The organism is Streptomyces sp. CA-106110, from assembly GCF_050936285.1.
In the GTDB taxonomy this organism is placed as follows: domain Bacteria; phylum Actinomycetota; class Actinomycetes; order Streptomycetales; family Streptomycetaceae; genus Streptomyces.
The window spans coordinates 4,490,604-4,548,274 of sequence record NZ_JBNJNB010000001.1 but is presented as its reverse complement, the minus strand read 5'-3'; the positions used below and the strand labels follow the sequence as shown (position 1 = coordinate 4,548,274).

Genomic DNA, 57,671 nt, shown 5'->3' with positions numbered 1-57,671 from the left:
GACATCGACCTGCCCAACGACCTGCTCAACGTCCTGGAGGAAGGCGAGTTCGCCATCCCCGAACTGGAGCGCATCGCCGACCGGTTGCCCGACGGCGAGGCCGAGGTGCTCACCGCCGACGGCACGAAGGTGCGCGTGCGTGACGGCAGGGTCCGCTGCCGCGCCTTCCCCTTCGTCGTCCTGACGAGCAACGGGGAGCGCGACTTCCCGGCTCCGCTGATGCGCCGCTGCATCCACCTCCAGCTCGGTCGCCCCGACCACAAGAGGCTCGCCACCTTCGTCCGCGCGCACCTGGGCGACGAGGCGGCCCGTTCGGGCGACGACCTGATCAGTCATTTCCTCGAGCGTTCGCGCAGCGAACTCCTCGCGGCCGACCAGTTGCTGAACGCCATCTACCTCACCGACGCGGCCGCTCCGCCGAGCCGCGAACGCCTGGCCGACCTGCTCATCCAGCGACTCGACCGGCCGAGGTGAGAGTGATGCCCGACGCAGCGGCGCGCCACGGTCCTGTCCGCCCCGGCGAAGGACCCGGCGCCGGACGCCCCGTCGTACCTCCGGCCGACCCGATCACCGAACTCGTCGCCGTGCTGCGGGAGATCGGGCTCGATCCCGATGGCGAGCAGCTGTGCGACGCCCTCTGGCTGGCCCGCTGGACGCGTCCTGCGCATTCCGGGGACGCGGCGCCGGAGCAGCCGGCGCGGTCGGCCGTACCCGCCGTTCGGCCCGGCGAACAGCCGCCGGGGGGCCTCCCGGCCGCGGAGCTGGGTCAGGCCGACCCGCTCCCGCCCGAGCCGTTGCCGCACGAGCCGGAAGGCGACCGGCGCATCGCGCTGTACCCGGTGCCCCAGCAGGACGGGGAACGGTTCCGGGGGCAGGGACGGGCCACCGCGCTGCCCGTCGGTGTGCCCGTCGCCCCCGCCTTCCCCGCCCCGCTCGAACTCCAGCGCGCATTACGGCCGTTGCAGGGGTATCGGAGCGCCGCGCCGCCGCTGAGGTCGGTGCTCGACGAGACGGCGACGGCGGAGCGTAGCGCCCGCGCGGGCGGTCTGGTGCTGCCCGTCTTCCGGGCGGTGACCCGGGCCGACGCACGGCTTCAGCTGGTGATGGACGCATCGTCGTCGATGCGGGTGTGGGACCAGATGTTCGCCGAACTGGAGCAGGTCTTCGCTCAGTTGGGGGCCTTCTGGGACATCCAGGTCAGCTATCTGCACGAGGGTCCGGACGGCGAGCCCGCGGTCAGCTTCAGTCCCGAACCGGACGCCGCACCGCTGCACTCCGCCGACCGGCTCAGCGACCCGACCGGACGCCGTATCACCCTCCTGGTCAGCGACTGCGCGGGTCCGCTCTGGCGCAGCGGCCGTGCGCACCGAATGCTGCACCACCTGGCCCGCCAGGCCCCCGCCGCCGTACTCCAGCCCCTGCCGCAACGCATGTGGAACCGCACCCGGCTTCCCGTCACCTATGGGGAACTGACCCGGGGAGAGACGCTGGGCGGCGCGGCCGCGCTCCGAGTGCGCACTCCGGCCGGGCCGTCCCCTGATTCCCGACGCGGTGCGCTCCCGGTTCCGGTGCTGCCGCCCGAGCCGGTGGCCCTGGGGGCGTGGGCGCGGCTGCTGTCCGGTGCGGGCGCCGGTCCGGTGGCCGGTGCCGTGGGCTGGGTACGCGCCGACCAGCCGTCCGCCCCGGCGGCACGCCCGGGCCGCCGTCCGTCCGCGCTGGAACTGGTCAGCCGCTTCCGCTCCACCGCCTCCCCGGCCGCGGGCCGGCTGGCCGTCTACCTCGCCGCGGCCCCGCTGTGCCTGCCGGTGATGCAGTTGGTGCAACGGACCATGCTGCCCGGCTCCGGGCCGTCCGAACTGGCCGAGGTCCTGCTCAGCGGTCTGCTCTCACGTGCCAAGGAGGACCACGGGGCCGACGGCGTCCAGTGGTACGAGTTCGCGCCCGGCGTGCAGGAGTCCCTGCTGTCACCGCTCGGCCGGGACGAGGCCATGCTGGTGCTCAAGCACTGCTCGGAGTACATCGAACAGCGCTTCGGAAGGGGCGGTCCCAACTTCCCCGCCCTCGCCCTCGCGCAACTGGGCAACGGCGGCTCGGGGCGCCCCTATGCGCCCGGCGCCCCCTATCCGGAGGAGAACGGCGACAACGGCGGCGCGACCCTCGTCCCCCAGCCCTTCGCGGAGGTGGCCGCCCGCGTGCTGGAGCGCTTCATGCCCCTGCCGGAGCAACTGGCGCTCTACGGCAGCCGGGGCCGCCCGGGGCCGGCCACGGAGCGCCCGACACACCAGGCCGTCGTACGGGCCCGTGCGCTGGTCGAGCAGTTCGACCAGGAAGGCATGGTCCAGGACCTGATCGACGCCGTGCAGCTGCTGCGGGGCGCCACGGAGCACGAGCCGGTCATCGGCACCGACCCGGAGCTGTGGGCCGAGTACGCGCACTGCGTCCTGCGGTTGTGGGAGGTGCTGGGCGGCGAGGACTTGCTGCGGGAGGCGGAGACGGCCGCCGACCGTGCCGTGGCCCACCCCCGTGCCCTGCGCGAACGGGCCGTACTCGCGCGGGTGCTGCGCGCCGCCGCCACCGACCGCAGGCGACGCGGCGACGAGCGGGGCGCGCTCGAACTGCTGCGCAGGGCGGACCGCGAGTACGCGGTGGCCTGCGCGGCCCCGGAACTGAACGAGGACGAGGCGCTGAGGCTCACGCTGGAGCGCGTGGGCGCACTGGAGGCGCAGTGGAGCCTCGGTGGCGACAGCGCGCTTCTGCAGGGCGCCGTCGGCATGCTGGAGGCGTTCGCCGACGCCTGGCCGGACCTCAGCCGCCGGCCGCCCGAACTGCCGCTCGCCCATGGCCGCATCCTGCTGCGCCTGTCGGCCGCCACCCTCGACCCGGAGCAGGCCCGCCGCTATGCCGAACAGGGTGCGCTGTCGCTGCGCAACGCCCTGGAGACCGTCCCCGAGGCGGACGGCGGGACCCACGGGGAGCGCCCCCGGGAGCGGGTCCGCATCCTCCTCGACCTGGTCGATGCCCTGCTGAGGTCCGGCGAAGCCCTGGACGAGGCGCAGGCGCGTGTGGACGAGGCGCTGAGCCTCACCAGGGACCAGGGCCTGCGTGCCGCACTTCTGGTGCGCGCCGGACGCATCAGGGCGGTCCGCTACGGCGAGACGGGGGATCCGCGCGAACTCGTGCAGGCCGCGGACCGCTTCGAGCAGGCGGCGCAGCGCATGTCGCGGGACGCGCCCGCGCACGCCGATGTGCTGGCCGAGTGGGGTGAAGTACTGCTGCGCCGGGCCGGGCTGGACACCGGCCATCGCTCGTCCGAGCCGCTGTCCCGGGCGATCCGGGTGCTGCGGGACTGCCGCACGGAGACCCCTGCGGGCAGCCCGCACCTCGGGCACCGCCTGCTGCTGCTGGGCAAGGCCCTGATGCTCCGCTACCGGGGCAGGGGCGACCGGGTCGATCTGCGTGAGGCCGAACACCTCTTCGGGCTCGCGGCGGCGGAGGCGAACGAACCGCTGCTGGCCGCCCGCTGCTGGCTGGAGGTCGGCCAGGTGCAGTTCGAGGCGTACCAGAGTCTGGGCCGCCCCGCGCGCCTGGACGAGGCGGTCGACGCGTTCCGGGCCGCCGCCGAGTCGGCACGTGAGGCGGAGGAGAGGGCCGAAACGGATCGTCGACGCCGGGAAGCCGTGGAACTCGGCGCGCAGGCACGCCACTGGCGGGGTATGTCCTACGAGGCGGCGGCCCGTCCGCGGGCGGCCCGCGAGGCGTACCGGGCCGCCCGGACGGAGTGGTCGAGGCTGCCGGAGGACCACGTGGCCACGGGCGAGCCGATGGCACGTCAGACGGCCCAGCGACTGGCTGAGCTGGAGTGAGCGGGGCGAGGGGAGAGGGACAGGCGATGGACATACGCGAGGAAGCGTCTTCCGGGGCGCTGGATGAGGGAGCGGGCCCGGCGGTCACGCAGGAGCCGCTTCCGGATCTGCTCGGGCTCGACCTGGACGAGCTGAGGACGCTCCGGCATCCGGTGCTGACCGAGGTGCTGGAGGAGTTGCGGGAGCGGGCGGCGCAGCCGAGCGAGATGCTGTGGGGCTTCAACAACTCCTTCTGAGAGGAGCGGAGGCCGTGGTGCCATCGGGAACGGTCCGACTGGCGCCGTGACGCATCACTTTCGGTCGAATGTATTGCCCAATCAGTCACTTTCGAACGTAGTGCGTTTGCGCCGGCCCGTGGGTAGGCATAGCCCCTGTACGGGTAGGGGGCCGTGCCGCGGAGGGGCGAACCGCCACAGCACGAGCCGTACGGCATGGGGGTGCTGGAGTGTCGCCGAACGCCGCTCCCGAGCACACCCCGGAGGAACCCGGATCTCCGAGTGTCGCCGGTGAAGGGCGCCAACCCTTCCGGCAGTTCATCGTGAAGGTCAACGGCCGGTGCAATCTGGCCTGCAGGTACTGCTATCTCTACGAGGGTCCCGACCACACCTGGCGCGACCGGCCGGCCGCCGCGTCGACGCAGGTCCTGGACCGCACCGCACACCGCATCGCGGAGCACGCCCGCGTCCACGACCTGGCTGCGGTGTCGCTGGTCCTGCACGGGGGCGAACCCTTGCTCGCCGGCGCTGAGGCGCTCGCGCGCTTCACCGACCTCGTCCGCGACTGCGTCCCGGCCGCCTGTGCCGTCCACCCGGTCGTTCAGACCAACGCCACGCTCCTCACCGAGCGCCGCGTGGCCACCCTGTCCCAGCACGGCATCCGCATCGGCATCAGCCTCGACGGAGGCCTCGCCGCCCACAACGCGCGGCGGGTCGACCACTCGGGCCGCCCGTCGTGGCCGGCCGCAGCACGCGGGGCACGCCTGGTCGCGGACCGGTTCCCCGAGTCGTACGCCGGAATCCTCACGGTGGTGGACCCCGTGCTGGACCCGCTGGAGACGTACGAATCCCTGCTCGCCCTTCGCCCGCCGGCCCTGGACCTTCTCCTGCCGCACGGGAACTGGTCGGCCCCGCCACCGCACCTGGACGGCGCGGGAACGCTCTACGGCGACTGGCTGTGTGCCGTGTTCGACCGATGGTGGGACGCCGCACGGCGGGAGACCCGGGTGCGCCTCTTCGAGGAGTGCCTGGCGCTGCTCATGGGCCTGCCGGCCGCAACGGAGTCGCTCGGCCTGTCGCCCTTCGACGCGGTGGTGGTCGAGACGGACGGGTCCATCGAACAGGTGGACTCGCTGAAATCCACGTACGAGGGCGCGGCGGAGACGGGCCTGGACGTCTTCCGGCACGGCTTCGACGACGCGCTGGGCCATCCCGGCGTGGCGGCCCGGCAGTCGGGCGCGGCCGCGCTGGCGGCGCAATGCCGGGCGTGCCCCCTGCTCACCGTCTGCGGCGGCGGCCACTACGCCCACCGCTACCGAGCCGGAAACGGCTTCGCCAACCCGTCCGTGTACTGCGCCGACCTGCAGCGCTTCATCCGCCATGTGGCGAAGCGCCTCGCCGACGGCGCGGCACGGGCACCCCGGGCGTCCGTCCCCGCCGTCTCCTGCGAAGGGAGCACCCCGTGATACTTCCGGCGGTCCCCGACCGTGCCCTCACCGAACTCGGCCGCACCGAGGGCGGCCCCGACACCCTCGCACTCCTGGTGCGCGACCAGGACACCCGGCGACTGCTGATGGTGCGAGCGGTGCTCGACGCGGTGGAGGGGGCGGACGACGCGGTGTGTCCGCCCCGGGCGCGGGCACGGATGCGGGAGGACTGGGCGTTGCTGGTGCAGGCGGACCGGGCGGGGCCGCCGGGGGGCTACGGACCGGCGCCGGACGAGGCAGGGTCGGTGCCTGCCCCGGGACCCGTAGGCCTCCCGCACGGCGTGTCCGTCCCCCGCCGCTCGCCCGCCCGCGACCGGCTCCTACATCCGCTGATCGGCCCCTGGGCCAGGCGCTGCCTGCGCGGCCTGGACACGGAGTCGGGACCGCCGACGGAGGAGGGCGCTCGGGAGCTCGCACGGGACCTGGCCCACTTCAGCGGCGTCGCCGCGGTGGCCGCGGCTCGCGCCGGGATCTCCTTCAGCGTGCGGCTGAGGGGGCGGGACGGGGTGCTTGCGCTGCCGTCGCTGGGGGCGTTGTACACGGTGCAGTCCGGGGACGCGGCGGTGGACGTCCTCTGCCGGGACAGGCGTCTGATCATGCGTCAATCAGGTGCTTCCGACATCGTCGTGCATCTGGAGGACGGGATCGGCGCCTGGTCGGGCTCACCTGCGTGGACACCTGCGTATGCGTTGCCGGGTCTGGTGCCGGGTGCTGACCCCATGGCTGTGGACGACCTCGATCCATACCGCACGGTGAGGGACGGGTCGCTCCACCACGGGCTGAGCGGTCCGACCACCTTGGACGAAGGCGAGCGGAAACGCTGGGCGCAGGCCTGGGCGGATATAGCGGGGGCATTGGAGATCGGGGGAGAGGACCGGGTGGCTGAGGCCGTCGGCCTGCTGCGCTGTCTGGTCCCGCTGGCCGTGCCTCCCGGTACCGACCCGAAGGGCAGGGGCACCGGCAGTTGCAGCGGCACGCGGCGTGAGGCCTTCGGCGCTCTGCTCAGCAGTACCCCGCCGACACCCAAGGTGTTCGCGGCCACGCTTGTGCACGAGCTGAACCACACGAAACTGGCAGCGCTGAGCGACATGGTGATACTCCATCAGGCCGTTCACGAGGAGAGGTACTTTGCCCCCTGGCGACCCGATCCGCGACCGTATGACGGATTGTTGCAGGGTGCCTATTCACACCTGGCGCTCGCGGATTTTCATCAGCGCTGCGCACTCGCCGCCGTGAAACAGGCCGACCGGGAGTCCGCCTGGACTCTGCACGCCCGCTACCAGGTTCAGGTGGGGACAGTACTGCCGGTGCTGGTGGGCTCCCCTGAACTCACCGTGGTGGGTCGGCGGTTCGTAGACGAGATGGTCGTGACGTACGAGCGGATGGCTGGTATCCCCGCACCTCGAGGCCATGTCGTCCAAGCGCGAGCATACGTCGAGGTGGCGCGTGCCCTGTGGGTGCAACGGCACGGTCCTCGGCTTTCGGCGGCCGAATGAGTGAAGGTCCCCACACCAAGGGGACTCTTGCGCAAAGATCGAAAGACACACTACGAACCGAAGCCACAGTTGTCGGTTGCGGCCGGCGACCTACCGGAGCACAGCGCGGAGGTTCTACGATTTTGGGAATGACGCGCAGGGAGGCCGCTGCATGTCTGGAACTCATACGCCGGTTGGATCAACCGAGAAGGGGGCCAGGAAGCAGACCGTCACGATCAGCTTCGCCGGGTTCAACCGGGCCTGGGCTGCCTGGATCGGTGACCGGCTCGAGCGCCGCGGGCTTCGTGTCGTCTACCTGCGCTGGGACTCCCCGTCAGAGGTCCCCCTCGAAGACCTCCTGCGCGACCTGAAGCTCGCCGAGGGCCGCATCCTCATCATCGTCAGCGAGTGGTACTTCCAGTTGGGTCCGCGCACTCACGAGGAATGGAACGCGGCCCTGCGCAAGGTCGTGGCTCCCGAGCCCTCTCGTTTCGCGGCCGTGTCGGTCACCACCAACACCGTGCCGGTGGCCGCCGCAGTGCTCGCCGCCGTCGACCTCACCAACATGGGTGCCGAAGAGGCCGAGCGCCGCATGCTGGACCGGCTGGACCTGGCGACCGCTCCGCTGCCCGGCTCCACGAACGGCGCCAGGCGCGGGCCACGCTTCCCCGCGTCCATGCCAGAGGTCTGGGGCGGTGTCCCGCGCCGCAACACGCGCTTCACCGGCCGGGAGTCGCTGCTGAACGACGCCTACCATCTCCTCCAGAGCGCCGAGCCCGGAGCGGGAGTCGTGACGATGCACGGCATGTCGGGCGTCGGCAAGACGCAGCTGGCCGCGGAGTACGTGTACCGGTTCGGCTCCGAGTACGACGTGGTGTGGTGGGTCAACGCCGAGAAGAGAGTCAGCTACCGTCGCGTCCTCGCGGAACTGGCTCCGAAACTGGGGCTGACCACGGGGCAGGAATACGGTGAGCGCCTGCGCGCCGTCCGCGACTCGCTGCGCCGGGGCGACCCGTACGCCCGCTGGCTGCTGGTCCTGGACGGGGCCGACGAGCCGGACCAGATCTGGGACCTGGTGCCGACCGGCCCCGGGCATGTCCTGATCACTTCACGGAACCCGGAGTGGACCGAGCACAACAGCAAGCTGCTGGAGGTGCCCGTGTACGAGCGCTACGAGTCCGTGGCCTTCATCCGCCGCCGTGCACCGCGGTTGACCGAGGCCGAGGCCGACCAGCTCGCCGAGGCCCTCGAGGACCTGCCGCTCCTGCTGGACCAGACAGCCGGCTGGCTGAACGACTCCGACCTGTCGGTCGAGGACTACATCGCCCTCCTGGAGGGCGGTATCGACCAGGACGTGGTCAAGGTGTCAGCGGACTTCCCGCTCGCGTTCCAGACGGCGTGGTCGATACTGCTGAACAAGCTGCGTGAGACGGTCCCGGAGTCCGTGGACCTGCTGCGCTTGTGCACGTTCTTCGCGCCAGGATTCGTCCCCGTGCGAATGCTCAAGGAGATGCCGCACGACGAGCTGCCCGAACAGGTCGCGGGACTCCTCAACGACCCGCTCCTGTGGAACAAGGCGATCAACCAGCTGCGCCAGTACTCTGTGGTCCGCCTGGAGTCCCACGACACGACCTCCGACGATGCGGCGGCCTCCGGCGAGTCGTTGTATCTGCACCGCATGGTGCACCAGATCGTCGGCAAGGACATGCCGGACGAGGACCGCGAGGAGTTCATCGAGGTGGTACGCCAGTCATTGGCGGCAGCGGACCCCCGCAGGCCGACGGATCCGGATCTGTGGCCCGTGTACGCGGAAATCGTCCCGCATCTGAAGTACGCGGACGTCCTCAACAGCACTGACCCCGCCATTCAGCGCCTGGTCTTCAACTGCCTTCGCTACATGTTCTTCTCGGGCGAGTACCAGGCCGGGATCAAACTCGGCGAACGCGCCCTGGAAGCCTGGCGGTCGCTGCTGGGGGAGACTCACCCCCGCATCTGGGAACTGACCTACCACTACGCCAACCTGCTGCGCGCGGTCGGTGACTACGGCCGTACAGAGGCCATCGAGCGTATTGCCGTCGAACACCTGCGGGAGGAGCGTGGGCCGCAGGACCTGGAGCACCTCCGCGCGGCGGGCGGCCTCGCCGCCGACCTGCGAGGCCTGGCCCGCTACGACGAGGCGCTGGAACTCTCGCAGTGGATTCTGACGGCTTATCGGGAACTTCTCGGCGAGCAGGACTCCCGTACCCTCAACGCGCAGAACAACCTCGGCGCCACGCTGGTGCTGCTCGGCCGCTACGAAGAGGCTCTGGAAGTCGACCGCCGAACCCTCGAAGCAAGGCGCCTGCTGCTGAAGCCCCGGCATCCATGGACGTTCTATTCGGAGACGTCCTATGCCATCGACCTGCGCCTTCTGGGGCGCTACACCGATGCGGAGTCGATCCAGGCGAAGAACGTCGAGGAACAGCTCCGCGTGCTCGGCGCGAACACTCCCTACACGTTGAAAGCCCAGCACAACCTCGCCTTCTGCCACTACCGCAGGGGTGACCGTGAGGCGGCAGGGAGACTCTTCGCCGACGTACTGGAGCGGTCCGAGCGCATTCTGGGTGAGACGGATCCGGATACCCTCCGGTATGCAAGCAGCCAAAGCTGCTTCACCCGCGAGCACGGTGACATCGACCAGGCCCGCGAGCTCAGTGAGGCCACTATCGCCCGCTACGAGTTGATGCTCGCCGAAGGACACCCGTTCGTCGCGGGAGCCCGTGCCAACCACGCCCTGATCCTGCGGAACGTGGGTGAGCGTGATCACGCCCACGTCCTGGTCGAACAGGCTATGACGGACATGACCACGGCCGTGGGGGAGAGCCACCCCTGGACCTTGGGCTGTGCCATCAACGCGTCGGCCCTCCGCAGCCTCGTCGGTGACCCCGAGTCGGCGGCCGAACTCAGCAAGGTCACCGCCGCCCGGGCCGGCGAGGTGCTCGGCCGGACGCACCCGCTGACGCTCTCCGCCCGTATCGCCCAGGCCGCCGACCTTCGCTCCGTGCGGGACCGCCAGCAGGCCGAGAAGCTGGAGCAGGAAGCGTTGTCGGACCTTGCGGCGACGCTGGGCCCGCAGCACGTCCACACCGTCTCGGCACGCGCCCGCACCCGTCCGTTCTGGGACTTCGAACCCCAGACGACGTGACCGATCGCGGCCTTCCCCGGTGCGTCTGACCGCGCACGGCCCCGGGGAAGGACCCCCGGCTCTCTCAACCTGCGTGCACCAGAGGGGAACTACCTCGGAGAGACCCGTGGGTGTGCCGACCAGGCCACCGAGGACGCACGACGAAAGGGCCCGGCCCCGGGAAAACCCCGGGGCCGGGCCCTTTCGTGAGCTGTGCTCAGAGGCTTACGCCTCGAACACCTCACGCACCAGCTGCTCCTGCTCCGCCTGGTGGCGCTTCGCCGAGCCCACGGCCGGGGACGAGCTGTGCGGGCGCGAGATGCGGCGCAGGCGCTCGCCGGCCGGGATGTCCGCGCCGACCGCCAGGTCCAGGTGGTCGATGAGGTTCAGGGCGATGAACGGCCAGGCGCCCTGGTTCGCCGGCTCCTCCTGGACCCACAGGTACTTCTCGGTGTTCGGGTACTTCTTGATCTCGGCCTGGAGCTCCGCACCCGGCAGCGGATACAGGCGCTCGAGACGGATGATCGCCGTGTCCGTCACACCGCGCTTCTGGCGCTCGGCCTCGAGGTCGTAGTAGACCTTGCCCGCCGTGAAGACGACCTTGCGGACTCCGGCCGGGTCCACCGAGGAGTCGCCGATGACCGGGCGGAACTGGCCCGTCGTGAACTCCTCCGCCTTCGACGCGGCGGCCTTGAGGCGCAGCATCGACTTCGGCGTGAAGACCACCAGCGGCTTGTGGTGCGGGTTGTGCACCTGCCACCGCAGGAGGTGGAAGTAGTTCGACGGCAGGGTCGGCATCGCGACCGTCATGTTGTTCTGGGCGCAGAGCTGCAGGAACCGCTCCGGGCGGGCCGAGGAGTGGTCCGGGCCCTGGCCCTCGTAGCCGTGCGGGAGGAGCAGGGTGACGCCGGACGTCTGGCCCCACTTCTGCTCCGCCGCCGAGATGTACTCGTCGACGACGCTCTGCGCGCCGTTGACGAAGTCGCCGAACTGCGCCTCCCACATCACGAGCGCGTCGGGGCGGGCCAGCGAGTAGCCGTACTCGAAGCCCATGACCGCGTACTCGGACAGCAGGGAGTCGTAGACGTTGTAGCGCGCCTGGTCTTCCGACAGGTACTGCAGCGGGGTGTAGTCCTCGCCCGTCTCGCGGTCGATCAGCACCGCGTGGCGCTGGCCGAAGGTGCCGCGGCGGGAGTCCTGGCCGGAGAGGCGGACCGGCGTGCCATCGAGGAGCAGCGAGCCGATGGCCAGGGTCTCGCCCATGCCCCAGTCGATCGTGCCGTCCTCGACCATGGCCGCCCGGCGCTGCAGCTGCGGCAGCAGGCGTGGGTGGACGGTGAAGTAGTCGGGGATGTTGACCTGGGACTCGGCGATCCGCTTGACGACCTCGGCGGACACGGCCGTGTCGACCGCCACCGGGAAGCCGTCCTGCGGCTCCGGCGTCGCGGCCGAAACCGGCTGCGACGTGGCCTCGCGGACCTCGGTGAAGACCTTCTCCAGCTGGCCCTGGTAGTCCTGCAGCGCCTGCTCGGCCTCCTCCAGCGTGATGTCGCCCCGGCCGATCAGCGACTCGGTGTACAGCTTGCGCACCGAGCGCTTCTTGTCGATCAGGTCGTACATCAGCGGCTGGGTGAAGGCCGGGTTGTCCGACTCGTTGTGACCGCGACGGCGGTAGCAGATGAGGTCGATCACCACGTCCTTGTTGAACGCCTGGCGGAACTCGAAGGCCAGACGCGCGACGCGCACGACCGCCTCGGGGTCGTCGCCGTTCACGTGGAAGATCGGGGCCTCGATCATGCGGGCCACGTCCGTCGCGTACATGGAGGAACGCGAGGACTCGGGGGCCGCGGTGAAGCCGACCTGGTTGTTGATGACGATGTGGACCGTGCCGCCCGTGCGGTAGCCCCGCAGCTGCGACATGTTCAGGGTCTCGGCCACCACGCCCTGGCCCGCGAAGGCCGCGTCGCCGTGGATCGCCACCGGCAGGACCGTGAAGTCCGTACCGCCCTTGTTGATGATGTCCTGCTTGGCCCGGGTGATGCCCTCGATGACCGGGTCGACCGTCTCCAGGTGGGACGGGTTGGCGGCGAGGGAGACCTTGATCTGCTCGCCGTCGAGACCGGTGAAGGTGCCCTCGGCGCCCAGGTGGTACTTCACGTCGCCGGAGCCGTGCATCGACTTCGGGTCGAGGTTGCCCTCGAACTCGCGGAAGATCTGCGCGTAGGACTTGCCGACGATGTTCGCGAGCACGTTCAAACGGCCGCGGTGGGCCATGCCGATGACGACCTCGTCCAGACGGGACTCGGCCGCGCTGTCGATCACCGCGTCGAGCAGCGGGATGACCGATTCGCCGCCCTCCAGGGAGAAGCGCTTCTGGCCGACGTACTTGGTCTGCAGGAAGGTCTCGAAGGCCTCCGCCGCGTTCAGCCGGCGCAGGATGCGCAGCTGCTCCTCGCGCTCCGGCTTGGTGTGCGGGCGCTCCACGCGGTCCTGGATCCACTTGCGCTGCTTGGGGTCCTGGATGTGCATGTACTCGATGCCGGTGGTGCGGCAGTACGAGTCGCGCAGCACGCCGAGGATGTCGCGCAGCTTCATCATCGACTTGCCGGCGAAGCCGCCGACGGCGAACTCGCGCTCCAGGTCCCACAGGGTGAGGCCGTGCTCGACGATGTCCAGGTCGGGGTGCTTGCGCTGGCGGTACTCCAGCGGGTCGGTGTCGGCCATGACGTGGCCGCGGACCCGGTAGGAGTGGATCAACTCGAAGACGCGGGCGGCCTTGGTGACGTCGTCGTCGTGCGAGGCGTCGATGTCCTTGAGCCAGCGGACCGGCTCGTAGGGGATGCGCAGGGCCTCGAAGATCTCGTCGTAGAAGCCGTTCTCGCCGAGCAGGAGGTTGGCGACGACGCGCAGGAACTCGCCGGAGGCGGCGCCCTGGATCACCCGGTGGTCGTAGGTCGACGTGAGCGTCATGACCTTGGAGATGCCGAGCTTGTTCAGGGTGTCCTGGGAGGTGCCCTGGAACTCCGCCGGGTAGTCCATCGAGCCGACGCCCATGATCACCGACTGGCCGGGCATCAGGCGCGGGACCGAGTGGACGGTGCCGAGGCCGCCGGGGTTGGTGAGGGAGACCGTCACGCCGGTGAAGTCGTCCATCGTCAGCTTGCCGTCGCGGGCGCGGCGGACGATGTCCTCGTAGCCCTGCCAGAACTCGAAGAAGTTGAGCGTCTCGGCCTTCTTGATCGCCGCGACGACGAGCTGGCGGTCACCGTTCGGCTTCACCAGGTCGATGGCGAGGCCGAGGTTGACGTGCTCAGGCTTGACCAGGGTCGGCTTGCCGTCCTTCTCCGCGAAGGACCAGTTCATCGACGGCATGGCCTTGATGGCCTGGACCATCGCGTAGCCGATCAGGTGCGTGAAGGAGATCTTCCCGCCCCGGGCGCGCTTGAGGTGGTTGTTGATGACGATGCGGTTGTCGAAGAGCAGCTTCACCGGCACCGCGCGCACGGACGTGGCCGTGGGCAGCTCCAGCGAGGCGTTCATGTTCTTCACGACGGCGGCTGAGGGGCCGCGCAGGGTCACCAGCTCAGGACCCTGGGGCGCCTCGGCCACAGCCTCGTCCTTCTTGGGCTGTGCGGGCGCCGCGGCGGGCTTGGCAGCTGCGGGTGCGGCGACGGGCTTCGCGGCGGGCGCGGCCTTCGCCGGGGCAGGCGCGGGGGCCGGCTGCGCAGGAGCGGCCGGGGCCGGCGGCGCGGCCGGAGCCGTGGGAGCGGCAGCCTGGGCGGCGGGCGCGGCCTGGGCCGACACGGTGGTCTCCGCGGCCCCCGCGGCCGCGGTACCGGCCGCGGAGGCAGGGGCTCCCGGCTTGTAGTCGGCGAAGAAGTCCCACCAGGCACGGTCTACCGAATTCGGGTCCTGGAGGTACTGCTGATAGATCTCGTCGACGAGCCACTCGTTCGGACCGAACGCGGCCGCGGGGTTCTTCCCGGCTTGGTCGTCGGTGGAGATGCTCGAGTTACTGGGGGACTGTGGCGACACGGCGGCAACCGCCCTCTTCCGCTTCACAAGGTGATTGGACAGCGGGAATAAAGGCTACGCCTCCCCGACCGCGAAGGTCAGGTCAGGCCGGTTCATCGTCGTGTAAGTCACACCGGAAAGCGTGTTTCGGGGCTGGAAATGGCGGGAAACAACGGGGGTTCCGGTTCTCGGCGGGTACGGCGGACCCGGCCCGGCGCGGAGGATGCGCGGGCCTCTGCCTGATCACACGTGTCCGTCAGCGGGGACCTGTATGGATCTTGTGGCTCCGCTTTGAACTTTACGTCAACCGGACGCGGATGGCTCTCCCGGAAGGGTGACCTGGATCCGGCAGCCGCGGGGGGATTCGGCCACCCCGATCCGGCCGCCGTGCAGCTCGACCGCCCAGCGGGCGATCGCCAGGCCGAGGCCCGTGCCGCCGTCGCTGCCCGGCCCGTGCGGCCGGTTCACCGCTCCGCGGTTGAAGCGCTCGAAGACCCGGTGCCACTCCGACTTGGGGATGCCGGGACCCTCGTCCAGGACCTCGAGCTCCAGCGACTCCGGGTGCGTCCCGCGCCGCGCCTTCACGGTCACGCGCCCGTGCGGCGGGCTGTGCTTGACCGCGTTGTCGATCAAGTTGGCCACGACCTGGTGGATGCGCTCGGGGTCCGCGTGCGCGGTGAGCTCCGGCGGGGTCACGTCCAGATGCAGATGGACATCGGTACGGGTGTGGGTTCCGGAGCCCGAGGCGATGCCCGCGCGGGCGGAGGACACCATCTGGGCCTCCTTGAGGACGCCCGAGAGGTACGGCCACACCTCGAAGCGGCGCTTCTTCAGCGGAACCACGCCGTTGTCCAGGCGGGAGAGGTCCAGCAGGGTCTCCACCAGGCGCCCGAGCCGTTCCGTCTGCTTCAGCGCCGTGCGCATCGTCTCCGGGTCGGCGGCCGATATCCCGTCGACGATGTTCTCCAGCACCGCGCGCAGTCCCGCGATGGGCGTGCGCAGCTCGTGCGAGACATTCGCCACGAGTTCCTTGCGCTGTCGGTCCTGGGCTTCGAGCTCGTCGGCCATCAGGTTGATCGTGTGGGCCAGGTCGCCCAGCTCGTCCCGGCGTGTGTCACGCACCCGGCGGGTGTAGTCGCCGTGCGAGATGGACCGGGCCACCGTGTTCATCTCGTCGAGCGGAGCGGTGAGCGAGTGGGCCACGAACTGCGTGATCAGCAGGGTGGCGATCATCGAGAACACCGTGATGAAGCGGAGCTCGGTCTCGGTGCGCACCGCGATCAGCAGCAGACCTGTGGTGATCAGCACCGAGATGACGACCAGTGCGCCCAGCTTGGTCTTGACCGAGAACGGGCGAACGCCGCCCCAGGGCTCCCCGGGGCCTCTCCGTGGCGACGGCTCGCCGCTCATGGCGTCGGGGTCTCCAGCGCGTAGCCGACGCCATGCACGGTACGGATGCGTTCCGCGCCGATCTTCCGCCGCAGGGCCTTGATGTGGCTGTCCACGGTGCGGGTGCCGGAGGCGTCGGCCCAGTCCCAGACCTCCGCGAGCAGCTGCTCGCGGGACAGGACCGCGCGCGGGGTGTTCGCCAGGCACACGAGCAGGTCGAACTCGGTGGGCGTGAGGTGGACGTCCTCACTGCGCACCCGGACCCGGCGCTGTGCGTGGTCGATCTCCAGTTCACCGAGGCGCAGGATGCCGGTGCGCGGGGTGGCGGCGGCCAGTGCGGCCCGCTCGACCCGGCGCAGCAGCACATGCACGCGCGCCGCCAGCTCCCGCATCGAGAACGGCTTGGTCATGTAGTCGTCGGCGCCGACGCCGAGCCCGACCAGCATGTCCGTCTCGTCGTCGCGCGCGGTGAGCATCAACACCGGTACCGGGCGCTGTGCCTGCACGCGGCGGCAGACCTCCAGGCCGTCGAAGCCCGGCAGCATGATGTCGAGAATCAGCAGGTCGGGCTGCCAGGCCTCGGCCGTGTCGACCGCTGCCGGGCCGTCGCCGGCCGTTTGCACGAGGAATCCCTCGGCGCGCAGGCGGGCGGCGATGGCGTCGACGATCGTCTGGTCGTCCTCGACCACCAGAACCCGCCGCTGCGCGCCCGGGGTCGCCGTCGTGCCGTTGTGTGCGGTGTGTGTCTGCTCCATCGCCCGCCCCTGGGGTTGCTTTCCGGAATCCGTGGGGTGATCCCATGACTGCGTTTGACGCTTGAATGATCCGCGTCAGGGATGCAGCGTACGGGGAGTTACCGCCGGTCGGCTATCCAGGTCTGACAGCAAGATGCACGACGTCCGGAACGCCCCGGGCAACCGGGACCTCTTCGGTACGGACCTGCTGGAACCCGGCATTCCAGAGGGTTCCTTCAAATTCCGGAGAGGGTTGCGCCGACCATACAGCGAGTACTCCTCCGGGCCTCAACAGGCGTGCGCAGCTTGCCAGTCCTGCCCTCGAGTACAGGGTTTCGTTGTCGTCGGTGACGGTCCAGCCGGGCCCGTTGTCGATGTCGAGGCACAGTGCGTCGTACGTGTCCGATGTCTCATTGACGTATGCGACGAGATCCGTTGCGAGGAGGCGGGTGCGCGGGTCGGCCAGCGCGTCCGCGGTCAGGGCGGACAGTGGGCCGTCGCGGTGCCAGTCGATGACGGCCTGGTCCCGTTCGACGACCGTGATCCCTCCCCAGCGGGTGTCCGCCGCGGCGTGCGCGAGCGAGAAGCCGACGCCGAGTCCGCCGATCAGCACGTGGGGCCGGGGGCGGTGGTCCAGGGCGTCGCGGGCGGCGTCGACGAGCAGCCGCTCCGAGCGCCCGTCGGAGGTGTCCATCAGGAAGCAGCCGTTGGCGATGATCTGCAGCAGTCCGCCCTGGCGCCGCAGCACCACCTCGCCGTAGGGGCCCGAGCGGCGGTCGAGCACTTCTGGGGCGTCGTAGGTGTCGTACGGATGAGCCATGGGTCACATTCTGGTGACGCGATCTGCTGCTGACGACCGATTTTGGTCGGGCGGGTACGCCCTTCCCCGGCTCGGTGCGCCGGACCCGGCGCGCTCAGCGTCGTGACCTGGCCCGACCGCCGTTAGGGCGCGAACATCCGTTCGCGCGGTTGGGCCGGACGCGCGAGGCGTCTGAGAAGTTGCTTTGAAATCGGGACGGTGGTGGCGTCGGTCATAGACAGCGACCCCTGCGACGCCAAGGGTGGTGCGTGACGGAAGGAGCGCCGCGCCTTGGAACGCACGGTCTCGGCGGCTGACGCCACGTTCACGGCCCCGGGGACGGGCGCGCCATTCCTTGACGGCATGCCGCGCCAGCGCACGGCATCCCAGCCGGCCCTTCCGGCCCTCTGCCCGCCCGCGCCGAAGGCGGGCCCGCGTCCCTGGCTGCTCCTGCCGAACCCCGTGGCCACCCCCTTCACCTTCGGGTACGCCGCCGTCCTCGCCGTCACCTCGCTCTTCGCCGCGTACGCCGACCCGGCCCTGGTGCACACCCTGTACCAGCAGTCCAGCACCGACGTCGCCCATCTGGTGCGGACCCCGGTGCCGGTGCTCATCGCCAGCGCGCTGTGGATCGCGGGCGGGATCACCTCTTCGTACACGCTGGTCTTCCTGTTCGTGCTGACCGCGCTCGAGCGGCGGATAGGAGGACGGCGCACGGTCGTCGTCTTCCTGCTCGGGCACGTCCTCGCGACCCTGGCCACCGAGCTCCCGGTCGGTCTGTGGGTACTGGTCGGCGAACTGCCCGACAGCTCCCTGCACCGCCTCGACTACGGCATCAGCTTCGGCGTGGCGGCGAGCCTCGGCGCACTGACCGGCCTGCTGCGGCCATGGCTGCGCTGGGCGGTGCTCATCGTGTTCGGCGGCATACTGCTCCAGGACCTCGTCGCGTTCACGGACCCCCTGAGCAACTGGGGCCATCTGATGTCCCTGGCCATCGGGATCGCCATGTGGCCGCTGGTGCGGCGGTGGCGGAAGAGGCCCCAGGAGGCCGCCCCCGCCCGGTAGCCGCTCCCGCCGGTCCGGCGGTTCGGCGGTTCGGTCAGCGCTCCGGCGGTGTCCACACGTAGGGCGTTGTCGTGGTCACCGCCCGGAAGCCCAGACGGCGCAGGATCGGGGCGCTGTCGTCGGAGGCGTCCACCTGGAGGTAGCGGACGCCGCGTTCCGCCGCGAGGGCGGCACGCACCGCGACCAGCGCCCGGTAGATCCCCTTGCCCCGCCACCGGGCCAGCGTCGAGCCGCCCCACAGGCTCGCGAACTCGGTCCCCTCGCGGAACACCAGCCAGGCCGCCGAGACGACCTCCCCGTCCGCCTCGGCCACATGAACCGCGATCTCGTCCGGCGCGGCGGCCACCCGGCCGGTCAGGTCGTCCGCGAGCCAGCCGCAGTCCTCCCCCCAGACGGCCGATTCCATGGCGGCGATGCGGCGCATGTCCGCCTCGGCCGTGACGCGGCGCAGCGTGACGCCCTCCGGGAGGACCGGGTGCCGTACCGCCAGGTCCGCGGTGCGCCCGATGACCACCGTCTCCTGGTCCTCGGGCACGAAGCCGGCGGCGCGCAGCCGGTCCACGAGGTCGGCCGGGGTGTCGTGCCCGCGCGTCTTCCACTCCACCGCCTCGCCGCGGGCGGCGAAGTAGTCGCGCTGCCGGACGATCAGCCGGTCGAGTTCGGCCCCGTACACCCCGAGGTCGCGAGGCCCGCTGACGAGCCCACGGAACTGACCGACGATCCGCAGCAGCGGGCCGTCGTACTCGTGGGCGACTCCTGCGGGAGGGCTCGGCGGGGCACCGCGCATCTGGTCGTCGTAGGCGGCGAGAAGGATCTCCGATTCTGTCATGAGCAGACCGTACGGCGGGCGGCGGAGGGCGGGGCGACTGCCGGACGGTCGAGCTGCCCGGCGGTGCGCGGGCACGACGGCCGTTCGGCCGGGAAGCGTTGCGCTCCCGAGGGCGTTGGGACGACATCGGCACCGCTTCCCACCCGGCCTGACGTGCCGTCAACGGAGGTGGCAGGCCTGATCGCTCAGAGCGAACGTCCCCTGGGGAACAATCGAATCCTCCTGGACATTGAGTCCGTGTAGCTCAACTTGACTGCCGAAGGGGAGATCATGGCTGCTGAGTCCACGGCGTTCACACCGCTTGCTTTGCCCGTGCTGCCGCTCGACGGCGAGGTCGTGCTGCCCGGCATGGTGGTTCCGCTGGACCTGAGTGATTCCGAGGTGCGCGCTGCGGTCGAGGCCGCCCAGGCCGCCGCCCGGTCGGAGCCCGGAAAGCCCAGGGTTCTGCTGGTTCCTCGCATTGACGGGACGTACGCGGGCACGGGTGTGCTCGGCACGGTCGAGCAGGTCGGCCGGCTGGCCGACGGCGACCCGGGCGCCCTGATCCGCGGCCGCGGCCGTGTGCAGATCGGCGCCGGGACCACCGGGCCGGGTGCGGCGCTGTGGGTCGAGGGCACGAGGATCGACGAGACCGTTCCCGACCCCCTGCCCGGCCAGGTCGCCGAACTGGTCAAGGAGTACAAGGCCCTCGCCACCAGCTGGCTGAAGAAGCGCGGTGCCTGGCAGGTCGTGGACCGTGTCCAGGCGATCGACGACGTCTCCGCGCTCGCCGACAACTCCGGCTACTCGCCGTTCCTGACCACCGAACAGAAGGTGACGCTGCTGGAGACCGCCGACCCGGTGGCCCGGCTCAAGCTCGCCACTGAGCAACTGCGCGAGCACCTCGCCGAGCAGGACGTCGCCGAGTCCATCGCCAAGGACGTCCAGGAGGGCGTCGACAAGCAGCAGCGCGAGTTCCTGCTGCGCCGTCAGCTGGAGGCCGTCCGCAAGGAGCTGCGCGAGCTGAACGGCGACGCGAAGGAGGGCGAGGAGTCCGACGACTACCGGGCCCGGGTCGAGGCCGCCGACCTGCCGGAGAAGGTCCGCGAGGCCGCGCTCAAGGAGGTCGACAAGCTGGAGCGGTCCAGCGACCAGTCGCCCGAGGGGTCGTGGATCCGCACCTGGCTGGACACGGTGCTGGAGCTGCCGTGGAACGAGCGCGCCGAGGACGCATACGACATCCTCGGCGCCAAGGCCGTCCTGGACGCCGAGCACTCGGGCCTCGAGGACGTGAAGGAGCGGATCACCGAGTACCTGGCGGTGCGCAAGCGGCGCGCCGACCGCGGCCTGGGGGTCGTGGGCGGGCGGCGCGGAGGTGCCGTTCTCGCCCTGGTCGGGCCGCCCGGTGTGGGCAAGACGAGCCTCGGCGAGTCGGTGGCGCACGCCATGGGCCGCAAGTTCGTGCGGGTCGCGCTCGGCGGTGTACGCGACGAGGCCGAGATCCGCGGTCACCGGCGTACCTATGTCGGCGCCCTGCCCGGCCGTATCGTCCGCGCCATCAAGGAGGCCGGCTCGATGAACCCGGTCGTCCTGCTCGACGAGATCGACAAGGTGGGCTCCGACTTCCGGGGCGACCCGGCGGCCGCCCTGCTGGAGGTCCTCGACCCGGCCCAGAACCACACCTTTCGCGACCACTACCTCGAGGTCGAACTCGACCTGTCCGACGTCGTGTTCCTCGCGACGGCGAACGTCCTCGAAGCCATCCCGGAGGCCCTGCTCGACCGTATGGAGCTGGTCCGCCTCGACGGCTACACCGAGGACGAGAAGGTCGTCATCGCCCGCGACCACCTGCTCCCGCGCCAGCTGGAGCGGGCGGGCCTGAACAAGGACGAGGTCGCGCTCGACGAGGGCGCGCTGCGCAAGCTCGCCGGCGAGTACACCCGGGAGGCGGGCGTACGGAACCTGGAGCGGTCGATCGCGCGGCTGCTGCGCAAGGTCGCGGCCCAGCACGAACTGGGCGAGAAGGAGCTGCCCTTCACCGTCCGCGACGAGGATCTGCGCGGCCTGATCGGGCGTCCGCACCACGTGCCCGAGTCCGCCCAGGACCCGGCCGAGCGGCGCACGGCGGTCCCCGGCGTGGCGACCGGTCTCGCGGTCACCGGCGCCGGCGGTGACGTCCTCTACGTGGAGGCGTCGCTGGCCGATCCGGAGACGGGCGCGGCAGGCCTGACGCTGACCGGCAAGCTCGGCGACGTGATGAAGGAGTCGGCGCAGATCGCGCTGAGCTTCCTGCGCTCACACGGCGCCGAACTGGAGCTGCCGGTCGGCGACCTGAAGGACCGGGGTGTACACATCCACTTCCCGGCGGGCGCGGTCGCCAAGGACGGACCGAGCGCGGGCGTCACGATGACGACCGCACTCGCCTCGCTGCTGTCCGGCCGCCTGGTGCGTACGGACGTGGCGATGACGGGCGAGGTCTCGCTCACCGGCCGTGTCCTGCCCATCGGAGGGGTGAAGCAGAAGCTGCTCGCCGCTCACCGGGCGGGTGTGAAGACCGTCATCATCCCGAAGCGCAACGAGCCCGACCTGGACGACGTGCCGGCGGAGGTGCTGGACAAGCTCGACGTCCACGCCGTCACCGACGTCCGCCAGGTCCTCGAACTGGCGCTCGCGCCGGCCACGAACGACGCGGCGCCCGAGGTTCCCGTGGCGGCGTGACGGACGTCGCGGGATGAAAGAAGGCCCGGGCTCCGTGAGGGAGGCCCGGGCCTTCCCGTGCGACCGCTCAGGGGACGTCGGCCGTCGGCGAGTGCCCGCACTCTGTCGAGTGCGCTGGTGCCTTGTGGGTCCGGGGATCGCTCCCCGGGCCCCGGCCGGGGGTCTGTGGCGCTAGCCGTTGGCGAGTGCCTGGACCCTGTCGAGGGCGCCGTTGAACTTGTCGTGGTCCCCGACCGTCGGTCCGGACGACGTGTACTGCCACATCGTGTAGTACGCCCAGCCGGCCGGCAGCGTGCCCGGGTCGGCGGCATAGCGGGCGATCCATAGCGGGTCGGCCGAGGCGAAGCCGCCGTAGTTGCCGGTGCACTGGGTCCACCAGCTGGTGGCCGTGTAGATCACGGCGTTCCGGCCGGTACGGGCCCGGTAGGTGTTCAGGAAGTCGGCGATCCAGCTGACCATCGCGCTCGCCGACTTGCCGTAGCAGGCCGCCCCGTACGGGTTCCACTCGATGTCGAGCGTGCCCGGCAGCGTCTTTCCGTCCCCGGACCAGCCGCCGCCGTGGTCGACGAAGTAGTTGGCCTGGGCGGCGCCGCTCGTGGTGTCCGGGGTGGCGAAGTGGTACGCGCCGCGGATCATGCCGATGCTGTACGAGCCGTTGTACTGCTGGGCGAAGTAGGGGTTCGTGTAGTAAGTCCCCTCCGTCGCCTTTGAGTACGCCCAACGCACGCCGCTGTTCCACAGCGTGGACCAGGCGACGTTGCCCTGGTAGCCGGAGACGTCGACGCCTTCCGTCTGGGCGACGAGACTGGGTGCGGGCGCGCCGCCTCGGCCGTCGTGGGCCAGGACGCCCATGCCCATGTACGCGGTGCCACGGGCGGGTGTGCCCGCGGCGTGGGCCGGGAGGGCGGTCAGCAGGGACAGCAGGGCGAGCAGGATTCCGGCCGCGAGCAGGCCGGGCTGCCGGAACGATCCGGGTCTGTGCACGGGCATACGAGCCTCCGGGTGACTCGGTGGGGGGAGACGCCCGGGCGGGCCGGGCGCGTGGGGAGTGCCGGTCTCGGCTGCACAATGGCGTGAGCATGCCAGAGGCCGTCAACGAAGCTAGGCACGTGGACCCGGGCTGGGAAGAGGGGTCGGAGAACGCCGTTGGTCTAAGCCTGCGAAATACTGGCGGAGCTGCGGCAATGGCGATGCTCGGCGGAAACTTTCAGGAACGGGAAACCGGGGCAGGGGTACTGACGTGCACGAGCATGGAAACGGCGAGGAGCGCGGGGGCGACTCCGGCGTGCCGGAAAGCGGTCTGGAATGCGGCGGCGCGGACCGGGAATTCCTCTCCCTGGAGCGTGAGCTGACGGTGTTCCTGCGACGGGCGAGGGCCAATCAGGGCGAGATGGCCCGAGAGGTCCACCCGGACCTGGAGCCCGCGGCGTACGGCCTGCTCGTGCGCCTGGACGAGTACGGCCGGCAGCGTGCGACGGAGCTCGCGGCCTACATCGGCGTCGGCAAGGCCACCATGTCCCGCCAGTTGCGCGCCCTGGAGGACCTGGGCCTGGTGGCCCGGGAGCCGGACCCGGCGGACGGCCGGGCGTGGCTGGTCCACCTCACCGAGGAGGGCCGCACCCGGGTGGGAAACGTGCGTGAGGCGCGCCGTGCGCTGTACGTGCGGGAACTGTCCCACTGGGACCGGCGCGAGGTGGCCGAACTGGCCCGCCTGCTGAACCAGTTGAACCAGAGCATGGAGAAATAGCCTGCTCGGGGCCTGCTCGGACCCCGCACGGCTCCCCGCGAGCCGCTCACAGCTCCACGTACACCACCGTCGCGTCGTCGTGCGTCTTGCTGCGGCCCAAGTACGCCCGCTCCTCGCGGTCGCCGGCCTCCAGGGTCCGTACGCGCTCCACCAGTGCCGCCGCCCCCTCCTTGCGCACGAGCGAGAACAGATCCGTCCAGTCGCCCTTGTGGAACTTCTCCGTCCAGCGGGTCGCGCCGTCCGTCAGGGCCGTGAGCGTGCGTACCGCCGCACGCGGCAGCTCGCCCGTCACCGCGCGGGCGGCGACCGACGGGTCCGCGGCCGCCGTGAAGAAACCGCCCTCCTTGTTGCGGACCGTCGCGTCCGCGATCGCGTCCGTCGCCAGACTGGCGCGCGGTATGCGGGCGAGGCGGTCGTCCAGGAGAGCGGTGACCGTGCCGTCGGGGGCTTCGATCAGCAGGGCCGAGTCCGACAGGACCAGATACTCCACCGTGGCGTGCGACCAGCGGGCGAGGACCACGGTCGCCTGGGGTGTGCGTGGGTGAGAAAGGTCACAGGTGGAGGTGTGGGTGTCGGCGGTGCGTCTGACGGCGGCCGACAGGATCTCCGCCAGGGTCAGATCCCGGCGGGAAACGGACAGTTCGGTCAGTGCCCCGCCGAGTCGTGTGCTGAACCAGTGGACGGAATGAAGACAGCCGTAGTCGGCCGGCGGCGGAGTCACGCCGTCCAGGACGACCAGCGCCCCACCCTGTCCTGAAGCCGGAAGCGCGAGTGCGGCGAAGTCCTCGTTGGGGCGGGCCGGGTCGCCGGGCTCGGAAATCAGTTCAGTACGCATTCGGCCAGTCTGCACGAGCCCTTCACAAGGTCCACCAGAGGTTGGCAACGGTCGCCGAAAGGGTGCGACCGGCCTGGTCAGGCGCCTGGTTTGGTACGGAATGATCGGCTCCGGTGGAGCGTGGTGGCGAATACTGCCAAAGTGCGCCGCCGACGTCCAACCGGCCCGCCGTACGGGGCCCCCGGGCGGGCTCGGGGAACTTGCCGCCAACTCCCCGCCGATGTTCACTCCTTCGGGTGGCGGGTCAGGCGAAGCGAGACCTCTGCCCACCGGCACTGGGAGGGTCGAAAACCGTCGTACCGGGTCGACGCCCCAGTAGACGGACCGTCACCCGGGCCCATGGGTTAACGAGTCAGGAATGCGAGCACCGGTGCAGATGAAGCGGCCTCGGCGCACAGGCAAGCAGACGACCCCCGAACGGAACGCCTCGTCCGGGTCCGCGGGCAGTGGCCGTCCCGCCCATGTGCGCAACCGGCTGATTGTCGCCGTCGCCGTGGTCGCCGCGGCGATCGCCGGCGCCGGGGCGCCGAGCGTCATCGCCGCCTCGGGACAGCTGAGCGACTCCCAGAGCCTCGTGACGCTCACGGAGCAGGCACAGGACGCGCTCGTCCTCGCCCACTCGCTGGCCGACGAGCGCGACGTGGTCACCTCGTGGGTGGCCGCCGGGCGCCCCAAGTCCGCGACGCCCGCCGAGCAGCGCAGCGCCAGCGTCGACCGCGAGATCGAGGACCTGCGCGCCGATCCGGACCTCCCGGCGGCGCTGCGCAAGGACCTCGACGACGTGGGCTCCGTACGCAGGGCGGCGCTCGTCGGCAAGAGCAGCGCCCTCGAGGCGCACCAGGCGTACTCCGCCGCCATCACCGAGCTGCACGCCCTCGCCGACCAGCTGGCCGGGAAGATCCCGCCGCGCGCGGGCTCCGGCGCCTATGCGCTCGCCGAGCTCGACAGGGGGGTGCAGCAGGCGGCCGCCGCCCGAGGACTGCTCCTCGCGGCCCTGAACATCCCGCGCACCACCCAGACCACGATCGACCCGATCACCGGCCTGCCTACGACCACCACCAGCTCCTCGGACGCCGACGCCAAACAGCGCGACGCGCTCACCGCCGCCGCACAGCAGGCCGCCGTGCGTTCCGACGCGGCCGTCGCCGACTTCCACGACACAGCGCCCGCCGCGGCCCGGAACTCGTACGACTCCACGGTCAACGGCCCCGAGGTCACCTCCGCCGAGCAGTACCTCAAGGCCCTCACCGACCAGCCCACCCTCTCCGACAGCGACCTCGGTCTCAGCTCCAAGAAGGTCGAGGCGGCGCTCTCCGCCCGCGTCGACCTCATGCGGGGCGTCGAGTCCTCGCTCTACGAGGGCCGCAGCAAGGACCTCGCCCATCTGCGCGATGACGATGTCACCGCGCTGGAGATCCGCATCGCCGTCCTCGGCGCGCTCATGCTCATCGCCGTCGGCATCGCCACGGGCATGGCCCGCGGCCTCACCCGCCCGCTCGCCGTCCTCCGTATCGGCTCGGCCCGCGTCGCCGCCGACCCGGCCGCCGAGGAACCGGTGAAGTTCACGGGGCGCAACGACGAGTTCGCCCAGGTCGTCCGCTCTGTCAACGCCCTGCACGCGCACGCCGTCGCACTGCAGGAGCGCCTGAACACGCTGGAGGCCGACCGCAAGCACCTGGTCGGCCAGCGCCAGACCATGGCCGACGAACGCTCCCGGCTGCGCAACGAACTCACCCAGGCCTCCGCCCACCTGGAGCAGGTCCGGCACAGCATCCACTCCACCTTCGTCAACCTCGCCCTGCGCACCCTCGGCCTGGTCGAGCGGCAGCTCGGCGTCATCGAGAGCATGGAGGAGCGCGAGCAGGACCCGGATCGGCTCTCCACGCTCTTCAAGCTCGACCACTTCGCGACGGTCATGCGCCGGCACAGCGAGAACCTCCTGGTCCTGGCCGGCACCGAGCACGTCCAGCAGCACGCCGGACCCGTGCCGCTCGTGGACGTGGTCCGCGCGGCGGTCAGCGAGATCGAGCGGTACGAGCGCGTCCGGATCGCCGCGCTGCCGCCGCACGCGAACCTCGCCGGTTTCGCCGCCGACGACCTCTCGCACCTGGTGGCCGAGCTCCTGGAGAACGCCACCTCGTTCTCGCCGCCGGACGTCGCCGTCGAAATCTCCGGCTGGCTGCTGGAGAGCGGCGAGGTGATGCTCTCCGTGCAGGACGAGGGCATCGGCATGAGCGGCGAGCGGATGAGCCGGCTCAACACCCGCCTCGCCGAATTCGACCCGGACGACCCCTACGACCAGGAGAGCGGCGAGGGTCTCGGACTCGGACTCTATGTGGTGGCCCGCCTCGCCCACCGGCACGGCGTCCGCGTTCAGCTCCGCGAGCAGAAGCAGGGCGGTGTCGCGGCGGTCGTCGTCCTGCCCAAGCCGCTGCTCGCTGCCGCCCCGGCCGCCGCCGTGCCCGCCTCGGGACCCGCGGCGGCCGGCCCGCACACCATGTCCCTGCCGGGCGCGGACGCGGAGGTCAACTCCAACGTCCTCAGCAGCCGTTCGCGGATGACCGTCCTGGAGCCCGAGGGTGACGAGGACCCGCTGATCGCGGCGGCGGCGCAGGCCGTACGGGAGCGCACGGAGACCGAGGGGCCGCAGGAGCCCGTACGGGACGAAGACGCTCTGCTCGGGGAACGGACGGCGTGGAACGGCGGGCCGGCACGGGAGCCGGTGGCCTTCGTGCCCGAGTCCGGTCCGGAGACCACGATGGAGCTGCTGCTTCCCTCGCCGCGGACGGACGCACCGGCCCCCGCTCCCGTCGCCGACATCCCCGCCCAGGCGCCCGCCGACCCGTACGCCATAGGGCCCGACACCCACGAACGCATCGCCGACGGGGGCGAGTCGCGGCCCGCCCCCGCGCCGCAGGAGTCCTGGGAAGAGCCGGACGAGTCCGAGGTCCCCCGCCTCACGGCCAAGGGCCTTCCCAAGCGCACCCCGAAGATCTCCGCGCCCGCCCCGGCCCCCCGGCAGCGCTCCGGTGGTGTGGACGCCGAGGCGCTGCGCCGCAGGCTCGGCGGCTTCCACCGCGGCGCCGCGGAGGGCTACCGCCACGTCGAGGCGGAGAACGCCGAGAAGACGGCGGAGACCCAGGCCCCCGCACACCGGTCCACGGCACCACAGCACACGGCTACACCCGGCACGGCACAGGACGTAGAAGCATCGGGGGGCACAGTCGAGGAGGCAAGCAGTTGACCGCGCCCAGTACCTTCGGTCTGAGCAGTGAGGCCCGCAACCTGCACTGGCTGCTGACGAACCTCGTCGAGGAGGTGCCGGGACTGCTGTCGGTCGCGGTGGTCTCCTCCGACGGCCTGCTGCTCCTGTCCTCCGACCCCGGCCGCAACCTGGAGGCCCGCGCCGGGCAGGAGGGTAAGACCAGCGGCCCCAAGGGGTCCTCCGCGGACCTCGCCACCATCGTCTCGGGCATCGGCAGCCTCACCATCGGTGCCGCCAAGCTGATGGACTCCGGCAAGGTCAAACACACCATGGTCGCGATGGACGAGGGCAGCCTCTTCGTGATGTCCATCAGCGACGGCTCGCTGCTCGGCGTGCACGGTTCGGCAGACTGCGACATGAGCGTGGTGGCCTACCACATGGCGCTCTTCGTCGGCCGCGCAGGACATGTGCTGACGCCCGAACTCCGCAGCGAGCTACGCAAGTCCCTCGAGGCCCAGTCGGCGGGGAGCGTCCGATGAGCAGCACACCGAAGAAACTTCCCGTGCGGGGCGGCGACCGTAAGCCCGCCCGGGTGCGCCCCTACTCGCTCACCGGCGGACGGACCCGCTTCGGCCACGTCCTGCTGGTCGAGACCTTCGTGGCCGCCCTGGACGCCCCGGAGGAACGGCGTGAACTGACCAATGGTTCACTGTCCACCCGGGTGATGCCCGAGATGCGGGCCATCGTCGAGCTCTGCCGCCGTATGCGCACGGTGGCCGAGATCGCCGCGCTGCTGAGGATGCCGCTCGGAGTGGTCCGTGTGCTCCTGAGCGACCTCGCGGACCAGGGAAAGATCCGTGTGTACGGAACCGGTCACGGCCCTGGACAGCCGGACCGCGCTCTGCTGGAAAGGGTGCTGAGTGGACTCCGTCGTCTCTGACGCCTCCCCGGGCGTCTCCCCCCTCCTCGACGGCGAGGAGCAGCTGAAGTCCTGGCAGACGGACCGTACGCGGGCACCGATCGCCACGAAGATCGTGGTCGCGGGCGGCTTCGGCGTCGGCAAGACCACCCTCGTGACCGCCGTATCGGAGATCACGCCCCTCCAGACGGAGGCGCTGATGACCGAGGCCAGCGAGGAGACCGACGACCTCACCGGGACGCCTCAGAAGCTGACCACCACGGTGGCCATGGACTTCGGCCGCATCACGCTCGACGACGACCTGGTGCTCTACCTGTTCGGTACGCCGGGCCAGCAGCGGTTCTGGTTCATGTGGGACGACCTGGTGCGCGGCGCGATCGGCGCGGTGGTGCTCGCCGACACCCGGCGGCTCGCGGACTGCTTCCCGGCACTCGACTACTTCGAGAGCAGCGGCCTGCCGTACATGGTCGCGGTCAACCACTTCGACGGCAGCGACCGGTTCGAGCCCGACGATGTGCGCGAGGCCCTCACGATCCCCGCACACATACCTGTCATGATCATGGACGCGCGGCGCCGGATCTCGGTGATCGAGACCCTCCTGGCCCTCGTCGGCCACGCGCTCGACGTCACCCCCGAGTAGTCCCGATAGGAGCACCACCCGCATGCGGAAGATACTCGTCGTCGGAGCCGGTCAGTCCGGACTCCAGCTCGCCCTCGGCCTCCAGTCGCACGGGTACGAGGTCACCCTGATGTCCAACCGGACCGCGGACGAGATCCGCACCGGCCGGGTCATGTCGACGCAGTGCATGTTCCACACGGCGCTGCAGCACGAGCGTGATCTGAAGCTGAACTTCTGGGAGTCCCAGGCCCCGAAGATCGAGGGACTCGGTGTGTCCGTGGCCGGTCCGGAGTCGCAGCGCGTGATCGACTGGGTGGGCAAGCTCGACGGATACGCGCAGTCGGTCGACCAGCGCATGAAGATGGCCGGCTGGATGGAGACGTTCGCGCAGCGCGGCGGCCAGCTGGTCATCCACGGCGCGGCGGTCTCGGACCTCGACTACTTCTCCCGTACCTACGACCTCGTGCTGGTCTCGGCGGGCAAGGGCGAGCTGGTGTCGATGTTCGGCCGTGACGCCTCGCGCTCGCCGTACAGCGAGCCGCAGCGCGCCCTGGCGGTCGCCTACGTCCACGGGCTCGGCCCCCGCCCGGAGCACCCGGAGTACGACGCGGTCCGCTGCAACCTCGTGCCGGGCGTCGGCGAACTCTTCGTCATGCCGACCTTCACGAACACCGGTCGCGCGGACATCCTCTTCTGGGAAGGCATCCCGGGCGGCCCGCTCGACGTCTTCAACGGTGTCAAGGACCCGGCGGAGCACCTCTCCCTGACCCTGGAGTTCATGGAGCGGTTCACGCCCTGGGAGTACGCCCGGGCCACCAAGGTGGAGCTGACCGACGCGAACGGCACGCTCTCGGGACGCTACGCGCCCACGGTCCGCAACCCGATCGGCCGACTGCCCGGCGGCGGGCTGGTCCTGGGTGTGGCCGACGTGGTCGTGGCGAACGACCCGATCACCGGCCAGGGTTCCAACTCGGCGTCCAAGTGCGCCGCCTCCTACCTCGCTTCCATCCTGGAGCACGGGGAGAAGGAGTTCGACGAGGCCTGGATGGAGCAGACCTTCGACCGCTACTGGGACGTGGCCCAGTACGTCACCAAGTGGACGAACGCGATGCTCGGTGTGCCGCCGGAGCACGTCCTGAACCTGATCGGCGCGGCAGGCGCGATGCAGCCGGTCGCGGACCGCTTCGCCAACGGCTTCAACGACCCGGCCGACTTCGAGAACTTCTTCTACGACCCGGCGAAGACGGAGGCGTACCTGGCCTCGGTCGCAGGAGCCTGACGGGCTTCTGACCAGCGATTCGGCCGTCGTCACCGGTCGTCGTTGGCCGCCTTGGACGACCCAGAGACGGCCCCGGTTGTGTTGCCGGGGCCGTCGGCGATTCACCGGATGTGAGCCCTCGATGGGACCTGTGGGCGGGGTGGTCGCTCAACCGCAAGACGTCCGGACGGATCGTCAAGGTCAAGCAGCACCACTAGGACACCTGGACATGAGACAAGCAAGCAGTGCCATGCCGAACCGGCCCGGCGTCAGGACGGCCCTGCTGTGGGAAGCCGGCTTCGTTCTCGCAGCCATGTGCTGCTGGACTGTGCTGGCCGCGATCTACGACAACGCCGCCTGGGCCGCCCTGCTGGACGGTCCCAAGCTGCCGCTCGCGGCAAGCTTCCTGGTCGCCGTGTCACTGGTGGCCAGCCGGCTCCTGTGGATGAGCGGCCGCACGGCACTACGGGCTCTCGGTTACGCCATCACCGCGCTGCGTCTGACCGGTGTGCTGATGGTCTGCCTGCTGATCGCGCTGGAACTGTACGACTACGCCACCACCTGGTGACGAGCGCAGAGAGCCTGTGTCCGAGGCGGCAGGGCCGGCCGACGGCTCGTCCCCGGTCCGCCGCCACCCGGTTCGCCCCTGAACCGCCGGACAGGCCCTGGTGGCTGCGTCAGGCGACGTTCACCCTGCCGGCCACCTCGCGCAGGCGTCAGCCGCCATGCGGACGTCAGGCCGTGTGCTGATAGGCCGGATAGGTGAGGTAGCCGGCGTCGCCGCCCTGGTAGTACGTGGTCTCGTCGACGGGAGCGATCGGCAGGCCGATGCGGAGGCGTTCGACGAGGTCGGGATTGGCCAGGAAGCCGCGGCCGAAGCTGATCAGGTCGGCGCCCAGGCCCAGCCAGTGGTCGGCTTCCCCGCGGTCGGTCTGCTTGGGGCCCATCGGGAGGACCGGATTGACGATCAAGGTCCCGGGCCAGGCGCGGCGCAGAGCCATGAGCACCTCCTCGTCCGTGGTCGCCTCCAGGTGGACGTAAGCGAGTCCGAGACGGGACAGCTCGGTCAGCAACGCGGTGTTGAGGGCGAGCGCATCGGTCTCCTCGACGCCCCAGAAGCCACCCCCGGGGGAGAGGCGGATGCCCGTCCGGGCCGCCCCGATCGCGTCGACCGTCGCGGCCACGGCCTCCACGGCGAACCGGATCCGGCCCGCGATCGTGCCGCCGTAGCGGTCCGTGCGCCGGTTGGCGTTGGAGGAGAGGAACTGGGAGATCAAGTAGCCGTTGGCGCCGTGGAGCTCGGCGCCGTCGAAGCCCGCGTCGATCGCGCGGCGGGCCGCCTCGGCGTACGCGTGGGCGTGCTCGGGTACCTCGGCGGTGTCCAGTGCACGGGGGACGGGTGCGGGCTGCGGGCCGGTCGGGGTGAAGACGTCGCCCACCGCGGCGATCGCCGAGGGGCCCACGGGCCGATGGCCGGTCGTGTCGGGGTGCGAGACCCGACCGCCGTGCATGAGCTGGGCGAAGATCCGTCCGCCGCTGATGTGCACGGCGTCGGTCACGGCACGCCATGAGGCGACCTGCTCCTCGGTGTGCAGTCCGGGCGTGCCCAGGTTGGACTGCCCGACGAGGCTCGGCTGCACGCCCTCGGACACGATCAGTCCGGCCGTCGCGCGCTGTGCGTAGTACGTCGCCATGGACGGTGTGGCAAGGCCGGCGGCCGCGGCCCTGACACGGGTCATCGGGGCCATCACCATCCGGTTGGGCAGGGTCAGGTCGCCGAGTCGGTAGCTGCTGAACAACGTCGTCACGTCGGGCTTCTCCGTCCGTACATCGTGTGCCCGGACGTCGGGCACGGCGCTACGCTAAAACCTGACATGGATGTCAGAGGCAAGCGGTGTGGCGTGGTTCACCACAGGAGGCAGTCGTGCGGATCGGCGAGCTCGCGGCGCGTACCGACGTCAGCGTCAGGTCGCTGCGGTACTACGAGGAGCAGGGGCTGCTGACCAGCAGCCGGAGCGCCAGTGGGCAGCGGCACTACACGGAGGCCGAGGTGGAGCGGGTGCGATTCATCCAGCGCCTGTACGCGGCGGGCCTGTCCAGCCGGACGATTTCCGAGCTGCTGCCGTGCGTCGACACGCCCAGCGAGCGCAACTCCGATGCCGCTCTCGAGCGGATGGCGCAGGAGCGCAACCGGCTCTCCGAGTACATCGACGAACTCGTGCGGACCCGGGACGCCTTGGACGGTCTGATGGTCACGGCCCGGGCCCATCGCGAGAGCCTGCTCACTCCGGCCGGTACGGGACCGAGGCGCTGAACGCGCACGGTGGTTCCCCCGAGGCCCGGCTGTGCGTCGTCGCCGGGCTTTCGGACGACCCGGCGTCGGGGGGCGGGTCGTGCGCCGCCGGTTCCTCCGCGCCCTGCTGATACGGCCCACCGATCTGATCGGCGGCATATTTCAGGGCCCGTCACCCGCCACGGAGGGCGGCCGGTCGTCGCCCGCGGTGCCCGAGGCCGTCGCACTCGGCTGTTCGGTGACGGTCCCGGCTTCCTCGAACGCGGCCAGTGCCGCCAGTTCTTCGGGGCTGAGCGAGGCGAGCAGTTCCTCGGTGTCCTTCAGCTGCCGCTCGACGGCGTCCCGCGCCGTCTTCTGCCGGTCGGAGAGGGTGAGCTGTTCGTCGAGGGCCTTGCGCGCCCGGCGGGCCAGCTCGTCGGCCTGTCGTTCGAGCCTGGCCAGCCGCTGCACGTTCTCGGCCCGCTCGCGCGCCAGCCGGACGATCACACGGCCCACGTCGATCGCGTACTGAGGATCGCGGGCGAGCAACAGGCGTACGTACAGGGAGAATTCCGTGCTGCTCTGGTACTGCTGGCGGGCGAGCCGGCCGACCGCGGCCCGGCTGCTCTGCAGGGCGAGCCGGGTCCTGGCGAGGGACACGTCCAGCCGGGCGACCTCGGCCTGCTGCTTCTTCAGTCGCTCCGTAGTGGCGTTGTAGGTCTTGTTGGCCTGCTCGGACTGCAGGTAGCGGAGCTGAAGATCCATCAGGAGGCGCGAGATGGACCGGGTGCCCGGCTGCCCCGCCGGGTTGGTGCCGGGGTCCGGGATGAGGGCCTGCGCAGGGGTGGTGACGAGCAGGGGCGAGGCGGCCAGCGCCACCGTACAGACCAGGTGGAGCAGCCTTACCGGCATGTCATCACCTCCGAGTCGCGGGTGGCCCCTCCACCCCGCACCGGCAGGATGAGACGCGTGCCACCGGGGCGCCTGCCCGGTGGTCGGTTCGGCGCAGGAAGGTCACCCGTCGGCGGTGCCCGCGTTGCCGCCCGGCGTGGCGTCTGGCGTGCGGCGCGGCTTGGACCACGGCCACCGGAGCCGGCCGCCGCGGTCGCCCTCGGGGTCGTACTCGTACTTCCAGCCCGGGTGGAGACCGAGCTTCCGCGGCGGGCCCGCCTGGACACGCCGGTAGACGAGGACGGTCGGCGGGCCGCCGGCCGCGTCCGGTACCGGGACGCGGTAGGTCTTCGGCGGGTGGCCGGTCGGGCCGAGCAGGATCGGAAGGACGCGCCCGTCCAGGGGGCCGCCCACGAACGGGGTGTCTTGGCTCTTCACGGCACCAGTGTCCTCCGCGCCGGGACGGCGCCCTCGGCACGGTCCTTCGCGCGGCTCCGTGTCACAGCAGATGAGACGCGTCGCCGACCACCGACAGAACGCTCCGGACCAGTCTGCCGACCAGGCCCTCGGTGCTCTCCAGTGCCAGCGCGGCGCGCACTACGGCGGCGGTCTGCGGGTCGCGTCCCGCGCCGGCCACCAGACACGCCACGAACTGCTCCACGAGCCAGTCCCGCAGTTCCTCGACCGGCGGCTGCTTGTCCTCGTCGAGCCAGATGAGGGAGGCGGCCTCCACAGCGGTGATCCACGTCCGTACGGTCATCCGCAGCCGGGTCCCGGGTTCCTCGACGCCGAGGTGGCTGAGGATGTGCTCCGCGGCGGCCCTGCGTACCCCGTCCACGATGGCCGTGGTGCGGGACGTCTCGACCACGCTGCCGCCCTGGAGCAACGCGCTGAACCCGGCGTCGTGCTGGTCGACGAAGGCCAGATAGCGGTCGAGGGCACGGTTCAGGCGCCGCGTGAGCGGTCCCTCCGGGGGCTCGGCGAAGCACTGCTCGAGCTCCTCGGCGGCCGAGCGCAGGGCGGCCTCGTACAGCTGCTGCTTGCCGCCGGGGAAGTACCGGTAGACGAGGGGCCGCGAGACCCCGGCGGCCTCCGCCACGTCGTCCAGCGAGACATCCTCCGGTGCGCGGTGCGCGAACAGGGACAGCGCGGCGTCGAGCAGCTGGCTGCGCCGCTCCTCGACGCTGAGCCGACGGTACGCGCGGAGTGGGGCCTCGGAGGTCATATTCCGCAGCGTAACCGTGTAGCCGTACGAGACGGTGGCGCAAGCGCGCCGAAGGGCTCTCAGGCCAGCAGCCCCGACGACTTCCACATCCGCCGCCCGGCGCCCTGGAGCACCCCGATGTCGTCGAGGAACGTCGTCAGCTTCTTCGCGCCCGTCTGCATGACCTCGCGGCGGTGGCCGCTCGCCCTCACCTGGGCCACGGCCTCCCGTTTGTCGAGGCCGACGTTCGTGTAGACCTCGGGGTTGACGAAGGCGACCGAGAAGACCCTCGCGAACTCACCGGAGGTGATCCGGGTGAACTCCTTCGACCACCGCGGAGCCGTCAGCATCTGGCGGCGCAGTTCCTCGCGTGCGTACCGGACGTGCCGGGCCTCCTCGACCACGTGGATACGGGTGACCCCGCGGATCAGCGGCTGCACGCGCTCGTCGGGGAACGTCAGCCGCTGCATCCAGTCGAGGACCTCCTCGCCGAGCAGCGTGGCCGTGAAGGAACCGGGCGTCGTCGAGATCGTCTTGAAGACCCGGCCCAGATTGCGGTGCGCCCGGCTCACGGGGTACCAGGGGGTCCCGCCGTGCGCGATCAGCCGGGCGAACATCTTGGAGTGCCGGCACTCGTCCTCGATCTCGGTGAGTGCGTAGCGGACGTGCGCGCTCGTCGCCGGCTTGTCGTAGATGTGCCGTACCAGCAGCTGCATCAGAATGATCTCGAACCAGATGCCGAGCGAGGCGAGCGCCGCCGCCTCGTGCTGGGAGAGCAGGATCCGCTGCTCCTCGCTCATCTTCTTCCACAGCGGCGTGTCGTACAGGGACACCAGCTCCGGCGGCCAGAACCACTTCCCGTCCTCGAAGGGCGCGTCCCAGTCCAGTTCACGGTCCGGGTCGAAGGAGTGCTTGGCGGAGGAGTCGAGCAGCCGCTCGGCCACCTGCTCCCGGTCCTTGAGCAGGCCGAGCGCGTCGCGCAGCACTTCGGCTTCGGTCACGGTCGTCATCGCTGTCCCCACCACTCGTCGCACGGGCCGCCGTTACCGGCGGTCACCTCTTATGAGACTGCCTGTCAGCAAGCGCGTCAATCCCTTGTGCGCCACTTGTTGACGCCGCGTCTACCGCGTGTGAGCGTGGGCTGTATGCCGACGCATGAGCTGTACGCCATGGATCCTGGAGACTCCCTCTGGCAGGTGCCCGCCGGCGGTGCCGCGCGGTTCAGCTGGGAGTACGACGACGGACGTGACCGCTTGCTCGCCCTGTACCAGAAGGGCAAGGACAAGCAGTGGGACGGGCAGAAGCGGATCGACTGGGACCTCGAGGTCGATCCGTACGATCCACTCGGCGCGCCGGACGAGGCGCTGAACCTGTACGGGACGCCCTACTGGGCGAAGATGACGGCCAAGGACAAGGGCGAGCTGCGCAAGCACTACGCCTCCTGGCAGTTCAGCCAGTTCCTGCACGGCGAGCAGGGCGCCATGGTGTGCGCGGCGCGGATCGTGGAGTCCGTGCCCGACCTGGACGCCAAGTTCTACTCGGCGACCCAGACGATGGACGAGGCGCGCCACGCGGAGATCTACGCCCGCTTCCTGCACGAGAAGGTCGGGATGGTCTACCCGATCAACGACAACCTCCAGTCGCTGCTCGGCGACACGCTCCGGGACAGCCGCTGGGACATGCCGTACCTGGGCATGCAGGTGCTCATCGAGGGCCTGGCGCTGGCGGCCTTCGGCATGATCCGCGACACCACCGACAAGCCGCTGCCCAAGCAGATCCTGGCGTACATCATGCAGGACGAGGCCCGGCACGTGGCGTTCGGCCGCATGGCGTTGCGCGACTACTACAAGCAGCTCACGGACGCGGAACTGCGCGAACGCGAGGAGTTCGTCATCGAGGGCTGCTATCTGATGCGCGACCGCCTGCGCGGGGTGGAGGTGCTGGAGAACTTCGGAATCCCGAAGGCGGAGGCGGAGGAATACAGCGAGAACTCCGAATTCCTGCGTCTGTTCCGCCAGTTGCTCTTCAGCCGTATCGTCCCCTGCGTCAAGGACATCGGCCTGTGGGGCAAGCGCCTCCAGCAGGCCTACGTCGACATGGGCGTCTTCGAGATGGGCGACTCCAATCTGGACCTGCTGATGGCCCAGGACGAGGAGATCGCCGAGCAACTGGACGCGGAACGCTTCGCGGCGGAGGAGCAGGAGCGGGTCGCGGAGGTGGGGGAGGCCATCGAGGCGGGGGCGGAGGGCTGAGCCGGGTCAACGCCACGTGGACCGATCACTCGGTCGACGGGCGAATCGCCATATTCCTCTGGGTACGCTGATCGTGCCAGGCAGACTCCGCTGCGTGGGAGCAATCATGACCGCCGCGCGTCAGCACGGGCTGGACGACGACTATCCGTGGCCGCGTCCGCCGGAAGGTGGCTGGACGGCGGACGACCTCGACGAGCTTCCCAACCTTCCTCCGCACACGGCAGCCCGGCCGGTATCTCGCCGGGCACCGGCTGCGACGATCCCGGTGGGAACGACGCCCGCAGGTTGAACGCGTACGGCGTGGGGCCGTGGGCCCGCAGGTGGAGCAGGCGATCTTCCGCCTCCGCGACCGTGGGGCGGTGGCTCGCAGGGACCCACCACAGGACCGTGACCGCCTCCTGCACGCGCTCGAAGAACTCGCGGCGCCGCGCGAGCAGTTCGCGGTGCTGTCCCTGGTACATGAACGCGGTCAGCGCGTTCGTGTCCCGCCATGTCGACATGTTGACGATCAGCTGGTCGTCGCCGAGGACCGGGACGTCCGTCGCGTTCCCGGAAGGGCTCTGCAGCCGCCAGACGAAACCGTCCGATGCGTCGGCCACCGCGTTCACGGGGTCCAGCGCGTCCACGAAGTCCTTCAACTGCGGTGAGTCCAGCGGAGCCTTGAGGCGTGCGATGTTGACCTGGGCGAGTTCGTAGCCGGCTTGGGGGTGCTCGGTGTCCGTCATGGGCCGAACGTAGGTCGGTACGCGGCGGCGCACCAGCCCGCGTCTCAGCAGGCGGACCGGTCAATGCCCCTTGTTCTGCTCGGAGTTCAGCACCGCCAACATCACGGCCCGGGCGATCGGCGCGGCGTCCGAGCCCCCGCTGATCTCCCCCCGCGCACCCGCCGAGTCCTCCACCACCACGGCGACCGCCACCGCCGGCTCCATCGCGTCGTACGCCTGCGCCCAGGAGATGAACCAGGCATACGGCCGCCCCGCGTTGCCGACGCCGTGCTGCGCCGTGCCCGTCTTGCCGCCCACGGTGGCGCCGGGGATCGCCGCGTTGCGGCCCGTGCCCTCCTCCACGGCGTCCGTCATCATCTCCCGCAACTGCGCCGCCGTCGCCGGGCTCATCGCCTGGTGCAGGGCGCGCGGTTTCGTGCTCGAGACCTGCTCACCCGCCCTCGTCGTCGTCCTCTCCACCACGTACGGGGCGTTCACCGAGCCCCCGCCCGCCACCGCCGCCGCGACCATCGCCATCTGCAGGGGCGTCGCCCGTGTGTCGAACTGCCCGATCGAGGACAGCGCCAGCTGCGGTCCGTCCAGCTTCCGGTCGAAGGTGCTCGGTGCCACCGCGAACGGGATCCTCAGCTTCTGGTCGTTGAAACCGAACCGCTCCGCCGTGTCCGCCATGTTCCGCAGCCCGGCCTCCACACCCAGCTTCGCGAACACCGTGTTGCACGACCACTCGAGGGCATAGCGCAAGGACGCGTCCACGCAGCCCTCGGCCTCGTTCGTGAGCGTCGTCGTCGTACCGGGCAGCACATAGGGGTCCGGGGAGTCGGTCGGCGCGTCCAGGTCCCGCACCACCCCGGCGTCCAGCGCCGCCGCCGCCGTGACCACCTTGAACGTCGAACCGGGCGGATACGTCTGCCGGATCGCCCGGTTGAGCATCGGTGTGGCCGCGTCCCCGTTCAGCCGCTTCCAGGCCCGGACCGCGGACGTCCCCGAACCGGACAGCTCTCCCGGGTCGTACGACGGCACCGAGACCAGCGCCAGGATCCGCCCGGTGGACGGCTCGATCGCGGCCACCGCACCGGTGCGCCCGGCCAGACTCTGGTACGCCGCACGCTGTGCCGTCCCGTTGAGGGTGGTGACGACGTTGCCGCCCGGGCTGCGGCTCCGGGTGACGTCGTTCCACAGGGGAATCGGGGCCAGCAGCGGATCGGTGCCCGAGAGCACCGCGTCCTGGGTGTTCTCCAGCAGCGTCGTCCCGTACACCTGCGAGGCGAAGCCGGTGACGGGCGCGTACAGCGGCCCGTCCGTGTAGGTGCGCTCGTAACGGAACATCCCGCCGCTGTCCCGCGAGCCGGTCACCGGGCGCCCGTCGACCACGATGTCGCCGCGCGGCGCGCCGTACCGGGCGATCGACTGCCGGCGGTTGGCGGGGTTGTCCGTGTAGCGGGAGGCCTCGAAGATCTGCACCCGGGTGGCGTTCACCAGCAGGGCGACCAGGAGCAGCACGCACAGTGCCGCGGCCCGGCGGATGGTGGGGCTGCTCCCTGGGCGGGCCAGGTCGACGTCCTGGGGGAGGCTCATCGCGTCCCCGTCCCGTCGTACTGACCGCGTGCAGAGTGGCTGATCCGGATGAGCAGCGCCACGATGATCCAGTTGGTGACGACCGACGAGCCGCCCTGGGCGAGGAACGGCATCGCCATACCGGTCAGCGGGATCAGGCCGGTCACCCCGCCCGCGATCACGAACACCTGGAGCGCGACGATCGACGCGAGGCCGATGGCGAGCAGACGCCCGAACGGATCCCGCAGTGCCAGGCCCGCCCGGTAGCCGCGCTCCACCAGCAGGGCGTAGAGCAGGAACAGCGCGGACAGGCCCGCGAGGCCCAGCTCCTCGCCCGCCGTGGCCAGGATGAAGTCCGACTTGGCGGCGAAGCCGATGAGGATCGAGTGGCCGCGCCCGAGGCCGGTGCCGAGCGCGCCCCCGGCGGCGAACGCGAAGAGGGACTGCGCGAGTTGGTTGGGACCGATCCCGGCCTCGATGGAGCCGAAGGGATGCAGCCAGTCCGTGACCCTGGCGTGGACGTGCGGTTCCAGCCGGCCGACGGCGAGCGCGCCGAGGACGGCGAGCAGCACACCGACGGCGATCCAGCCGGTGCGGCCCGTGGCCACGTACAGCAGCACCACGAACAGCCCGAAGAACAGCAGCGAGGTGCCGAGGTCCCGCTCCAGGACCAGCACTCCGACACTCAGCAGCCAGATGGCCACCACCGGGCCGAGGACCCTTCCGGTGGGCAGCTGCAACCCCCACACCCGGCGGCCCGCGAAGGCCAGCGCATGGCGGTTGGCGGCCAGGTATCCGGCGAAGAAGATCGCGAGCAGGACCTTCGCGAACTCGCCCGGCTGGATGGAGAAGCCCGCGACCCTGAGCCAGAGCCGGGCGCCGTTCACCGCAGGAAAGAAGATCGGCAGGGTGAGCAGGACCAGGGCGGCGACCACGCAGACATAGCTGTAGCGCTGGAGCACCCGGTGGTGCGGCAGCAGCAGCACCACGGCGATGAAGAGGGCCACGCCGAGCGTCGACCAGTACAGCTGGGTCGGGGCGGCCCGGTCGCCCGGGGTCTCCAGGTCGAGGCGGTAGATCAGCACCAGACCCACGCCGTTGAGCAGGACGGCGATGGGCAGCAGCAGCGGGTCGGCGTACGGGGCGCGCAGCCGCACCGCGCAGTGGGCGAGCAGCGCGAGCACGCCGAGACCGGCGCCGTAGTGGGTGGCGCCGGGCGGGACAGTGCCGTTCTTCGCGAGACCCACGGCGCAGTAGCCGTACATGGAGATCAGGACCGCGAGCAGGATCAGGCCGAACTCGGTGCCGCGGCGCCGGGGCGGGCGCAGGGCGGGAGCGGGGGTGTCCGCCACCGTCCCCGCGCCGGGCAGTCCTGGCGTTCCGGGCTCGATCATGTGCGGAACGTAGCAAGCGGCGACCGCGATGTCCTGTTATATCGGCCCAATCAGCTCGTTCCGGTACATCCTTGTGTTTCCGGTCCGGGCAGCGTCAGCGTGGCCACCGCCCCGCCGTCCGGCGCGTCGGTGAACTCCAGCGTGGCGCCCAGCACCTCCGCCTGTCCCAGCGCGATCGTCAGCCCGAGACCGTGCCCCTTGCTGCCGCGCTCGGTGCGGAAGCGCTGCGGTCCGTGCGCCAGGAGATAGTCGGGGTATCCGCTTCCGTGGTCCCGTACGGTGACCCGCGGGCCGTCGACGGTCAGCACCACCGGTGCCCGCCCGTGCCGGTGCGCGTTCGCCACCAGATTGCCGAGGACGCGTTCCAGCCGGCGCCGGTCGGTCTCCACACGGGCGTCGCGCACCACCCGTACCTCGGTCCTCGTGCCGGAGGCCCGCACCACCCGTTCGGCCAGCGGCGCGAGCCGCTCGATGTCCAGTTCCAGACGCTCGCTCCCCGCCTCCAGGCGGGAGATCTCCAGCAGGTCCTCGGTGAGCGTGCGCAGCGCGGCCACCCGGTCGCGCACAAGCTCGGTCGGCCGCCCGGGCGGCAGCAGCTCCGCGGCCGCGTGCAGCCCGGTCAGCGGGGTGCGCAGCTCGTGCGCCACGTCCGCGGTGAACCGCTGCTCGCTCAGCAGCTTGCCCTGCAGTGTGGCCGCCATCGTGTCGAGAGCCCCGGCGACCGCGGCCACCTCGTCCTTGGGGCGCGTCGGGTCCTTCGCACGGGGGTCGTCCACGCGCGCGTCCAGATCGCCGGCGCTGATCCGCCGGGCCACCTGCGCCGTCGTCTGCAGCCGCCGGGTCACCCGGGTCACCGCGAACATCCCGACGAGCAGCGTGGCGCCGATCGCCAGGCCCGAGGACCACAGGATCGCCCGGTCGAGTGCGGCGATGATGCGGGCTCCCTGCGCGTAGTTGCGCCGCACCGCGATCACCCGGCCGCCGTCGGCCGGGCCCGCCGCCCACATCGTGGGCCGGGGACCGCCGGTGCCGACCATCGTGCCGCGCCGCCCGCCCGTCGCCAGCTTCCTCAGCTGCTCGGGCAGCCCCGGCAGATCGAGGCCCGCACTCTGCGGCAGCCGGTCGCCCGCCTGGTACGCCCGTGCCGCATCGGTGAGCCGGGCCAGCGCCCGGCTCCGGGCCTCGCCGACGGTCCGGTCGGTGACCTGGGCGTGGACCAGGACACCGAGCAGCGCGGCGAGCCCACAGCACATCACGGCGATGAAGGCCGCCGCCCTCCAGGTGAGGGTGGCCGTCCAGCGGGTCAGCCGCCCCACGGGCCGTCTCACGGAGATCATCGGGCGCTCTTCGGCGGGCCGGCCGCAATGGGCCGCCGCGGTGGTGCGGTGCCCACCCGCAGGATCTCGTCCCTGGTCGCCAGCATGGCGCGCTGCGCCGGGTCCCAGGCCCACACCGTGCGGAACGCGTATCCCGGCAAGGTCGACGGCGAACGGATGATCACGTCTCGGCCCGCCAGCTCCACGCTGATCACACTGTCCGAGGTGCCCATGACCTGCACCAGCCGGTGGTTCTCCACGGTGTCCACACGCACCGCCAGCTGCTCGCCCGGAAAGCGGATGCCGAGCACCATGTCGTCCCTTCCGTCCCCGGTGAGATCGCGGTAGTAGGCCCGGAGCAGCGGACACCGTCCCTGTCCGTCCTTGGTGCCGCACTCCTGGAGCCGCTCGCGCGTCGTGGCGTACACCGCGTGCGGTCCCGCGTACGCCTCCGGGTGCGCGGCCACCTCGGCGCGGACGACGGCCAGCGGATCGACCCGGTGGACGTCGTCACCCGGAACGGTGACGCCTTTGACGGTCTGGGTCTGTGCGACGCCGTAGTCGATGGCCGGCGCGGAGGCGGGCGGCAGCCGGGGCCACAGCCGCTCCGGGCCCACGGCGGTGGCGGTGGGGCCCGCCCCGCGCAGGGCACCGGAGTCGCCGCACCCCGCCAGGAGCAGAGCACCGGCGGCGAGACACAGGACTGCGCACACACGACGGCTGGAGAACACGGAGTACGTCCTTTTGGTCGCCTGATGGCCGATTGCTCACTCTATGGCCGGGTGGCGACTTCACTCCGCGAGTTCCTCCAGGAGACGGGCCGTGTCCAGACCGGCCCGCAGGTACTCCACGAACAGCTCGTTGTGCAGCGCCCAGGGCCCTCGGCGGGCGCGGATCATCCCGATCGCCTCGTCGGCGCTGTGACCAGCGCGGACCAGCGCCTGCGCGACGACCAGGCCCGAGCGGTTGTACCCGTGGTAACAGCGGACGAGGACCCGCCGGCCGTCCTCCAGCGCATCGTCGGCCGTCTGTGCGAGTCGTATCACTCCCGCGATCTGGGTCCCGTCGAGCGGACCGTCCGGAATCGGCCACACATGGTGCTCGACCCCCTCGTCCGGCCCGTGCCCGGGCAGCCGCAACAAGGTCAGCACCAGATCGAATTCATCGCGTACCACCGCGAATTCCAGCTGCCCGGACCGTCCCGCGTACTCGTGGCCGCCCATCCACAGGCCGGGCACGATCTCGCTCCACGGGCTGTCCGGAGCGGGAACATCGGGTTGCTTCCTGCGGGTCCGCAACAGTGCCTCCCACCGACTCCCCAACTGCTCACAAAGGTAGCCGGGTTCTTGCCCCTGGAGCACCCCGCCTGTTCCCATGGTCGAGGGGTGATGGTGCATGAGTGGACTGCGCGTCGTACCGACCTGGCGCCACGGACAGGAACGTCTGTACGTGTGCGGCGCCGACGGGCGGAACGTCGCCTGGTACGACCGGGACGCGGGCCGCGTCAACCTGCTCAGCGAGGATCTGCGGCAGGACGTGCTCGACGCGCTGGGCCCGTTTCTGACCGGACCTGTGACGGTGGGACCACCCCCTGTCCCCACCCCCGCGGAGCTGGCACGGCTCACCCTCCACCCGGACGACGACCTCGCACCCAACCGTCCGGGCGAGGCCCTGCTGGTCGCCCTGGACCGCGACCCCGGGCCCGCGCACCGGCTGCGCCCCGACCCGAGGCGCCGGGCCCTCGCCGCGGAGCAGACGGTCGGCGAGACCCTCGACGCGCTGGAGGGCGCGGGCTGGCACACCCTGCACTCGGTGCCGCTGCCGGGCGGGGACCGCATCCACCACCTGGCGATCGGGCCCGGCGGCATCTTCGCGGTGCGCGCGCTGCACGCCCGCAGACAGCGCGTCCACGTCGCCGATCCGCTGGTGACGGTCGGCCGCCACGAGCCGCTGCCGCTGCTGCGGCGGGTGCGTGCCGACGCGGATCGTGCGTCCTACGCGCTGACCGCCGAGGTCCATCCGGTCCTGGTCCTGGTGGAGCCCGCCCGCCTGGAGGTCGCCGACCTGCTGCGCGAGGTCCGCGTCCTGAACGTCACGGACCTCACCGGCCTCGCCCGTCTGGGCGGCATGCTGAAGCCCGCGGACGTCGAGGCCCTGCACGCGATGGCCCGGGACCGGCGCATCTGGTCGAGGGTGTGACGGATCAGGGCACCGGCGCGGCACGGGCGGGGCCGAGGAGCGGGGCCAGGAGGTCGCCGTACGCCTGGAGGCGCGGGGCGAGGTCCTGCGCGCGGTAGACAAGGCTGCCGGGGGATCCGCAGTCCGCCACCTCCTCCCACGTCACCGGCGCCGACACGGTGGGTTCCGCACGGGCGCGCAGCGTGTAGGGCGCCGCCGTCGTCTTGCGTGCCGCGTTCTGGCTCCAGTCCACGAAGACCCTCCCGGGCCGCAGGCTGCGGGTCATCCGGTGGACGACCAGCCGGGACATCGCCTTCTCCGCCTCCACGGCGAGCCGCTTGGCGTACTCCGTCGTCTGCCGCGACGGCGTCGGCTCCACCGCCGCCAGCAGGTGCAGTCCCTTGGAACCCGAGGTCTTCGCGTACGCCTCGATCCCGTCCGCCGCGAGCCGCTCGCGCAGCCACAGGGCGACCTCGCAGCACTCGACGACGGTGGAGGGTGCCCCCGGGTCGAGGTCGAAGACCAGCCGGTCCGCCTCGTCGGGCGCCTGGACACGCCACTGCGGGGTGTGGAGTTCGGCGACGAGGTTGGCCGCCCACATCAGGCTGGGCAGGTCCTGGATCACCACCATGCGGGCCGGGCCCTCTGAGCGCGGCACCTCGGCCCTGGTGACCCAGTCGGGCGTACCCGGCGGCACGTTCTTGGTGAAGAACACCTGGCTGTCCGGCCCGTCCGGATAGCGCAGGAAGGAGACCGCACGATCGTGGAGGTGGGGCAGCAGCGCGTCCGCGGTGGTCGCGTAGTAGTGCAGCAGTTCGCCCTTGGTGAAGCCGGTCGCCGGATGGACCACCTTCTCCAGATTGCTCACGGCCAGCCGTCGCCCCTCCACCTCTGTGATCGGCGTCATACGATGAGAATCCCACGAAATCGGCCGATATCCATGGAGAAGGGGCGCGGCACGTGCGATCCATCTGGAACGGCACCATCTCGTTCGGCCTGGTCAGCATCCCCGTCAAGCTGATGAACGCCACCGAGAACCGTTCGATCTCCTTCCGCCAGATCCATCTGCCGGACGACGGCCGGATCCGCTACCGCAAGTTCTGCGAGCTGGAGGACCGCGAGGTCCCGCCGTCGGAGATCGCCAAGGGGTACGAGGACGCGGACGGCACGGTCATCCCGATCACGGACGAGGACCTGGCGAAGCTCCCCCTCCTGACCGCCAAGACGATCGAGATCATGGCCTTCGTACCGGAGGACCGGATCGATCCCCTCCAACTGGGCACGGCGTACTACCTCTCCGCGAACGGCGCTCCGGCCACCAAGCCGTACGCGCTGCTGCGGGAGGCGCTGCGGCGCAGCGGGAAGGTGGCCGTCGCCAAGTACGCGCTGCGGGGACGGGAACGCCTGGGCATGGTGCGCGCGGTCGACGACGTGCTCGGCATGCACGGGCTGCTGTGGCCGGACGAGATCCGGGCGCCGGAAGAGGTGGCTCCGGACAGCGGCGTCACCGTCCGGGACAAGGAGCTGGACCTGGCGGACGCGTTGATGGACACGCTGGGCGAGGTCGACGTGGACGAACTGCACGACCAGTACCGCGCGGCACTCGAGGAGCTGATCACCGCGAAGGCGGAGGGCAAGGAGCTCCCGTCGGCGCCCGAACCGGAGGGCGGCAAGGTCCTGGACCTGATGGCGGCCCTGGAGAAGAGCGTGCACGCGGCGCGGCGGTCACGGGGCGCGGGGGCGAGCGAGGAGGCGGGGGAGGCCGAGGAAGCCGAGGTCAGACGCCTGCCGACCCGGAAGGCGGCGCGTACGGCGCCGAAGGAGGTCGGCGGCAAGAAGTCGACGGCGACGACGAAGAAGGCCGTGGCGGGGAAGACGGAGCAGAAGAAGAGCACGACCGGGAGGACCACGGCGAAGTCGGCGTCCGCGGGGAAGAAGACGGCTCCGGCGAAGGCGACGGCAGCGTCGAAGGCCACGGCGTCGAAGGAGACGACGTCCGCCAAGTCGACGGCGAAGAAGACGGCGGCGAAGAAGACCGCGCAGAAGAAGACGCCTGCGAAGAAGACCACGGCGAAGAAGACGCCTGCGAAGAAGACAGCGGCACGCAAGCGGACCGCCTGATGGGCTGCCTGCATCTGCGCGCGCCGGCGGTGACCGCCCGCGGCCCGGAGTCGCACGGCCGCCCCGCGCCCGTGTGCGACGGGCGCGGACGGTCGTGCGACTCCGGTGGCGGTGCCGGGGCGCCCTCAGCCGCTGTTACGGGGTGCCGTCACCGAACGGTGAAGGTGACCGTGGCCGTGCTGGTCCCGGCGGGCAGCTTGGTGGTGTCGACGGCCAGGTACTCGCCGTCGTCCTGCTGTCCGTCAGGGAGGATCTTGGAGTGCAGGGTGTACGGCGCGGCGGTGTTGGAGACGCCGTCGACGCCGAAGTCGCTGTCGTTGCTGATGACGAGCGTGCGGCCGCCGTCGGTGGTGGCGACGCCCTCGACCTTGTCGTGACCGAAGAAGCCGCCGGTCGGGTCGAGCTGGGTGACCAGGGCGCCCAGGTCCAGGTACGAGCTCTTGGTGACCGGGGTGACACCGGCCGCCTTCAGCGCGGCCTGGGCCGTGGCGGTGTTGCCGTCGCCGACGTACGCGTCGATGGTCTGGTGGTTCGGGCCGACGAGCAGCCCGCCCTTGGCCGCGTCGTACGTGGCGCCCGGCACCTTGGCGGAGGGACCGACGTCGGTTGCGCCGCTGATGTCGATCTTGAAGAGCTTCTTGAACGCGCCGGGCTCCATGTTGCCGTCCCGCTCGTCCACGGCGAAGGTGGTGTTGCTGAGCGCGGTGATCTCACTGACCGCGCCGCTGTTCACCTTCGGGTCGTCGAGCAGGTAGACGTACTCGTGCGTCGCGTGGGTGCGCAGGTTGTACGTCACGATGCGCAGCGCGGTGACGTTCTTGGTCTTGACGCCAGCCGGCAGGTCGGGCTGCTGGAGCGCGGACTGCATCATGCCGACGAGCGTGCTGCCGTCGGGCGTGATGGTCAGTCCCTCCATGCCCTTGTTCGGCACCCGGGCGGCTAGTTCGGCGGGGAGCGAGCCGTCGAACGGGGAGAGGCGCTCGATCGCCCGGCCGTCGCGGGAGAAGTGCGTGATGAACGGCCCGTACTCGTCGGACACCCAGAAGGTGCCGTCCCGCATGACGACCAGGCCCTCGGGGTCGTAGCCGTACGGCGAGGCGGGCAGCGCGTTGCCGGCCAGGTCGATCAGCGACTCACCGGTGTTCGCCTGGGTGTTCACGTGCCCGTTGTACGGGGTGCCGTCGGCGGCACGCAGTGGGATCGTCTTGAGGACCTCGGCCTTGGTGCCGACGAGACGGATCTTGGCGAGCGTCGGGACGAAGTCCGGGAGCGGGAGCGCCTTGCGGCCGTCGGGGGTGTCCACGTTCGGGCCGCGGTCGGTGATCCCGTAGAACTCGTTCTTCGAGCCGGGCACCTGGTAGAGCGACGAGCCGTAGGCGCCGCCCGAGATCTTCACCCCGCCGACGGTGGCGAGCGCCGGCAGGTGGGTCCGGTACAGCCGGACGGCGTCGCTGACCGTGTAGTCGAAGCTGTCGGTGCCGGTGAATCCGGGGTCCGGGGTGTAGCTGAACGAACCGCCCTGATCGACCGTCAGGGTGCCGTGAGCGGTCCTGGTGTGCGAGACGAGGGTCGCCGGCTTGCCGCTGTCGTTGGCCAGAAAGCCGCGCCCGTGCACGGTCAACGTCCGGCCCGCGTGGGCCGTGTAACGGTCGGCGCGTGCCTTGAGCACCGGACCCTGGCCGCCGTGAGCCGTCTGTGCGGCGCTCGCCAGGCTGCTGCCGGTCAGCGACAGCACCAGAGCGGTCGCTGCGGCGGTCGCCATCCTCAGACGAGACATCTGTTCCTCCTAGTCCGTGCCTCTCCTTGCGGGATGCACGAATGGCGAGCTTCGTAAGGGCACATGTCCGGCGCAACAAGGAAGACTTGCGGGGAGGCAGTGATCGAGTGACGGGAAGTTGACCAACTGGCGTAACCCGCACCACACCTGAAAGAGCATCAGGTGCGACGAGGGCCCGGATGTGCGGCGCAGGAGTGCACGTCCCGCATCCGACGTCGCGACTTCATGCCCTCCCTACCGGGAGCCCATCTGCTGCTCATGCGCCGAAGAGACCTTCTTGGCATGCGCATTGCTTCCCTGCGGGCCCATCGCCTGCTCACCGCTCCGGCCATCGCCCTGGTCGCGTCCCTCACCGCCACGGTGGCGGTGCTCGCCCCCGCTCCGGCGGCGTTCGCCGACTCGAACGCCGTGCCGACCTACGAAGTCAAGATCAACCTGACCGGTGCAGCGCTCGACTCCTCCCACAACCCGACCGCGGCCGTGAAGGCCGCCTTCGGCATCACCGGCTCCGCCAAGGCCCGGTCCTACGAGTACTTCGACACGAACGCGCTCGACCTCGACGCGCAGGGCTGGGACGTGCGCCTCCGCCACAAGTCGGGCTCGTCCTTCGAGGAGTCGTACAAGAAGCGGTTCCCCGTGGTCGGCAGCGACATCGACGCCGCTCTGGACGAGGCGAACGACGAGGGCTTCGACAGCAGCGACACCAACTACGACGCCGAGGTGGACTGGGGCTACGCCAAGCAGACCCTCAGCTTCAGCAACGAGAAGAGCCACAGCGTGAGCGGCTACTCCGGCACCTCGATGCCCTCCGCCGGCACCGGCCGCAACTGGCTGGTCAACGACATCCCCGGCAAGCTCGACGACTGGTCCTCCAACAACTGGGGTTCGGACACTCTCAAGGCCTCCCGCGCCTACGGCCCGGTGACCTCGCAGGTGTGGTCGGGCGCGTGGGAGTGGTCCGACGACGCGAGCATCGAGGTCCTTCCCGTCGTCGGCGCGAGCGGGACCGGCACGGAGTACGTCGTCGAGCTCTCGTTCAAGACCGACGACTACGCGGACGCCGCCGATCTGCACGCCGACGCCCTCTCGGTGGCCGACTCGCACGGCTGGCTGTATCACGGCGACATCCTCAAGACCCAGCTGATCCTCGACCGTTACTGAGCCGACGGGCAGCTCGGCACCACGGCGTCCGGCCACAGCCGTTCTCGGCTGTGGCCGGACGCCGTCCGCTGTGGTCCTTTTCCGTGCCGCCGACGAGCGCAGGGACGATCCCGTGCTGCGGCGTCAGGATCGTGGCGACCGCCTTCACGCCGCCCCCGGTGCCCCGCGGATGGCCCGGATTCGACCGTCGATCCCGATCTGGGTGGATGCACGGAGCCGCAGCGGGTACACGGCGAAAAGCCTTTCGATGCTCGGACCCTGCTCGCAGCGACAGTAACGGAGACCAGATGAGGGCCTGCCGATCACCTGTGCCGTCTCCACTCCGCGTGTCCGCCGATGTCGTGGGCGGCCGGTACCGGTTGGACGCGAAAATCGGTACCGGAGGCGTCGCCGACGTCTATGAGGGGATGGATCTCCGCCTCATGCGGCGGGTGGCCGTCAAGGTCTTCCGGTCCGGCGCCGACCAGGAGATGGAGGAGCGCTGCGCCGACGAGGCCGTCCTGCTGGCACGCATGCAGCACCCGGGGCTGGTCACCGTCTACGACGCGGGACGGCACAAGGACCTCGGCTATCTGGTCATGGAACTGGTCAAGGGCCCCACCTTGAGCCGGCGTATATCGAGCGGGCTCCTGACACCCGGACACGCCGCCGAACTGGGCGCCGCCCTCGCGGGCGCACTCGCGCATGTGCACGCCGCCGGCATCGTGCACCGTGACGTCAAACCGTCGAATGTGCTGCTGGATGACGCAGGAAACCCGCATCTGGCCGATTTCGGCATCTCCCGGATGATGAACGCCACACGGCACACGGCCTCCGGCGCGCTGATCGGCACCGCGGCGTATCTGGCCCCCGAGCAGGTCCTCGGCAAAGGCATCGGGCCCGCCGCCGACATCTACGCGCTCGGCCTGGTGCTGCTGGAATGCCTCAAGGGAGAACTGGAGTACGACGGCACCCCGTTGGAGGCCGCCATCGCCCGCCTCCACCGACGGCCCGACATCCCCTGCTCGGTGCGCCCGGACCTGGCTCACCTCCTGAGCGCCATGACGGCACTGGACCCGGAGGCACGTCCCACCGCCGGCGAGTGTGCCGAGGCGCTGTCCGCCCTCTCCCACGGCCCGGTCCCGGTGCCATCCGCGGAACACCTCTCCGACGTGGCCACCGCCCAGGCCGCCGGGATCAGGAGCGGAGACGGGGCCGGATGGCCGGCCGCGCGGCAAGCGGTTCGAGGCGGCCGCCGTATCCGGGCCGTACGGACGATCCAGGGGCCGTCACCAGAGCCCGTCACCCACCGACGACCGGGCCGAGTACGAGGCGGCTCCCGTCGCCTGGCGCAGGTCACCGGCACCGCGGTCCTCACGGCGGTCCTGGGGGCGACCCTGTCCGCCTCCGCCGACCGGGGTGACTACGGCGCCGACCGGGCCGCCTCGGGGGCACCCGGATCCACACAGCATCCGTCCACCACGTTGGCCGAGAACACGCCAAAGCGGGGCGTCCCACCGGCGCAAGCGCCTTCCGGCTCTCCCTCGGAGACCCACGGCCCTGCGACCGTCACGGACCCGTCCCGTGACGCCCGGCACTCCCCGAGCTCCCTGGACGGCAGCACCGTCACCCGGACTTGGGCACTCCATGAGTCCGACTGGCAGGAAGAGGCCCGTCACGGCGCCCAGCAGACCCAAGACCCCGCCACCCGGCGGGCCGAGCGCCATGCGCAGCCGAAGGACGGCCCCGAGCACAAACACCACCCGGGGAAAGAAGAGGCGAGCTGAGGTCTTTGGGGGAGTGGATGGGAGGGCAGCTCACCCCGAACGGCGAACGGCGAACGGCGAACGGCGAACGGCGAACGGCGAATGGCGATAAGCGCAGGGCCAGAGGCATAGGGCGGTCGGCGAAGTGCGGCCACGGGCGCAGGGCTACTTGTGTTTCCCGTTGCCCTTGTCGCCGCTGGTCTGCCCGTTCCCGGTCGCGCTGTTCGCGCCCCCGGAGCCGTTGCCGGAGGCGCCCGTGTTCCCCGTGCCACCCTTGCCGGGGTTTGAGGTATGTCCGGCGGATTTGCCCGTGTTGCCCGACCCGGTCGTGGCCTCCGTGAGTTCCCGTGCGCAGTACGCGGCGACGTTGTCCTTCCCGCCCGCAGCCGCGATCAGCCGCTGCCAGGCCGTGGCGTCGAGCGCCTTGCCGCGGTCCTTGACGTGCTCGTAGGCGCGGCAATGGGCCGCGGTCTCCTTGCCGGTGACCGAGCCGTGCTGCGGTCCGAGGCCGCCGGGGGAGGCCGGCGAGGCCGCACCGCCCGTCCGGTGCGGGGCGACCGTCGACGGGTGAGCGGTCCCTCGGCCGGCACCGGCCGCGGACGAACCGGCCGACCCGATCGCCGCGACCGCCACACCGCCCAGGGCAAGGCTCGCGAACACCACGCCGAAGGTCGTCTTCAGGGACCGTCCGGCATGCCGCTCCCCGGGCACCCGCCAGTCGTCCCGGCGTCGGGTACGTGCCCGGTGTGTGCCCGCGGCCTGGGCGGTCCGGAAGGCGGCCAGAGCCCGCTGCTCGGCGTCGGGGTCGAGATCGCCTTCGCGCATCGCGGCGGCGAGCACCGTCTCCAGCGCGGCGTCGTCCCACGCGTCCCATGATCCGGACACGGCGTCACCCGGGTGCATACGTCGGCGGCCCGGAGGTCCGTCGCCGCTCAGCCGTTCACCCATGTCGCGCTTCCGTTCCCTGTCCGGCGTATCTGATTCATCCGGTACTGCCGGGTTCTGGTAGTCGTCCGCCGGCTCACTGCCGCCGCCGTCGTTCATTCCGACTCCCCCAGCGTCCGGGAAGTCTCATCCGTCACACCCTCTCCCGCCTCGCTGCCGACGCCCAACTGGCGGGCGAGGCGTTTCAGGCCCCGGTGGGCGGCGGTGCGCACCGCTCCCGGGCGCTTGCCGAGGACGCGTGCGGCGGCGGTACCGTCCAGGCCGACCACTACCCGGAGGAGCACGGCCTCGGCCTGGTCCCGGGGGAGCCCGCGGACCAGTTCCAGGGCCCGCTCGGTGGAGAGGGACTCCAGGGCCTGATCGTGGGTGCTGTGCGGGCCGGGCAGGTCCAGTACGTCCTGCTCGATCGCTCCCGGCCGGGGCCGCACGCGCTGGCGGCGCAGATGGTCCAGTGCCCGGTGCCGGGCGATCGTCGCCGTCCAGCCGCGGAAACCGGCCCCGTCCCCCTTGAACCGTCCGAGGTCACGGGCGATCTCCAGCCAGGCGTCGGACGCCACGTCCTCCGCCTCGTCGCCGACCAGTCCCCGCAGGTAGCCGAGCAGGCCCGGCTGCACGATCCGGTAGGCGACCGCGAAAGCGGCCTCGTCCCCGTCCTGGGCCCGCGCGACCGCCGCGCCCAATTCCCCGTCGTGCGGCTGCACGCGCCGGGGTTGTCGTCCCTGGCCCAAGACTGTCCTCGTTCGCACCGGTTCATAGCGAGTCCGTACCGTCCGACGCACTCCGGTCGCATCGGCGGCCCCCATGGTGACCAGCGCCAGTTCTCACAGAAGTGTCACAACGCCTCAGTGCTGCCAGGTCGTCGCCGCGCTGCTGCGGCCCGCCGAACGGCGCCACTACGGGCCGCCGGTACGGCAGTTCGAGGAATCCGGCCGTCTCGGGGCGACGTGTCCGCGCGGGGTCCGGGACGAGCGACCGTTCGCCGGCGCCCCGCGAGCCCGGTGCTCGTACGGCGGCGTACGGCCGACGCCGTTCCGGGGGTGATGTTTCGTGTCGGTCGTGCGCTGTGTGAGTGGTGCCGGGCTCGCGCCCGACCGGCCGGAGGCAGTCGTCCGGCGGGACGCCGGCACCGCAAGCGACCCGTCCCGGGTCCTGCTCCGTGCCGCCGTTGACTCCCCCCGAGGGCGGCACGGGGTGGGACGGGGCGGCCGGGACCCCGTCCACTGCACGAGGTTCCGGCCGCCCCCCTGCACGACGGACCGTCGGTGGACACCGGGCGGGACGTCGGTGGGGATCGGGGGATCGACGTCAGGCGAGGATCGCGGTCCTCATCAGGGCCGCCGGTCCTTGGGTTCGGGTGAGCCCGCGGTCGCGTCCCGGCACAGCAGCCGCAGCGAGCCGAGTCCGTCGAAGCAGCGGGTGGCCTCGGCTATGGGATCCCACAGCCGTCCGTCGGCGGTGCGGATCCAGTGGTCGTCGCCCGCCGCCCACCACTCGGCGTCCGCCTGGCGGATGATCACCTCACCCGCGTACGCCCCGAAGCCGCGCAGCACGCTCTCCACGGCGGCCAAAGGCGTCTCCTCCCGCCGGAGGTCGTCGATCATGCGGTCGACGCGCCACAGGCTCGGTGCCGAGTAGTCGAGATGCAGCCGCGCCCCCTCCCGCATCGTCGCCACCGTGTCCGCCGCCCACCGCACGGGCTTGGCGGCGGCATGAGGTCTGGTTTCCTGCTCTGTCGTCACACACGGAGAAGCGAGGTCAGGGGCCGATCCGTCACTCCGCCCCCGGGATTCCGGCAACCGGCGCAGAATGCCCCCGGCCGCGTCGGCACCAAGATCGACGGATCTTCCCGGAACGGTCGTCCGCCGGGCGGAGTGATGTTCGGGCGCCTCCGTGCGCTCCTTCTGTGATGAGCACGTACTTCCATCTGCGAGCGGTACCGCCCCCGGCACTGCGCAACAGTGCGGCCTGGCTTGAACGACTCTTCGAGGGTGATCGGGAGAACGCCCGGCACCTGTTCGTCCAGCACCACGATGAGGTGCTGGACAGCTGTCACCTGGATCAGGAGCTTCTCTACGCGGCCGGCGCCTCCCCGCATCACGCGGACGACCGGCCCCGGTCCCAGGTGGTGCTCGGCGGCCGGCCGGTGTTCCATCCCGACCGGGACAAACCGCCGTTCCTGGTGCTGACGGCGGCCCAGGCGCACCGGGTGGCCTCATTCCTGACGATGGCCGACTTCGACGCGCTGTGGATCTTCGCCCGCGACGAACTGCTGCCGCGCTACGGCGGTGCGACCGCGGAGCCTGAGACGCGAGGCGCTTTCGCGGCGGCGCACCAGCGGCTGACGGCGTTCTACGCGCAGACCTCCGAGCACGGGGAGGCGGTGGTGAAGTGGCTACCGGCCTGAGACGCGCCGGCCGGGCCTTCGGGGTGGAGTGAGCGCCGGGGCGGCAGCGTAACCGGTACCGCGGTGTGGTGGACGCGGCGGATCCCGTCCGCGTCACCTCGGAGAGAGCGGCACCGTGACGTGCCTGCCTGCCCGTCTGTCGGCTCGCCTGCCGGCCGACCCACTGGGCGGCCTTGTTACCGCCCGGTTGATGGCCCTATTCATGTGATTCGTCCCGTTCTGCGAGGCCGAGGTGTAACACATTCGGCCGAGTTGGCTCTTTCCAAGCGGGCGGCCGAATCGGTCCGCCGGGGGAGGGGGCCACTCCTGAAGTGGCTCGTGCAGCGGCCGGACGAAGGCGGCGGAGCGGACGCGAGTCCGTACGGCGCGCCGGATGCAACCAGGATGGTTCCCGGTGGTCCGCGCCCCCACGGCCCCCATGAGACATCGCAGTTCGTACCGAGAGGACAGTGATCCCAGCCCATGAGCGGACACCGGCGCCGACCACCGCAGCGCTCCATTCGCGGCACGGGTGCCGGCAGTCACCCCGCCACGGGTCGCCGGGCCTCTCGTCATCAGGCGCCCGGACCGGCCACGTCACGCCGGGCCCGGAGAACGGCGCCGGCCGGCAGACGGTGGATCGACTATCCGCGCGGGGGAAGAACGGGACCGCGCCGCTGGCTGCCGTCGGTGCGTCAGCTGCTGGGAGTCTTCCTGGTCTGTTTCGGTGTCACGACGGCGGCCGTCGGGTACGCATACGCCACGGTCACCATCCCTGACCCCAACCCCAGGACCCTGCTCCAGAACAACGTCTACTACTGGTCCGACGGCACCGTCCTGGCGACCGACGGCAGCGTCAACCGGCAGAACGTCACGCTCTCGCAGGTGCCCACCGACGTGCAGTGGGACTTCATCGCCGCGGAGAACGCGTCCTTCTACACCGACCCGGGCATCGACCCGCAGGGAATCCTCCGTGCCGCCGTCCACATGGCGGAAGGCGGCTCCGTCCAGTCCGGGTCGACGATCACCCAGCAGTTCGTCAAGAACACGTACCTCGATCAGTCGCAGACGGTCTCGCGCAAGTTCAAGGAGCTGCTGATCTCCACCAAGATCGGCGCCGCCATGAGCAAGCAGCAGATCCTTCAGGGATACCTGAACACCTGCTTCTTCGGCCGTCAGGCCAACGGCATCCAGGCCGCGGCCCGCATGTACTACAACCTCCCGGTGGAAAAGCTCAACGCGAGCCAGGGGGCCTTCCTGGCCGCGGCGGTCAACGAGCCGAGCCTCTTCCAGTACGCCGACTCCGACCCCGCGGCCAAGGCGCACGCGAAAGCGCGCTGGTCCTGGGTGCTCGACCGGATGGTGACGACCGGCAAGCTGACCCCGCAACAGCGGGCGAAGTACGCGGCGGCCGGATTCCCGGCGCCCACGAAGTGGAACCGCGGTTCGGCGTTCACGGGCCAGGTCGGCTACCTGGTCCAACTGGCCAGGTCGTACATCCAGGGACACGACCGGAACATCACGGACGGCAGCCTGAGCCGGGGCGGCTACCAGATCCACACCACCTTCGACAGAAAGAAGACGGCGGAGCTGGCCCGGGCCGTCGCCGCGGTCCGCAAGCGACGCCTCGACCCCGCCCACCGATCGGTCGACCGGGACGTCCAGGCCGGGGCCGCCTCGGTGGATCCCACGACCGGCAGGATCGTGGCGGTCTACGGCGGTGCCGGCTTCGACCAGGCCCACTACTCGGACAACGCCGACACCTCCGGAGTCCCGGTCGGCTCCACCTTCAAGCCGGTCGTCCTGGCCGCCGCGCTCCAGCACGGAGCCGTACTGCGGCCCGGCAAGTCTCCGGAGCCGATCACCCCGGACAGCAAGTTCAACGGCGACGACGGCATCCAGATCAAGGACCAGCAGGGCAACTACGTTGCGGACCCAAAGGACCCCACCGGGCTCCTCCACCAGCACAACGACACGCCTGACCATTGGGGCTACATCGATCTGCGCAAGGCGATGGAGCAGTCGGTCAACACTCCGTACGTGCAACTGGGCGAGGACGTTGGCTACCAGAACGTGGCCGGTACCGCGGAGGCCCTCGGGCTGCGCACCAACAGCCTGGCGGCCCCGAGCGCCGGCTTCTACATCGGCACCTCCACACCGAGCGCCATTCGGATGGCCGGCGTCTACGCGACCTTCGCCGCGAGCGGTATGCAGGCCACGCCGTACTCGGTGACCAAGGTGACTCACAACGGCTCGCCGCTGACCGGCTTCACCGCCCCGGCCCCCGTCCGGGCCCTGCCCGCGGCGGTCGCCGACAATGTGACCGATGTGCTCCGGGGCGTCATCGCCCGGGGCACCGGCACCAAGGCCCAGGCCGTCGGCAGGACCGCGGCGGGCAAGACCGGAACGACCGACGACTACCGGTCGGCCTGGTTCATCGGCTACACCCCGCAGCTCGCCACCTCCGTCCTCCTGTTCCGGGAGGACCCGAACCACCCGCGGCTGGAATCCCTGGTAGGTGTCGGCGGCCTGCAGAAGGTGTTCGGTGGCGACATCCCCACCGAGATCTGGACCGAGTACATGCGCGGCGCCCTCGCCGGCCTGCCTGACGCCCCCTTCCCGGCGCCCGCCTCCCTCGGCCACGGCACCAACGAATACGGCGCTCCTTCCCCCTCGCCCTCCAAGCCCCGCAAACATGCGGACGGGCAGGACGGACAAGGGGGCGACCACCACCGCCCCACCGGGAGCACCCGGACGGCCGTCCCCGCGTGCCACCGCCACAAGTGCCATTGATCGCGTCGGCACAAGACCTCGCGGAGGGCATCAGCCACTCACCCGCTTCCTCGGACGGACCTCGAGGGCCCCGGGCGCCGCGGGCCGCCGCGGCGATGGCCGCCGGACCGAGGGGAGGGGGAGAGCGTCGGCCACCGGCCGGGGCTCTTGCCCTCCCTTGCGGTGACTCGAATATGTAGGCATAAACGGACAAAGGCGTGCCGACAAGGGGTCTTTCCCGTGTTTCCCCGTGTCCTCCCACCCCGCGGCCAGGCCGCCGCCGATGCCCATTCGGCAGCCGCTCTGCCGGTGTATCGGCCGGTTCCCGTCCCAAGGAGAGGGACAACTCCGCAAGGGTCTTCCGTTTTGACTGGCGGAGGCGTACGTTCCGTTTACCCCGCGACGGCGCCTTCCGAGGCGCTGGCCCGTCGGTACCGGGACGACGGGCCGCGCGGGGGCCAACTTGTGGCGGCCGGAGTCAGGAGCAGTCGGAGCGATAGGCGAAGGGCCTGTCGGGGCAGCTTGGGCATTCGAACAGGTAAATGCCGCCCATGTCGCCGAGCATGAGGCCGGGCGAGCACTGGACCTGCATCCGTTCTTCGAAGGCAAGGTCCCAGATCGTGCCCTCCGCCGGGGTGTCCTCGACGGGCAGCCAGGTGCGCCAGCTT

Annotated in this window: 47 protein-coding genes (2 of these 47 cut by a window edge); 23 read left to right on the top strand and 24 right to left on the bottom strand. The window is 70.8% G+C overall.

Features of this window, described 5'->3' with window-relative positions; all coding sequences use genetic code 11:
• From ACQEXA_RS20885 to fxsT, 6 genes are all read left to right on the top strand, one after another.
• Positions 1-474, top strand: partial view of an AAA family ATPase gene (locus ACQEXA_RS20885; RefSeq protein ID WP_359395804.1) — the end only. 558 nt of this gene lie to the left of the window's left edge; 474 of the gene's 1,032 nt are visible here — the last part of the coding sequence; its start codon lies off the left edge, out of view; its stop codon occupies positions 472-474.
• 5 nt (positions 475-479) lie between these two features.
• Positions 480-3,863 (top strand): SAV_2336 N-terminal domain-related protein, encoded by a 3,384-nt coding sequence (locus tag ACQEXA_RS20880; protein ID WP_432932369.1) that lies wholly within the window; start codon positions 480-482, stop codon positions 3,861-3,863.
• Positions 3,864-3,889: 26 nt separating this feature from the next.
• Positions 3,890-4,099: an FxSxx-COOH cyclophane-containing RiPP peptide gene (gene fxsA / locus ACQEXA_RS20875; protein ID WP_432932371.1), complete on the top strand. Its 210-nt coding sequence runs from the start codon at positions 3,890-3,892 to the stop codon at positions 4,097-4,099.
• A 209-nt stretch (positions 4,100-4,308) separates the two neighbouring features.
• Positions 4,309-5,544, top strand: coding sequence for an FxsB family cyclophane-forming radical SAM/SPASM peptide maturase (locus tag ACQEXA_RS20870; RefSeq protein WP_432932373.1), 1,236 nt, complete (start codon positions 4,309-4,311; stop codon positions 5,542-5,544).
• On the top strand, positions 5,544-7,061 hold the full coding sequence (locus ACQEXA_RS20865) for an aKG-HExxH-type peptide beta-hydroxylase (RefSeq protein ID WP_432939542.1): 1,518 nt from the start codon (positions 5,544-5,546) through the stop codon (positions 7,059-7,061). The genes ACQEXA_RS20870 and ACQEXA_RS20865 overlap by 1 nt, the downstream gene beginning before the upstream one ends.
• A gap of 151 nt (positions 7,062-7,212) precedes the next feature.
• Positions 7,213-10,224 (top strand): FxSxx-COOH system tetratricopeptide repeat protein, encoded by a 3,012-nt coding sequence (gene fxsT, locus ACQEXA_RS20860; protein ID WP_432932375.1) that lies wholly within the window; start codon positions 7,213-7,215, stop codon positions 10,222-10,224.
• Positions 10,225-10,428: 204 nt separating this feature from the next.
• Here fxsT and ACQEXA_RS20855 read toward each other — a convergent pair whose 3' ends face one another.
• From ACQEXA_RS20855 to ACQEXA_RS20840, 4 genes are all read right to left on the bottom strand, one after another.
• The gene (locus ACQEXA_RS20855; RefSeq protein ID WP_432939545.1) at positions 10,429-14,238 is read right to left on the bottom strand and encodes a multifunctional oxoglutarate decarboxylase/oxoglutarate dehydrogenase thiamine pyrophosphate-binding subunit/dihydrolipoyllysine-residue succinyltransferase subunit; all 3,810 of its coding nucleotides are present in this window, start codon (positions 14,236-14,238) and stop codon (positions 10,429-10,431) included.
• A 282-nt stretch (positions 14,239-14,520) separates the two neighbouring features.
• A complete protein-coding gene (locus ACQEXA_RS20850) occupies positions 14,521-15,627 on the bottom strand; it encodes a HAMP domain-containing sensor histidine kinase (RefSeq protein ID WP_359400960.1) in 1,107 nt (368 codons plus the stop codon).
• A complete protein-coding gene (locus ACQEXA_RS20845) occupies positions 15,624-16,361 on the bottom strand; it encodes a response regulator transcription factor (protein WP_359400963.1) in 738 nt (245 codons plus the stop codon). Before ACQEXA_RS20845 ends, ACQEXA_RS20850 begins: the two co-directional genes overlap by 4 nt.
• 112 nt (positions 16,362-16,473) lie before the next feature.
• Complete coding sequence (locus tag ACQEXA_RS20840; protein WP_432932378.1) at positions 16,474-17,160, bottom strand: spermidine synthase; 687 nt, start codon at positions 17,158-17,160, stop codon at positions 16,474-16,476.
• A gap of 270 nt (positions 17,161-17,430) precedes the next feature.
• Between ACQEXA_RS20840 and ACQEXA_RS20835 the strand changes: the two genes are divergently transcribed.
• On the top strand, positions 17,431-18,204 hold the full coding sequence (locus ACQEXA_RS20835; RefSeq protein WP_432932379.1) for a rhomboid-like protein: 774 nt from the start codon (positions 17,431-17,433) through the stop codon (positions 18,202-18,204).
• Positions 18,205-18,238: 34 nt separating this feature from the next.
• Here the strand turns inward: ACQEXA_RS20835 and ACQEXA_RS20830 are convergent, their stop codons facing one another.
• Positions 18,239-19,033, bottom strand: coding sequence for a GNAT family N-acetyltransferase (locus tag ACQEXA_RS20830; RefSeq protein ID WP_432932381.1), 795 nt, complete (start codon positions 19,031-19,033; stop codon positions 18,239-18,241).
• 270 nt (positions 19,034-19,303) lie between these two features.
• Here ACQEXA_RS20830 and lon point away from each other — a divergent pair, with 270 nt between their 5' ends.
• Positions 19,304-21,730 (top strand): endopeptidase La, encoded by a 2,427-nt coding sequence (lon, locus tag ACQEXA_RS20825; protein ID WP_432932382.1) that lies wholly within the window; start codon positions 19,304-19,306, stop codon positions 21,728-21,730.
• A 171-nt stretch (positions 21,731-21,901) separates the two neighbouring features.
• On the opposite strand, the gene ACQEXA_RS20820 is transcribed toward lon, so the two are convergent.
• The gene (locus ACQEXA_RS20820) at positions 21,902-22,720 is read right to left on the bottom strand and encodes a lysozyme (RefSeq protein ID WP_432932384.1); all 819 of its coding nucleotides are present in this window, start codon (positions 22,718-22,720) and stop codon (positions 21,902-21,904) included.
• Between the two features lie 250 nt (positions 22,721-22,970).
• On the opposite strand from ACQEXA_RS20820, the gene ACQEXA_RS20815 reads away from it, so the two are divergent.
• On the top strand, positions 22,971-23,477 hold the full coding sequence (locus ACQEXA_RS20815) for a MarR family winged helix-turn-helix transcriptional regulator (RefSeq protein WP_432932386.1): 507 nt from the start codon (positions 22,971-22,973) through the stop codon (positions 23,475-23,477).
• Between the two features lie 46 nt (positions 23,478-23,523).
• Here ACQEXA_RS20815 and ACQEXA_RS20810 read toward each other — a convergent pair whose 3' ends face one another.
• A complete protein-coding gene (locus ACQEXA_RS20810; RefSeq protein WP_432932388.1) occupies positions 23,524-24,312 on the bottom strand; it encodes a protein phosphatase 2C domain-containing protein in 789 nt (262 codons plus the stop codon).
• Positions 24,313-24,670: 358 nt separating this feature from the next.
• Between ACQEXA_RS20810 and ACQEXA_RS20805 the strand changes: the two genes are divergently transcribed.
• From ACQEXA_RS20805 to ACQEXA_RS20780, 6 genes are all read left to right on the top strand, one after another.
• Positions 24,671-27,556 (top strand): nitrate- and nitrite sensing domain-containing protein, encoded by a 2,886-nt coding sequence (locus ACQEXA_RS20805; RefSeq protein WP_433130764.1) that lies wholly within the window; start codon positions 24,671-24,673, stop codon positions 27,554-27,556.
• On the top strand, positions 27,553-28,056 hold the full coding sequence (locus ACQEXA_RS20800) for a roadblock/LC7 domain-containing protein (RefSeq protein WP_432932392.1): 504 nt from the start codon (positions 27,553-27,555) through the stop codon (positions 28,054-28,056). Before ACQEXA_RS20805 ends, ACQEXA_RS20800 begins: the two co-directional genes overlap by 4 nt.
• Positions 28,053-28,457 (top strand): DUF742 domain-containing protein, encoded by a 405-nt coding sequence (locus ACQEXA_RS20795; protein WP_359400993.1) that lies wholly within the window; start codon positions 28,053-28,055, stop codon positions 28,455-28,457. Before ACQEXA_RS20800 ends, ACQEXA_RS20795 begins: the two co-directional genes overlap by 4 nt.
• Positions 28,438-29,076 (top strand): GTP-binding protein, encoded by a 639-nt coding sequence (locus tag ACQEXA_RS20790; RefSeq protein WP_432932394.1) that lies wholly within the window; start codon positions 28,438-28,440, stop codon positions 29,074-29,076. The genes ACQEXA_RS20795 and ACQEXA_RS20790 overlap by 20 nt, the downstream gene beginning before the upstream one ends.
• A gap of 22 nt (positions 29,077-29,098) precedes the next feature.
• Positions 29,099-30,334 (top strand): styrene monooxygenase/indole monooxygenase family protein, encoded by a 1,236-nt coding sequence (locus ACQEXA_RS20785; protein ID WP_432932396.1) that lies wholly within the window; start codon positions 29,099-29,101, stop codon positions 30,332-30,334.
• Positions 30,335-30,542: 208 nt separating this feature from the next.
• A complete protein-coding gene (locus tag ACQEXA_RS20780; protein ID WP_432932398.1) occupies positions 30,543-30,881 on the top strand; it encodes a hypothetical protein in 339 nt (112 codons plus the stop codon).
• A gap of 166 nt (positions 30,882-31,047) precedes the next feature.
• On the opposite strand, the gene ACQEXA_RS20775 is transcribed toward ACQEXA_RS20780, so the two are convergent.
• Positions 31,048-32,121: an alkene reductase gene (locus tag ACQEXA_RS20775; RefSeq protein ID WP_432939547.1), complete on the bottom strand. Its 1,074-nt coding sequence runs from the start codon at positions 32,119-32,121 to the stop codon at positions 31,048-31,050.
• 116 nt (positions 32,122-32,237) lie between these two features.
• On the opposite strand from ACQEXA_RS20775, the gene ACQEXA_RS20770 reads away from it, so the two are divergent.
• A complete protein-coding gene (locus tag ACQEXA_RS20770; RefSeq protein ID WP_433130762.1) occupies positions 32,238-32,627 on the top strand; it encodes a MerR family transcriptional regulator in 390 nt (129 codons plus the stop codon).
• A gap of 141 nt (positions 32,628-32,768) precedes the next feature.
• On the opposite strand, the gene ACQEXA_RS20765 is transcribed toward ACQEXA_RS20770, so the two are convergent.
• The 4 genes from ACQEXA_RS20765 to ACQEXA_RS20750 all read right to left on the bottom strand — a co-directional run bounded on the left by ACQEXA_RS20765 (position 32,769) and on the right by ACQEXA_RS20750 (position 35,690).
• Complete coding sequence (locus ACQEXA_RS20765) at positions 32,769-33,497, bottom strand: coiled-coil domain-containing protein (RefSeq protein WP_432932402.1); 729 nt, start codon at positions 33,495-33,497, stop codon at positions 32,769-32,771.
• A 102-nt stretch (positions 33,498-33,599) separates the two neighbouring features.
• Positions 33,600-33,914 carry a hypothetical protein gene (locus ACQEXA_RS20760; RefSeq protein WP_359401010.1) on the bottom strand — a complete coding sequence of 105 codons (315 nt, stop codon included), beginning with the start codon at positions 33,912-33,914 and terminating at the stop codon, positions 33,600-33,602.
• Between the two features lie 61 nt (positions 33,915-33,975).
• The gene (locus ACQEXA_RS20755) at positions 33,976-34,701 is read right to left on the bottom strand and encodes a TetR/AcrR family transcriptional regulator (protein WP_359401013.1); all 726 of its coding nucleotides are present in this window, start codon (positions 34,699-34,701) and stop codon (positions 33,976-33,978) included.
• A 59-nt stretch (positions 34,702-34,760) separates the two neighbouring features.
• Positions 34,761-35,690, bottom strand: a complete 930-nt coding sequence (locus ACQEXA_RS20750; protein WP_432932405.1) for an AurF N-oxygenase family protein — start codon at positions 35,688-35,690, stop codon at positions 34,761-34,763.
• A 135-nt stretch (positions 35,691-35,825) separates the two neighbouring features.
• Between ACQEXA_RS20750 and ACQEXA_RS20745 the strand changes: the two genes are divergently transcribed.
• Positions 35,826-36,932: a ferritin-like domain-containing protein gene (locus ACQEXA_RS20745; RefSeq protein ID WP_359401019.1), complete on the top strand. Its 1,107-nt coding sequence runs from the start codon at positions 35,826-35,828 to the stop codon at positions 36,930-36,932.
• A 104-nt stretch (positions 36,933-37,036) separates the two neighbouring features.
• On the opposite strand, the gene ACQEXA_RS20740 is transcribed toward ACQEXA_RS20745, so the two are convergent.
• The 6 genes from ACQEXA_RS20740 to ACQEXA_RS20715 are packed head-to-tail and all read right to left on the bottom strand — an operon-like array spanning position 37,037 to position 43,219.
• Positions 37,037-37,657 carry a DUF3291 domain-containing protein gene (locus tag ACQEXA_RS20740; protein ID WP_432932407.1) on the bottom strand — a complete coding sequence of 207 codons (621 nt, stop codon included), beginning with the start codon at positions 37,655-37,657 and terminating at the stop codon, positions 37,037-37,039.
• A gap of 60 nt (positions 37,658-37,717) precedes the next feature.
• The gene (locus ACQEXA_RS20735) at positions 37,718-39,232 is read right to left on the bottom strand and encodes a penicillin-binding transpeptidase domain-containing protein (RefSeq protein ID WP_432932409.1); all 1,515 of its coding nucleotides are present in this window, start codon (positions 39,230-39,232) and stop codon (positions 37,718-37,720) included.
• Positions 39,229-40,605 (bottom strand): FtsW/RodA/SpoVE family cell cycle protein, encoded by a 1,377-nt coding sequence (locus ACQEXA_RS20730; RefSeq protein ID WP_432932411.1) that lies wholly within the window; start codon positions 40,603-40,605, stop codon positions 39,229-39,231. The genes ACQEXA_RS20735 and ACQEXA_RS20730 overlap by 4 nt, the downstream gene beginning before the upstream one ends.
• Positions 40,606-40,655: 50 nt before the next feature.
• The gene (locus ACQEXA_RS20725; protein WP_432932413.1) at positions 40,656-41,942 is read right to left on the bottom strand and encodes an ATP-binding protein; all 1,287 of its coding nucleotides are present in this window, start codon (positions 41,940-41,942) and stop codon (positions 40,656-40,658) included.
• Positions 41,939-42,652 (bottom strand): hypothetical protein, encoded by a 714-nt coding sequence (locus ACQEXA_RS20720; RefSeq protein ID WP_432932415.1) that lies wholly within the window; start codon positions 42,650-42,652, stop codon positions 41,939-41,941. The genes ACQEXA_RS20725 and ACQEXA_RS20720 overlap by 4 nt, the downstream gene beginning before the upstream one ends.
• 60 nt (positions 42,653-42,712) lie before the next feature.
• Positions 42,713-43,219 (bottom strand): protein-tyrosine phosphatase family protein, encoded by a 507-nt coding sequence (locus ACQEXA_RS20715; RefSeq protein WP_360995508.1) that lies wholly within the window; start codon positions 43,217-43,219, stop codon positions 42,713-42,715.
• Between the two features lie 97 nt (positions 43,220-43,316).
• On the opposite strand from ACQEXA_RS20715, the gene ACQEXA_RS20710 reads away from it, so the two are divergent.
• Positions 43,317-44,120, top strand: coding sequence for a nuclease-related domain-containing protein (locus tag ACQEXA_RS20710; RefSeq protein ID WP_432932417.1), 804 nt, complete (start codon positions 43,317-43,319; stop codon positions 44,118-44,120).
• Between the two features lie 4 nt (positions 44,121-44,124).
• Here the strand turns inward: ACQEXA_RS20710 and ligD are convergent, their stop codons facing one another.
• Entirely contained in the window at positions 44,125-45,006 is an 882-nt protein-coding gene (gene ligD, locus ACQEXA_RS20705; RefSeq protein WP_432932419.1) for a non-homologous end-joining DNA ligase, read from the bottom strand.
• A 53-nt stretch (positions 45,007-45,059) separates the two neighbouring features.
• Between ligD and ACQEXA_RS20700 the strand changes: the two genes are divergently transcribed.
• Positions 45,060-46,220, top strand: coding sequence for a Ku protein (locus ACQEXA_RS20700; protein WP_432932421.1), 1,161 nt, complete (start codon positions 45,060-45,062; stop codon positions 46,218-46,220).
• Between the two features lie 148 nt (positions 46,221-46,368).
• Here ACQEXA_RS20700 and ACQEXA_RS20695 read toward each other — a convergent pair whose 3' ends face one another.
• Positions 46,369-47,997, bottom strand: coding sequence for an esterase-like activity of phytase family protein (locus tag ACQEXA_RS20695; RefSeq protein ID WP_432932423.1), 1,629 nt, complete (start codon positions 47,995-47,997; stop codon positions 46,369-46,371).
• A gap of 282 nt (positions 47,998-48,279) precedes the next feature.
• Here ACQEXA_RS20695 and ACQEXA_RS20690 point away from each other — a divergent pair, with 282 nt between their 5' ends.
• Positions 48,280-49,158, top strand: coding sequence for a hypothetical protein (locus tag ACQEXA_RS20690; protein WP_432932425.1), 879 nt, complete (start codon positions 48,280-48,282; stop codon positions 49,156-49,158).
• Between the two features lie 326 nt (positions 49,159-49,484).
• Complete coding sequence (locus ACQEXA_RS20685) at positions 49,485-50,924, top strand: protein kinase domain-containing protein (RefSeq protein WP_432932427.1); 1,440 nt, start codon at positions 49,485-49,487, stop codon at positions 50,922-50,924.
• A 144-nt stretch (positions 50,925-51,068) separates the two neighbouring features.
• On the opposite strand, the gene ACQEXA_RS20680 is transcribed toward ACQEXA_RS20685, so the two are convergent.
• From ACQEXA_RS20680 to ACQEXA_RS20670, 3 genes are all read right to left on the bottom strand, one after another.
• Positions 51,069-51,947: a hypothetical protein gene (locus ACQEXA_RS20680; protein WP_432932429.1), complete on the bottom strand. Its 879-nt coding sequence runs from the start codon at positions 51,945-51,947 to the stop codon at positions 51,069-51,071.
• Positions 51,944-52,576, bottom strand: a complete 633-nt coding sequence (locus ACQEXA_RS20675; RefSeq protein ID WP_432932431.1) for an RNA polymerase sigma factor — start codon at positions 52,574-52,576, stop codon at positions 51,944-51,946. Before ACQEXA_RS20675 ends, ACQEXA_RS20680 begins: the two co-directional genes overlap by 4 nt.
• A 600-nt stretch (positions 52,577-53,176) precedes the next feature.
• Positions 53,177-53,587 (bottom strand): hypothetical protein, encoded by a 411-nt coding sequence (locus ACQEXA_RS20670; RefSeq protein WP_359401061.1) that lies wholly within the window; start codon positions 53,585-53,587, stop codon positions 53,177-53,179.
• A 167-nt stretch (positions 53,588-53,754) separates the two neighbouring features.
• Between ACQEXA_RS20670 and ACQEXA_RS20665 the strand changes: the two genes are divergently transcribed.
• Together ACQEXA_RS20665 and ACQEXA_RS20660 are read left to right on the top strand one after the other, a co-directional pair.
• Complete coding sequence (locus ACQEXA_RS20665; RefSeq protein ID WP_359401064.1) at positions 53,755-54,252, top strand: DUF1877 family protein; 498 nt, start codon at positions 53,755-53,757, stop codon at positions 54,250-54,252.
• 669 nt (positions 54,253-54,921) lie between these two features.
• On the top strand, positions 54,922-57,024 hold the full coding sequence (locus ACQEXA_RS20660; protein ID WP_432932433.1) for a transglycosylase domain-containing protein: 2,103 nt from the start codon (positions 54,922-54,924) through the stop codon (positions 57,022-57,024).
• A gap of 457 nt (positions 57,025-57,481) precedes the next feature.
• Here ACQEXA_RS20660 and ACQEXA_RS20655 read toward each other — a convergent pair whose 3' ends face one another.
• Positions 57,482-57,671 carry the end of a DUF1963 domain-containing protein gene (locus tag ACQEXA_RS20655; protein ID WP_432932435.1) on the bottom strand. 704 nt of this gene lie beyond the right edge of the window, so 190 of the gene's 894 nt are visible here — the last part of the coding sequence; its start codon lies beyond the right edge, outside the window; it ends in the stop codon at positions 57,482-57,484.

What these genes read in the sequence shown, in the direction of transcription:
- ACQEXA_RS20690 (WP_432932425.1), top strand. Translation starts at nt 48,280, where the DNA reads ATGCGCATTGCTTCCCTGCGGGCCCATCGCCTGCTCACCGCTCCGGCC.
- ACQEXA_RS20745 (WP_359401019.1), top strand. Translation starts at nt 35,826, where the DNA reads ATGCCGACGCATGAGCTGTACGCCATGGATCCTGGAGACTCCCTCTGG.
- lon (WP_432932382.1), top strand. Translation starts at nt 19,304, where the DNA reads ATGGCTGCTGAGTCCACGGCGTTCACACCGCTTGCTTTGCCCGTGCTG.
- ACQEXA_RS20680 (WP_432932429.1), bottom strand. Translation starts at nt 51,947, where the DNA reads ATGAACGACGGCGGCGGCAGTGAGCCGGCGGACGACTACCAGAACCCG.
- ACQEXA_RS20695 (WP_432932423.1), bottom strand. Translation starts at nt 47,997, where the DNA reads ATGTCTCGTCTGAGGATGGCGACCGCCGCAGCGACCGCTCTGGTGCTG.
- ACQEXA_RS20730 (WP_432932411.1), bottom strand. Translation starts at nt 40,605, where the DNA reads ATGATCGAGCCCGGAACGCCAGGACTGCCCGGCGCGGGGACGGTGGCG.
- ACQEXA_RS20845 (WP_359400963.1), bottom strand. Translation starts at nt 16,361, where the DNA reads ATGGAGCAGACACACACCGCACACAACGGCACGACGGCGACCCCGGGC.
- ACQEXA_RS20740 (WP_432932407.1), bottom strand. Translation starts at nt 37,657, where the DNA reads ATGACGGACACCGAGCACCCCCAAGCCGGCTACGAACTCGCCCAGGTC.
- fxsT (WP_432932375.1), top strand. Translation starts at nt 7,213, where the DNA reads ATGTCTGGAACTCATACGCCGGTTGGATCAACCGAGAAGGGGGCCAGG.
- ligD (WP_432932419.1), bottom strand. Translation starts at nt 45,006, where the DNA reads ATGACGCCGATCACAGAGGTGGAGGGGCGACGGCTGGCCGTGAGCAAT.
- ACQEXA_RS20750 (WP_432932405.1), bottom strand. Translation starts at nt 35,690, where the DNA reads ATGACGACCGTGACCGAAGCCGAAGTGCTGCGCGACGCGCTCGGCCTG.
- ACQEXA_RS20785 (WP_432932396.1), top strand. Translation starts at nt 29,099, where the DNA reads ATGCGGAAGATACTCGTCGTCGGAGCCGGTCAGTCCGGACTCCAGCTC.
- ACQEXA_RS20710 (WP_432932417.1), top strand. Translation starts at nt 43,317, where the DNA reads ATGAGTGGACTGCGCGTCGTACCGACCTGGCGCCACGGACAGGAACGT.
- ACQEXA_RS20780 (WP_432932398.1), top strand. Translation starts at nt 30,543, where the DNA reads ATGAGACAAGCAAGCAGTGCCATGCCGAACCGGCCCGGCGTCAGGACG.
- ACQEXA_RS20880 (WP_432932369.1), top strand. Translation starts at nt 480, where the DNA reads ATGCCCGACGCAGCGGCGCGCCACGGTCCTGTCCGCCCCGGCGAAGGA.
- ACQEXA_RS20805 (WP_433130764.1), top strand. Translation starts at nt 24,671, where the DNA reads ATGCGAGCACCGGTGCAGATGAAGCGGCCTCGGCGCACAGGCAAGCAG.
- ACQEXA_RS20830 (WP_432932381.1), bottom strand. Translation starts at nt 19,033, where the DNA reads ATGACAGAATCGGAGATCCTTCTCGCCGCCTACGACGACCAGATGCGC.
- ACQEXA_RS20840 (WP_432932378.1), bottom strand. Translation starts at nt 17,160, where the DNA reads ATGGCTCATCCGTACGACACCTACGACGCCCCAGAAGTGCTCGACCGC.
- ACQEXA_RS20735 (WP_432932409.1), bottom strand. Translation starts at nt 39,232, where the DNA reads ATGAGCCTCCCCCAGGACGTCGACCTGGCCCGCCCAGGGAGCAGCCCC.
- ACQEXA_RS20755 (WP_359401013.1), bottom strand. Translation starts at nt 34,701, where the DNA reads ATGACCTCCGAGGCCCCACTCCGCGCGTACCGTCGGCTCAGCGTCGAG.
- ACQEXA_RS20795 (WP_359400993.1), top strand. Translation starts at nt 28,053, where the DNA reads ATGAGCAGCACACCGAAGAAACTTCCCGTGCGGGGCGGCGACCGTAAG.
- fxsA (WP_432932371.1), top strand. Translation starts at nt 3,890, where the DNA reads ATGGACATACGCGAGGAAGCGTCTTCCGGGGCGCTGGATGAGGGAGCG.
- ACQEXA_RS20810 (WP_432932388.1), bottom strand. Translation starts at nt 24,312, where the DNA reads ATGCGTACTGAACTGATTTCCGAGCCCGGCGACCCGGCCCGCCCCAAC.
- ACQEXA_RS20765 (WP_432932402.1), bottom strand. Translation starts at nt 33,497, where the DNA reads ATGCCGGTAAGGCTGCTCCACCTGGTCTGTACGGTGGCGCTGGCCGCC.
- ACQEXA_RS20725 (WP_432932413.1), bottom strand. Translation starts at nt 41,942, where the DNA reads ATGATCTCCGTGAGACGGCCCGTGGGGCGGCTGACCCGCTGGACGGCC.
- ACQEXA_RS20820 (WP_432932384.1), bottom strand. Translation starts at nt 22,720, where the DNA reads ATGCCCGTGCACAGACCCGGATCGTTCCGGCAGCCCGGCCTGCTCGCG.
- ACQEXA_RS20665 (WP_359401064.1), top strand. Translation starts at nt 53,755, where the DNA reads ATGAGCACGTACTTCCATCTGCGAGCGGTACCGCCCCCGGCACTGCGC.
- ACQEXA_RS20850 (WP_359400960.1), bottom strand. Translation starts at nt 15,627, where the DNA reads ATGAGCGGCGAGCCGTCGCCACGGAGAGGCCCCGGGGAGCCCTGGGGC.